This is a genomic window from uncultured Citricoccus sp. (assembly GCF_937871995.1).
GTDB lineage: Bacteria > Actinomycetota > Actinomycetes > Actinomycetales > Micrococcaceae > Citricoccus.
Genome location: NZ_CALMQR010000054.1, coordinates 1 through 54,084 on the forward strand (window position 1 = coordinate 1; position 54,084 = coordinate 54,084).

Consider the following 54,084-nt stretch of genomic DNA (forward strand, 5'->3'; position numbering starts at 1 on the left):
GGCCGCGTCAGTTCCGGCCGCGGCTGCGGAACCGGTCGTCCCCGGACCGGTTCCCGCGTTCGCGGCCGCAGTGGCCGCCCCCGTCGCCGCACCGCTGGTGACGTCGGTCCGGCGCACCTTTCCGGTGTCGGCCGCACGGTCCGCTGCGGTGTGCGGCGCGGTGTCCGGGGCGGGACCGGGATCGACGGCCACCTCGTGGGTACCGGTCCAGTCGTCGTCGCTCACGGAGTCCGGGAGCGGCTTCTCGTTCGTGCGGCGGACCGCGGAACCATACGGGTCCGGACCGGCGGCGTCACCGTCGTGCACCGGGCGGTCGTCGTCCCGGTCCCGGCCGTCGGCAGCGGCGCCCGAGGCGACCGCGGTGGCGCCTCCACCGGAGACGGCGTCCTTCGCGGCATCGTGGGATCCCAGGCGCTCGCTCAGCCGCTCCGAGATGCCCTTCAGGAAGCGGGGGCGGCGCCGCTCGGGGCCCTCCACGGCGAAGCTGTCGTCAAGGTCCTCGTAGTAGTCCTCGTCGTCCTCGTACACGTGCGGCTCATAGGTGCGGGCCTCGCCGAAGATCTCGGAGCCGAGGGTGTCGGTCTGGAACGGCTCCACGTAGACCTGCTGCTCGCGGGTCATGTCGAGCAGCTCGTCCGGTTCGGGACTGCCGCCGGCGATGAGGTAGGTGCGGCCCTCGCTCAGGCCGAGGTCGAGGACCTGGATGGCGCCCTGCCGCTCACCGGTGGCCAGCTCCCGGGCGGAGGCGGCCACCTGCGAGGCGTTGTCGGAGGAGGCGACCAGGATGGAGACGTCCCGGTTGAGGACCTGGTCGCGACCGTCCAGGACCATGTCCTGGTCCGCCGAGGTCAGCACGTGTCCGGTGATGAGGTATCGGCCTCCCAGGACCATTCCCTCTTCAATGGGCTGCGGCACGGTGCTCCTCCAGGTCGGTGGCCCGGGCGGCGACGGTGGTGCAGCGCGTCCTGGCGTGCTGTTCGGTCATGTCAGTCATGACTGGACACCGGCCGGCCCGGGTGTGGTCGGGACCATGCTACGACCCCCCGCGGGCTCTGCGGGGGTGAACCGCCGGGATGAGACGCGGAAAGTCACCGTCCCAGCCCCGGGATCCGGCGGGCCAGGGGACCCAGGAACGCCGCCAGTTCCGGCAGGCGCATGGCCCGCAGCACGAGGAGGTAGACCACCGCCATCACGGTACCCACCACGGCGCAGGACACCAGTGCGTTGACGATCGAGGACCACGGGAAGCCACCGGAATACCCGCCCATCAGCCACAGGACCAGCCCGCCGGCCAGTCCGGAGACGACCGCGGCCACTCCGGTCCGCAGGTAGGTGTCCAGTACCTGACCGGAGCCGTAGTCCCCGTAGCGACGGCGGACCAGCAGGTGCGCGGCGATGAACTGGGCCACGTGCAGGACGGTGAACACCGCGACGATGAGGTACGCCATGGTCCAGGTCGGGATGAACAGCCCGCCGATGTAGGCGATCACCAGGGTGCAGGCCGCGGTGCCCACCTGCACGATCATCGGGATCCGGGCGTTCTCGTCGGCATAGAACACCCGCATCAGGTAGATGTGCGCGGAGCGGAACGGCATGCCCAGGGCCAGCAGCACCAGCAACTGGCCGATCGCCACGCCCGAGGCGGCCGCGGTGGCGGAGGAACCGGCGAAGATCCGGCCCAGGGGACCGGCCAGCACCAGCACCGCGACCATGGCGAACATCATCGGCACCGCGAAGTTCCGCAACCCCAGGCTGACGGTGTGCAGGGCCTCGGGCAGGTCCCGGTTGTGCAGCGAGCGGGCGAGCTGGTTGAACAGCACGGTGGCCAGGGAGAGCACGAACACGGAGTGGGGCAGGACCGTGATGAGCTGCGCCGTGTTCAGGGCGTACAGGCCCGGGATCGAGGCGGCCTGGACGGCGGCGTCGGCGCCGGCCGTGACGTCGATGTCCGAACGCGCCTCGGTGGCCCCGGAGACCAGGCGGGCGACCAGGAGGTTGACCATATTGCCGGCCATCATCGTCACCAGCGTGTAGGCGGCGAGCCGGCCGGTCGAGCGCAGGCCCATTCCCTTCCAGCCGAACTTCGGCCGCAGGCCCAGGCCCAGCCGGCTCAGCGGGATGAACAGCACGAGCGCCTGGATCACGATCCCGAGGGTGTGCCCCCCGGCGAGCAGGACGGTCTGCGCGGTGGACCACTGGGCCAGCTGGTCCTCTCCGGCGGTGAAGGAGCCGAACAGGACGATGTAGAGGCTGATCACCAGGATCGCCACCACGTTGTTCGCCACGGGGGCCCACATGTACGCGCCGAAGCGGCCGTTGGCGTTGAGCACCTGCCCGATGACCGCGTACAGCCCGTAGAAGAAGATCTGCGGCAGCGTCCACAGCGCGAACGCCGTGCCCAGGACCAGCTTGGGCTCGGACCAGCCGCTGGTCAGCGACTGGATGATCGGGGCCGCCGCGACGGTGATCACCAGGGTGGCGGCGGCCATGACGATCACCGCCAGCGTGATCAGCCGGGAGGTGTAGTCCGCGCCCTGGTCGGGTCTCTTCGCGGCCTTGATCAGCTGCGGGACCAGAACCACGTTGAACACGCCGCCGGCGAGCAGCATGTAGATGATGTTCGGGATGGTGTTGGCGGTCTCGAAGATGTCCGCCACCACGGCCGTCGAGCCGATCGCCACGGCCAGCAGGGCCGTGCGGACGAAGCCGAGGACGCGGGAGGCCATGGTCCCCGCGGCCATGATGGCGCTGGAGCGGGCGGTGCTGCCGGCGTCGAGCTTCTCGGTGGTGCCCGCGCCCGTCACCGCCGTGGTGGCGTTCCGGCTCACCGTGCCCGGTCCGGCAGGTCCGGGAGACGGTCCTCATGGTCGGGCAGCACGTCCCGGGCGAGGTCCACGATGCGGCGCTCGTTCGGGAAGGAGAGCTTCGCGTTGAGCACGTCCAGCTCCACCCAGGCCACGTCCACGGCCTCGTGGTCCGGGTCGTTCTCGGTCGTCAGCTCCCCGCCCGTGGCCCTGAGCAGGTAATGGTGCACCGTCTTGTGCACGCGGTGGCTGGACACGGTGAACCAGTAGTCGATGGAACCCAGCGAGGCGAGGACCTCCCCGGCGATGCCGGTCTCCTCCTCCACCTCACGGATGGCGGCCTCCTCGTGGGTCTCGGACCCCTCCGGGTGACCCTTGGGCAGGCACCACTCCAGGCGTCCACCCCGGTTGTAGCGGGCGATGATCGCCACCTCGAGCCGACCGCCGATCCTGCGGACCACCACGCCGCCGGCGGAGACCTCCTCCACGGTGGGCAGGACACCGGGGGCGGTCTCCCCGCCGGCGCCGGGCTGTCCGGGGCGTCGAGGCACGCGACGGCCCACCGATGCGGTGAGCGGCGTGCGCTTCGGCGCGCTCGGGACGGGATGAGCCATGCGTTCCACTGTAGCGGCCCCGCGCGGGCGCGTTCCGGAGTGTCGGATCCGGGCGTGGGATCTGGCACCCTTAACCACACGATGAATCCCTCTGCAGCATCCCAGCCCCTGTCCGGCGCGCCCGCGACGCCACCCGTGACCCCGTCCGCCACGACCGCCGGCACCGGCCGCGCCACCGGACCGGGCCCGGCGGTCTCCACGGCCGACGTCGACCTGCCCGCCGGCTTCCCCACCGGTGCGAGGCTGCCGGGCGTGGTGCTCGGACTCGGCCGGCTGTTCGCGGAGGCCGGCCACGAGCTGTCCCTGGTCGGTGGACCGGTGCGCGACCTGTTCCTGGGCAGGGTGTCCCCGGACCTGGACTTCACCACGGACGCCGACCCGGACACCACCCTGCGGATCGGCCGGCGCTGGGCGGACGCGCACTGGGACATCGGCCGGCGCTTCGGCACCATCGGCTTCGCGAAGGACGGCTGGCAGCTGGAGGTCACCACCTACCGCGCCGAACAGTACGACCCGGACTCCCGCAAGCCGCAGGTGGCCTTCGGCGACTCGCTCGAGGACGACCTGCTGCGCCGCGACTTCACGGTCAACGCGATGGCCATCCGGTTGCCGGCCCTGGAGCTGGTGGACCCCTTCGGCGGGGTGCGGGACCTGGCGGCGGGCCGGCTGCGGACCCCCGGGACCCCCGAGGACTCCTTCTCGGACGACCCGCTGCGCATGATGCGGGCGGCCCGGTTCGCCTCCCAGCTGGGCATCGGCGTGGACGACTCCGTGGTCGCGGCGATGACCGCGATGTCCGAGCGGATCTCCATCATCTCGGCCGAGCGCGTGCGCGAGGAACTGGTCAAGCTCGTCAACGGCGCCCATCCCCGGGCCGGCCTCGACCTGCTCGTGGACACCGGCCTGGCCGACCACGTGCTGCCGGAACTGCCGGCCCTGCGGCTGGAGACGGACGAGCACCACCGCCACAAGGACGTCTACGACCACTCGCTGACGGTCCTGGAGCAGGCCATCGACCACGAGTACCCTGCGCGGCTCCGGGAGCAGTGGGACGCCGAACGGGCGGGGCGGGAACCGGCTGCAGCGGACGGCGAGGCCGAGGACCGGGAGTTCGAGCCGCCGTCGGGGACCTACGTTCCCGCGCCGGACTTCGTCCTGCGCTTCGCGGCACTGATGCACGACGTCGGCAAGCCGGGGACCCGGCGGTTCGAACCGAACGGGGCGGTCTCCTTCCGCCACCACGACGTGGTGGGGGCCAAGCTGGTCAAGCAGCGGATGCGGGCCCTGAAGTTCGACAACGACACCATCAAGGCGGTGGCACGGCTGGTGGAGCTGCACATGCGGTTCTACGGCTACGGCGACGCCGGCTGGACGGACTCGGCGGTGCGCCGGTACATCACCGACGCGGGCCCGCTGCTGCCCCGGCTGCACGCCCTGACGCGCTCGGACGTGACCACGCGCAACCGACGCAAGGCCGAGCGCCTGGCCCACTCCTACGACGACCTGGAGCGTCGGATCGAGGAGATCACCGAACAGGAGCAGCTGGACGCGGTGCGGCCGGACCTGGACGGCACGCAGGTCATGGAGATCCTGGGGATCCGTCCCGGGCCCGTGGTGGGCCGGGCCTACAAGCACCTGCTGGAGTGGCGGCTGGACGAGGGGCCGCACGGAGAGGACGTGGCCCGCGCGGAGCTGCTGCGCTGGTGGGCGGAGCAGCCCGAGGCGGCGGAGGCATCGGAGGCGTCAGAATAAGCCGCTGATCCGGCCGTCCGCGTCCACGTCCATGACGTCCGCGGCGGGCGCCTTGGGCAGTCCCGGCATGGTCATCATGGCCCCGGTGAGGGCCACGATGAACCCGGCGCCGGGCCGGACCACGAGCTCGCGGACCGTGATGCCGAAGCCGGTGGGGGCACCCAGGACCTTCGGATCGTCCGTGAACGAGTACTGGGTCTTGGCCATGCACACCGGCAGGTGGCCCCACCCCTCCTCGGTGAGCTGGGCCAGCTGGCGCTTGGCCTCGGCGGAGTACTCCACGTGGGAGCCGCGGTAGATCCGCTGCACCACGGCGTCGATGCGCTCCTCGACATCCATGGTCTCCGTCCACAGGGACCGGTACGAGCCGGTCCCCTCGGCGATGGCCTCGGTGACCTGGCGGGCGAGTTCCACGGCACCGGCCCCGCCCCGGGCCCACACCTCGGCGACGGCGACCCGGACGCCGGCCCGGCCGCACCAGTCGGTGAGCCAGGACAGTTCGGCGTCCGTGTCCTGCGGGAAGCGGTTGACGGCGACGATGACCGGCACCCCGTAGACGGACAGGTTCTGCACGTGGCGCTCGAGGTTGGCCACCCCCGCCTCGAGGGCGGCCAGGTGACGCCGCTCCGCGGTCTCCGCCGTGCCGGCGGCCACCCCGGCGGTGGCGCCGGCGTTCACCTCGCCCAGGGACAGTCCGCCGTTCATCTTCAGCGCCCGGACGGTGGCCACCACCACGGAGGCCGCCGGGGGGAAGCCACCGGCCACGGCCGTGATGTCCATGAACTTCTGCCCGCCCAGGTCTGCGCCGAACCCGGCCTCCGTGACCACCAGGTCGGACAGGGACCGGGCCGTGTTGGTGGCGATGATCGAGTTCGCCCCGTGGGCGATGTTGGCGAACGGCCCGCCGTGGATGAGCACCGCGGAGCCGCCCAGGGTCTGGACCAGGTTCGGCTTCAACGCGTCCTTGAGCAGCACGGCCATGGCACCCTGGGCGCCGTTCGGGCCCAGCTGGCCGACGGTCACCGGCTGCTGGTCATGCGTCCGCCCGATGATCATCCGGGAGAGCCTGGACTTGAGGTCCTCCAGGTCCCGCGACAGGCAGAACACGGCCATGGTCTCCGTGGCGACGGTGATCTCGAAGCCGTTCTCCCGCGGCACGCCCTGGCTGCGGCCGCCGAGGCCGATGACGGTCTGCCGCAGGGCGCGGTCATTGGTGTCGAGGCAGCGCTTGAGGGCGACGGTCCGCGGGTCGATGCCCAGCGCGTTGCCCTGGTGCAGGTGGTTGTCGATGAGCGCGCAGAGCAGGTTGTGGGCCGCGGTGATGGCGTGGAAGTCACCGGTGAAGTGGAGGTTGATCTCCTCCATGGGCACCACCTGGGCGTGGCCGCCACCGGTGGCGCCGCCCTTCATCCCGAACACCGGGCCCAGGGACGGTTCGCGCAGGGCGGCCATCGCCGTCCTGCCGCGCCACCACGCAGGGGCGTCCGCCTGGGCGGCCAGCTCGTTCAGCCCGTCCACCAGGCCCACGGTGACGGTGGACTTCCCCTCGCCGGCCGGCGTCGGGCTGATGCCGGTGACCAGCACGACCCGGCCCGGGGTCCGCTGGGACCGCGGCAGCCGCGCCGGGTCGATCTTGGCCATGTGATGCCCGTAGGGGATCAGGGCATCCTCGGGGATCGCCGACCGCCGGGCGAGCTCGGAGACCGGCAGGAACGTGGCGGCGGCGGCGAACTCGGCGTCGTTCATGCGGCAGATCCTGCCACAACGCGACGGGAGGTCGATAGGACGCGTCAGCCCCCGGGAGACCCGGGCCTGACGTGTCCTATCGACCTCCGGAGCACCGGTGGGGCGCTCGGCGCCCGGACCGGGTCAGCGCTCGATGTCCCCGCGGATGAACGCCTCGACCAGCTCGTGCGCCTCCTCGTCATGGTGCTGCACGGGCGGGGACTTCATGAAGTAGGACGAGGCGGAGAGGATGGGGCCGCCGATGCCGCGGTCCAGGGCGATCTTGGCGGCACGCACGGCGTCGATGATCACGCCCGCGGAGTTCGGGGAGTCCCAGACCTCCAGCTTGTACTCCAGGGACACCGGGGCATCGCCGAAGTTGCGGCCCTCCAGGCGCACGAACGCCCACTTGCGGTCGTCCAGCCAGGACACGTAGTCGGACGGGCCGATGTGGACGTCGTCCGCGCTGAGCTGCGCGGAGGTGTTGGAGGTGACGGCCTGGGTCTTGGAGATCTTCTTGGACTCCAGGCGCTCGCGCTCGAGCATGTTCTTGAAGTCCATGTTGCCGCCCACGTTCAGCTGGTAGGTGCGGTCCAGGGTGACGCCGCGGTCCTCGAACAGCTTGGCCATGACGCGGTGGGTGATGGTCGCGCCGATCTGGGACTTGATGTCATCACCGACGATCGGCACGCCGGCCGCGGTGAACCGGTCCGCCCACTCGGGGGTGCCGGCGATGAAGACGGGCAGGGCGTTGACGAACGCGACCCGGGCGTCGATGCAGGCCTGGGCGTAGAACTTCGCGGCCTCCTCGGAACCCACGGGCAGGTAGCAGACCAGGACGTCCACGTCGGTGTCCTTGAGCACCTGCACCACGTCGACCGGCTCCGCACCGGACTCCTCGATGGTCTCCCGGTAGTACTTGCCCAGGCCGTCGAGGGTCGGTCCGCGCTGGACGGTCACGTCGGTGGCCGGGACGTCGGCGATCTTGATGGTGTTGTTCTCGGAGGCGACCAGCGCGGCAGAGAGCTCCACGCCGACCTTCTTGGCGTCGACGTCGAAGGCGGCGACGAACTCCAGGTCGGAGACGTGATAGTCACCGAACTGGACGTGCATGAGGCCCGGGACCTGCTCGTCGGCGGAGGCGTTGCGGTAGTACTCGACCCCCTGGATCAGGGAGGTGGCGCAGTTGCCCACGCCCGCAATGGCCACACGAATCGGCTTCTTCGACACCGGTACTCCTTGTTGTCCTGATGGTCCTGCGGCCGCACGGGCGCGGCGGACCGAGCCCCGGCGGTCCGGGACGTCGATGCAGTGAGGGTGCTTCCGGCCCGTGACGGGCGGGCACGACCCCATCCACTTTACGCCGGATGACGACGTTCATCCGCATCGGTGTCCAACCGCCGTCCGTGCCGCCGCATTCCCGGCCCTCTCCAGGGGAGGGCCGGTGCCGGGTCCCTCCTAGGATGGGCACCATGAGCCTGCGCACCCCGGCCCCCGGCCCGCGGACCCCCGGGGCCCCGTCCCGGACCGGTGCCGGAGGTCCCGACGGCGGTGCTCCGGTCCCCGCCTCCGTGCCCTCGCGCACGGACGGGCTGGTGCGCCGGTTGCGGGAGGGGCTCGGCGGCCCGGTGGGCCGGCACACCGTCCCCGGACGCACCGGCGGCTCCTTCTTCACGCCCCTGCGGGTGATGATCCTGCTCACCACGCTCTCGGCCGTCGTCGCGGTGCTGCTGAAGACCCCGTGCCGGCTGGGCGGCTGGGGACAGCCGGAGGTCTACTACGCCGGCTGTTACTCGGACTGGGCCGCGCTCTACGGCGGGCGCGGGTTCGCCGAGGACCCCTTCGCCCCCTTCGCGGCCGGGGCCGGCTTCGAGTACCCGGTGCTGATGTCCGTGGTGGCCTCGATCGCCGCAGTGGTCTCGAGGATGCTGCCGTTCAGCGACCTGAACCCCACGCTGGCCTACTGGGACGTGAACTTCCTCCTCACGGCCGTGCTGTGGATCGTGACCGTGGTGGTCACGGCCAGGTCCGCCGGCCGCCGGCCCTGGGACGCGGTCATGGTGGCCGTCGCGCCGGGCATCGTCCTGGCCGGGTCCGTGAATTGGGACCTGTGGGCGGTGGCGCTGCTGGCCGTGGGCATGTGGCTGTTCGGCGGACGCAGGCCCCTGCTGGCCGGTCTCTTCTTCGGGCTGGGGGCGGCGATGAAGCTCTATCCCCTGCTCATCCTGGGGGCGCTGCTGATCCTGGCCGTCCGCTCCCGGCGCTGGGCCCCGTTCCTGTGGGCGACGCTGGGAACGGTGATCGCCTGGCTGGCCGTCAACCTGCCGATGATGATCGGCAACCTCGCCGCCTGGAGCGTGTTCTTCACCTTCTCCGGGGAACGCGGCCCGGGCCTGTCCTCGGTCTGGCACGCCTGGAACGTGACGATGGGCCGGATCGGCGGACCGGAGATCCGTGCCGAGGACCTGTCCCTGCTGGCCTACGGGGCCTTCTTCCTGGCCTGCGCGGCCATCTTCGCGCTCGGTGTCAGCTGCCGCTACCGGCCGCGGCTGGCCCAGCTGACCTTCCTGATCGTTGCCGCATTCGTGCTGTGCAACAAGGTGTATTCCCCGCAGTTCGTGGTGTGGCTGGTCCCGTTGGCGGCGCTCGCGGTCCCGCGCTGGCGCGACTTCCTGATCTGGCAATTCGTCGAGGTGCTGCACTTCTGGGCGATCTGGATGTACCTGGCCAAGGGGGCCTCCGGTTCCGAGGTGCAGCACTCCATGGACGACACGTTCTACGTCCTGGCGATCCTCGGGCACATGGCTGCCACCCTGTACCTCATGGGCCGCGTGGTCGAGCAGATGCTCGCGCCCTGGGACGACCCGGTGCGGGCCTCGCTGCCCGGCGGGCGGATCTGGACCCGGCCCGCCGCGGGCGCCGGTTCAGGACGGGGCCTGGAGGCGGCCGCGGCCCGCATGGACCACCTGGGCTTCGACGCCACCGAGGCGGAGCGGCTGCCCGTGGACGACCCCCTCGGCGGTCACTACGACGACGCCCCGGACCGTGCCCCGTGGCTGGTGAGGCGGCACCGGGAGGCGGCCCGGACGACCTGGTGACCTGCGGGAGCCGGCGCGGCGTGCCGACCGGGGAGGCGTGCAGGGCGGTGAGGTGCGGGGACCGCCGCGGCGGGGAGGGCCGCACCGTACGGTAGGACCATGACCGCACCGGACTCCGTGACCCCCGCCGGCTCCCTGGCCGGCCACCCCCACCTGCAGGACCTCGCCGGTTTCGTGCAGGCCAGCCCCTCGAGCTACCACGCCGCCGCCGAGGTGGCACGCCGCCTCCAGGCGGTCGGCTACACCCGCGTGGATGAACGCGCGGACTTCCCCGCGCAGCTCGGTGGGTATGTCCTGGTCCGGGACGGGGCCGTCATCGCCTGGCGGATTCCCGAGGGCGCCGGGCTCCCGGGGGCCCGGGTGTCCGGGGCCGGCTCGGCCGGTGCCGTGCCGGTGTTCCGCATCCTGGGTGCCCACACGGACTCCCCGACGTTCAAGCTCAAGCCCCGCCCGACGACCGGCCGGGAGGGCTGGCTGCAGGCCGGCGTGGAGGTCTACGGCGGGCCGCTGCTGAACTCCTGGCTGGACCGGGAGCTGTGCCTCGCGGGCCGGCTGGTGACCGAGGACGGCACCGAGCACCTCGCGGCCACCGGGCCCGTGGCGCGCTTCCCGCAACTGGCCATCCACCTGGACCGGGACGTGAACAACGGGCTCACGCTGGATCGCCAGCAGCACATGAACCCGATCTGGGGCGCTGCCGGCGGCAGGACCGCCCCGGCCGACATCCTGGCCGTGCTCGCACGCACCGCCGGGGTGGAGCCGGGGGCGGTCCGGGGTTTCGACGTGGTCATGGCGGACACCCAGGCACCGGGACTGTTCGGGGCGTCCGAGGAGTTCTTCGCCTCCGGGCGGCTGGACAACCTGTCCTCCGTGCACGCCGGACTGGTGGCGCTGGAGGCACATCCCTCCCCGGCGCCGGCGGCCGATGCGCCGGTGATCCCCGTGCTCGCGGCGTTCGACCACGAGGAGCTGGGCTCGGCATCGCGCTCGGGAGCGGCCGGCCCCGTGCTGGAGGACGTGCTGCGCCGTGTGCTGGATGCGCTGGACGTCGCGGGACAGGGCCCGGCGCGGTCATTCGCGGGATCCTGGCTGTTGTCCGCCGACGCCGGTCACCTGGTCCACCCGAACTACGCCGAGCGGCACGACCCGGTGAACCATCCGCGGCCCAACGCCGGTCCCCTGCTGAAGATCAACGCCAACCAGCGGTACTCCACCGATGCGGCCGGTGCCGCCGCCTTCGCCGGCTGGTGCGCCCACGCGGGAGTGCCGTTCCAGGAGTTCGTGTCCAACAACGCGGTGCCGTGCGGGTCCACGATCGGTCCCATCTCGGCCACCCGGCTCGGCATCCGCACCGTGGACGTGGGCATCGGGCTGCTGTCCATGCACTCCGCCCGGGAGATGTGCGGGGCCCAGGACCCCGGGTACCTGGCCGCGGCCGTGGGCTCGTTCTTCACCGGGGCCTGAGGCGGCCCGTCCCGCCGGGGCGGGCGTGGCCGCCTGCGGGGTCAGCCGACGGCGGCCAGGCTGCGGACGGTCAGCAGGTTCCGGGCGGTGGCCCGGGTGTCCAGGGTCCGCTCGATGCGGTCGAGGGTGAGCGCGGAGGTCCGGGACGAGTTCGCGTACCGGACCCACACGAACCTGCCGGTGACCGCGCACCGGTCGTCACCGGCGTCGAACGCCTCGAGCGCGTCGGCCTGCTCGGGATCGGCGGGCTCGGCCAGCAGGACCAGGTGGGTCAGCTTGCCCTCCCCGCCGGCGAAGGCCAGCTGCGCGTGCAGGGCCAGGGCGGTGTCCAGGTCGGCCCGGCTCGCGGGGATCACCGCGACGGCCAGTCCGAGTTCTGCCTCCAGGGCGGACTCCACCCCGTACGCGATGTCCCACGCGTCCGCATCGGCCTCGTGCCCCGGCCGCCGGTCCACGTGGAACAGGACGTTGCCCGAGTTCAGGTGGGTGGTGACCTCGAGGGCGCCCGCCGCGGTGGCGATCTGGCGCAGGTGGTCCATGGGCACCCTCGCGTGTCCGCCGACGTTGATGCCCCGCAACAACAGGACGTGGGTGTGGTCGGAACGCGGGGCGGAGGCCATGGTCCCATCCTGCACAGCGGACCGGCACGGTGCCAGTGTCCACAGTCACGGTCCGGGCCGTGGCGGCCGGGTGATGCCCCCCGGCAGAGTGGGGCCTGGTTCGGGACCATTGCCACCAGCGGGTATGATGGTCGAGGTTTTCTGCGTGCCGTCCCATGACGGATCCCGCGCGGAACCACCGCACAGAACCTCCTGTTACGGAAAGACCGTGACCACTAGCCCGAAGGAGGTGGGTTCGCATGCGTGCATATGAACTGATGGTGCTGATTGATCCCGAAGTGGACGAGCGCACCGTTGAACCGACCCTGCAGAAGTACCTCGAGGTCGTCACCAAGGACGGCGGCACCGTGGACAAGTTCGATCTCTGGGGCCGGCGCCGCCTGGCCTACGAGATCCAGAAGAAGACCGAGGCCATCTACGCCGTCGTCAACTTCACGTCCACCCCGGACACCTCCAAGGAGCTCGATCGCCTGCTGGGCCTGAACGAGATCGTCCTGCGCACCAAGATCATCCGCCCGGAAGAGCAGAAGATCACCGCAGAGGCGGAGTGATCCCGCGCGGCGCCGGTGACGGTGCCGCACCCACCCGCTGAGTCCAGCGACCAGAACGTCCGAAGAGTCCACAGGAGGCACCATGGCCGGAGAGACCATCATCACCGTCGTCGGGAACCTGACGGCAGACCCGGAACTGCGGTTCACGCCGTCCGGTTCCGCGGTGGCGAACTTCACCATCGCCTCCACCCCCCGGACCTTCGACCGCCAGTCGAACGAGTGGAAGGACGGGGAGACCCTGTTCCTCCGCGCCTCGATCTGGCGGGAGGCGGCCGAGAACGTGGCCGAGTCCCTGACCAAGGGCACCCGCGTGGTGGCCCAGGGCCGGCTGAAGGCCCGCAGCTACGAGACCCGCGAGGGTGAGAAGCGCACCTCCTACGAGCTGGACGTGGACGAGATCGGTCCCTCGCTGCGGTACGCCACGGCCAAGGTCACCAAGTCCGGCCGCGGGGGCGGCGGGGGCTTCGGCGGCGGCGGCCAGGGTTGCGGCTTCGGCGGCGGCCAGGGCGGCGGGTTCAACCAGGGCGGGAACGCCGGGGGCCAGGGCGGCGGCAACGCCGGCTGGGGTTCCGGTGGCGGTTCCAACGATCCGTGGGGTGGGTCCTCCACCTCCGCGGGTTCCTGGGACACCCCGGGCAACGACGAGCCCCCGTTCTGATCCGAGCAGTACTGAATCACCTCCGGTGAGCGGACCTGAGCCGATCACCGATCCCCCCGGCGGGGAGGTGCCCTGAGGGGCGCGGACCCCGCCGGACGCCGTCGGGAACCGTTTCCCGTACGGCGGCAGCAGGCGGCCACCCGCCGCCTGCGATCCCATCCCGCAGAACCGTTCTGCGGGCTCCCGACGATTGAAGGAGCACCACGATGGCGAAGGCTGAGATCCGTAAGCCCAAACCAAAGTCCAACCCGCTGAAGGCCGCTGACATCACCGTCATCGACTACAAGGACGTCGCCCTGCTGCGCAAGTTCATCTCCGACCGCGGCAAGATCCGTGCCCGTCGCGTGACCGGCGTGACCGTGCAGGAGCAGCGCAAGATCGCCCAGGCCATCAAGAACGCCCGTGAGGTTGCCCTGCTTCCTTACTCCGGCGCTGGCCGCGGCTGATCGCGCGAGTCGAGGAAGGAACAGATACAGATGGCAAAGCTCATTCTGACCCAGGAAGTGACTGGCCTGGGCTCCGCCGGTGACGTCGTCGACGTCAAGAACGGCTACGCCCGCAACTACCTGCTGCCGCGCGGTTTCGCGACCCTGTGGACCAAGGGCGGGGAGAAGCAGGTCGAGTCCATCAAGACGGCTCGCCAGACCCGCGCCGTGAAGTCCCTCGAGGAGGCACAGGCCCTCGCCGCGAAGCTGCAGGGCACGCCGGTCAAGCTCGAGGTGACCGCCGGTGAGGGTGGCCGCCTGTTCGGCGCCGTCAAGGCCGCGGACGTGGCCGAGGCTGTCGAGGCCTCCGGCCTGGGCAGCATCGACCGTCGCACCGTGACCCTGCCGACCGCCATCAAGGCGCTCGGCCGGTACCAGGCGCATGTCCGCCTGCACGAGGACGTCCTGGCCGTGATCGACCTGGACGTCGTCGCCGCCAAGACCAAGAAGAAGTGACCTCCTAGTCACCTTCTGCATCCGCAGAGGCCGGCCGGTTCCCCTCGGGGAGCCGGCCGGCCTCTGCGCGTCCACCGCAGATCGTTCGCCTCCGACCGTTCACCGCCGGGCGGTGGCCAGGAAGACGGGGAAGGACGTGCCGTCCTTGTCGATCGTGGTGAAGTCCTCGACCGAGACGTCCTCGAATCCGTCCCGCACGAGCCACTGGGCCAGCTGGTGACGGTCGAAGCCCGGGTGGCCGTCGAAGTCGTGCAGGTGGGCGTGGAAGGACCCGTCCTCCGTGTCCAGGTCGGCGATCGCCACGTGCCCGCCCGGTTCCAGCAGGCTGCGGAACCCGGACAGCACGCGGGGGATGTCGTGCACGTGATGGAGCACCAGGCTGGCCACGATCAGGTCGAACCGTTCGTCCGGGGTGCCGCCTGACTCCAGGTCCAGGTCCCAGACCCGGGTGCCGGCCGGAAGCAGGCCCTGGGCGACCTTGTCCGCGGCCACCCGGCGCATGCCCTCGGAGCTGTCCGCGAGGGTCACGGAGCCGATGTGGGGCACGAGCGCCTGGGAGACCAGTCCGGTTCCCGCCCCGTACTCCAGGAGACGTTCCCGGCCGGTGAGGGCCAACCGGGTGGCGACGGCATCCGCCAGCCTGCGTGCCTCGTCCGCCTTGCCCGGTTCGAGGTCCCAGGTGGCCGCCGCGGTGTCGAAGTGCTCATTCGCCATGGCGGACCTCCCGGTCCAGGGCCGCGGCGTCGGCCCTGTGGACGGAATGGTGAGCGTGGGGAGCGGGCTCCTCCACCGGGACGCCGGCGGGCATCGTCGAGTTCTCGTGGGACGTCATCCGGCCATCCTTCCAGCCCGGCGCCGCCGAGGGAATGTGAAGCGGGGGATCGGTGCCCGGGATCACCCGCCCGGTGAGAGGGTGACGAACGTGACACCCCGGTGAACCACGGGCGTCCAGGAGGTGCGCCGGGAGCGCGTGGTCGGCTACAACGGCAATTACAAAACATGTGGATAGCCTGTGGATAACTGTGAAGAACTGGCGGGCGAAGTTGCGTTCCCAGGGACCGGGATGCTAGTTCCCCAGCAGTAATCCCCAGCGAAATTCCTTTCTATCCACAGGCCTGGAAAAGAAAACGCCCTTGTCAAACAAGGGTTGTGGACGAGGGTGGGGGCGCATCCCCAGAGTTTTCCCCACTCTGTGCACACCACAAACCGGTGAATCCACACGTTATCCACAGAAGCTGTGGACATTGTGCTTGAGCGGGGTTCCGCAGGCGAGTAGTCTCACGTGGTACCCCCACGGGACGAGCCGGGTATTGGCTAGGATTCATGGCGCACATCCGGCTGGCATCGCCTGGGGAGTCCGTCGCATCGGGGTCCCGATGCGACGGGCTCCTAGGGACACCGCACCGCGGGGAGTTACCGGGCCGTCCGGTCATAGGGAAGGGAATCAACTACTTGGCATTCGAGCATTTCGATTCCACCGACGGCACCGGCTCCTCGCGGGCCAACCTCCTTCCCCCGCAGGACCTCGTCGCCGAACAGTCGGTGCTCGGGGGCATGATGCTCTCCAAGGACGCGATCGCGGACGTCGTGGAGTTGCTGCGCGGCAACGACTTCTACAAGCCGGCGCACGAGATGATCTACGAGGCGATCATCGACCTGTACGGACGCGGTGAGCCCGCCGACGCCGTCACGGTCGCGGACCTGCTCAACAAGCGCCAGGAGCTGGCCCGCGTCGGCGGCCCGGCCGTGCTGCACGAACTCGTCCAGTCCGTGCCCACCGCGGCGAACGCGGGCTTCTACGCCGAGATCGTGCGCGAGAAGGGCGTCCTGCGCCGCCTCGTCCAGGCGGGCACCAAGATCGTCCAGATGGGCTACCAGCAGGACGGTGAGGTCGAGGAGATCGTCAACGAGGCCCAGGCCGAGGTCTACAAGGTCGCCGAGACCCGGCAGTCCGAGGACTACGTCCCCCTGTCCGGGATCCTCGAGCACACCGTGGACGAGATCGAGGCCGCCGGGTCCCAGGGCGAGGGGATGACCGGTGTGCCCACCGGCTTCTATGAGTTCGACGAGCTGACCCAGGGCCTGCACGGCGGGCAGATGATCGTCATCGCCGCGCGCCCCGCCGTCGGCAAGTCCACGATCGCGCTGGACTTCGCCCGCTCGGCGGCCATCAAGCACAACATGACCACCGTGTTCTTCTCCCTCGAGATGGGCAAGAACGAGATCGCCATGCGCCTGCTGTCCGCGGAGGCCACGATCGCCCTGCAGGACCTGCGCAAGGGGACCATCCGGGACGAGCAGTGGTCCAAGATCGCCGCCACCGTCGGGCGGCTGAACGACTCGCCGTTCTTCATCGACGACTCGCCGAACATGTCCATGATGGAGATCCGTGCCAAGTGCCGGCGGCTGAAGCAGAAGCACGACCTCAAGCTCGTGGTGCTGGACTACCTGCAGCTGATGAGTTCCGGCAAGAAGGTCGAGTCCCGCCAGCAGGAGGTCGCCGAGTTCTCCCGTGCCCTCAAGCTGCTGGCCAAGGAGCTACAGGTCCCGGTCATCGCCCTGTCCCAGCTGAACCGTGGCTCCGAGCAGCGCACGGACAAGAAGCCCCAGGTCTCCGACCTGCGTGAGTCCGGTTCCATCGAGCAGGACGCCGACATGGTCATCCTGCTGCACCGCGAGGACATCTACGACAAGGAGTCCCCGCGCGCCGGCGAGGCCGACCTGATCGTCGCCAAGCACCGTAACGGTCCGACGAAGACCATCGTGGTCGGCTTCCAGGGCCACTACTCGCGGTTCTCGAACATGGCACCCGACGCCGGGGGCTTCTGATGGTCCGCCTCCCCGGTCCCTCGCGGAGGGCGCCGGCACCCACGTGCTGACCGGGCTCTGGGAGCGCGTGACCAGCACCCAGCCGGACCTGGACTGGCCGCTGGCCCTGGCCATGGCCGGCCTCGCCCTCCTGCTCGCCTGGAGTCCGGCGGGCTACCGGGCGGTCCGCCACCTGGCCACGCTCACGCACGAGGCCGGGCACGCCGCGGTGGCGGTGCTCTCGGGGCGCCGGCTCAGCGGCATCCGCCTGCACTCGGACACCTCCGGGGTGACCCTGTCCCGGGGCCGTCCCCGTGGTCCCGGGATGGTGCTGATGCTGGCCGCCGGGTACCCGGCCCCGGCCGTCGTCGGGCTCGCGGGTGCGTGGCTCGCGGGCGCCGGCTACGCCGCCGCCTGGCTCTGGTCCTTCGTCCTGCTCTGCGCGCTGATGCTGCTGCTGGTGCGCAACCTCTACGGGCTGTGGGTCGTGCTCGTCACGGGGGTGGCCGTCGCCGCGCTGTCCTGGGCGGCCTCGCCCCTCGTCCTCTCCGCGGTCGCACAGGTGGTGGCGTGGTCGCTGTTGCTCTGCGCGCCCCGGGCCGTCGTGGAACTCCAGCGCCAGCGACGCCGGGCCCGGCGCCGGGGCCTGGGCCGGGCGGCCGGCGCCGGGCGCGGTCCGGACAGCGACGTCGACCAGCTGGCCCGGCTGACCGGGGTCCCGGCGGCGCTGTGGACCGGACTCTTCTGGCTCCTCTGCGCGTGCTGCCTCCTGGCCGGAGGGTGGCTGCTCTGGCCGTGGGGTCCGCCGGGGCCCTCGGCCTGAGGGACATCACCGGCCGGTCGGGCGGACCACCCCGGGGGATCAGTCCTCGGAGACGGTCATCCGGGCGATGCGGCCCTCGTCGAAGAAGGCCCGGACGCGGGCGCTGATCCTGCGGTCCGAGACCGAGTGCACGGTCCAGCGGGCACCGTCCTCGCAGACCCGGGCGCGGCTCGTCTCGACCCGCAGGCCGAACTCGTCCAGGAACCCCCGGATCCGTTCGGGGTCCGCCGTCGCCTCCAGGGGTGCCAGCGGGTGGGTGCTCGAGACCACCGCGCCGGGCCGGAACCGGCCCATGAGCGAGCCCGGTTCGCGGTCCTCGTCGCCCCACGCGCGCTCCAGGGCCATGGCGTCCACCTGGTCCTGTGCCTGGTGCCGACCCAGTTCCATCAGCTCGTCGATGAACGCGGGATCCCGGTTGAGCTTGCTGGCATGGCCCCAGGCGCGAGTGGCGTCCGTGCGCCGCATCTCCAGGATGCGCACCGTGATGTGCCGGACCCGATGAGAACGGATGGTGCCGTCGGCCAGCCATTTGTCGACCTGTTCGATGAAGCCGAGTTCCTGGTACAGGGAGAGGTTGCCGGACAGCTCGTTGCGGCGGGTCGCGATCTCCCCCACGGTCGTGGGCTCGTCCTCGACCTGCGAGGGGTTGACCTGGATCACCCAGATCTCGTCCGGTTCGGAGTCCAGCAGCTTGTGGACCGGGGGGTTCTGGGAGAACAGGCCGTCCCAGTACACGCTCCGGCCGAGGCGGACGGAGCGGAAGATCGTGGGGATGGCGGCCGAGGCCAGGATGGCGTCCGTCGAGATCTCGCCGTCGCGGCTGTCGAAGGTCCGGAACACGCCCTTGAGGACGTCGACGGCACCGACCAGGAGCATCGGGTCACTGATCGAGGCGGCGGCCAGTTCCTGATCGGCCCCCAGGTCCACGGTCTGGTCGATCAGCCGCCGCAGGAGGTCGGAGCTCCACACGGCGCCCGCGTGGAGATACGGGCTGACGACCGGGACGGCCACCGTCTCGGACAACCGCTGGCCCCACAGGACCATCGCGTTGACGACCTGGTCCGGCCAGCTCGACGCGCTGTTCGCCGTCCAGAACCGCCGGAGCAGGTGCTCGGCATCCCCGGGCCGGCGGTGCAGCAGCGACGACCAGGCGATCGCCGCGCAGATGGCACCTCCCGAGGTACCGCTGAGGCCGACGACCTGGTGCTCGGCCAGGACATCGGGCTGCAGGAACCGGGACAGGGCCCCGGCGGTGAAGGCGGTGTGGCTGCCACCGCCCTGGCAGGCGATCGCGACGCGGCGTCTCTGGGAGGTCACATCCCCGATCGTAGGGGTGATCGTGTCCGGTCCCCTCGCGGTGTCGCGCCAGGACACGCCGGTCGGGCTACCGTGGCTGGAGGCCGTGCCGTCCGGGCACCGGCCCGCATCCCTGCCGTCCAGAGAAGGAAGTTCCCATGAATGCCGTTCAGTTCCTCGGCCGCGCCGCTCTCGCCGCACCGTTCGTCTGGCTCGGTTACGAGGCCGCCAAGGAACCGGGTGGCCGGGTGGCGCTCGTCGAGCAGGCCGGGATCCCCGAACCGGAGCTCGCCGTGCGCGCGAACGGCGTGGCCATGGCCGCCGGGGGCACGGCGCTGGCGCTCGGCGTGCTGCCCCGGGCCGCGGCCGGCGGCCTGAGCCTGTCGATGCTCGCCACCACGATGGTCGGGCACCCGTTCTGGAAGGAGACCGAGACGGCCCGGCGAGTGCCGCAGCGGATCCAGTTCCTCAAGAACGTCGGGCTCGCCGGCGCACTGGTCGCCTACGCCGCGAGGGGCTGAGCCGCCGGCAGGCGGCCGGGGCTCCCGCTCCGGGAAGGCCAGGGGTCCTGTGGACAACGTCGACGCGTGCCCCTTCGGCCCCCTAGGGTGGCTGACATGGGGGTCGACGGCGCAGGAGCGGGGTGGTCGCAGCGGGACCGGATGCTGCTGCGGACGGCACAGGTCATCCATGCCCACGTCCACGGCGAGTTCGACCAGATCCTCCCGGTGCCCGTGGACTTCGCGGTCGGTGGGACGTACCCGGAGAACCGCATCGTGGCCGTCGCCCCGTTCTCGGTGTATGCGCTGGAGGCGCGCGGGGACGGGTCCTACGCCCATGACGGTGGCTTCTTCCTCGCCACCGGCCGCGGGGGCCTGGCGATCACCGCCGGGGCAGCGCTCGGCCGGGCCGTGGGGAACGCCCGACGGCGGGCTGCCGCCGCCCGGGCGGTGCAGCCGTCCTGGCACCATCTCGAGGGCGGGATGCTCTGTGTCAACCAGTTCGGGTTCTACCTGAGGACCCCGACCAGCCTGCTCTGGTGGGACTGGGGCAGCATCCTGGAGTGCCACATGGTCGAACCGGGACGACTGGGGATGCTGGGGATGACGCCGGCCGGCCAGTGCACCTACCTGATCGAGTCCGACCTCGCCGAACTGGTGTTCGCCACCTGGGCGATGAAGCGGCAGCCGCAGCACGTGCAGTTCCTGCACCGGGTGTGGCTGCTGCCGGACTGGATCGAGCGGTACCGGGCCGTCTACGGCCCGGGGGCCTTCGACTTCACCGTGCCGTTCCGGCACCAGCTGGGATAACCTCGCCGGACCGCACCGACCCGTACCAGGAGGAACCATGACTGAGTCCGCCGTACATCCCCGCAGGATCATCATCACGGGGGCCGATTCCGGCATCGGGAAGGCCACGGCGGTGGCACTGGCCGCCCCGGGACGTCACATCGGCATCACGTGGCACGAGGACCGCGAGGGCGCGGAGGCCACCGCGACCGAGGTGAGTGCCGCCGGCGGCACCGCCCACGTGCGCCGGCTCGACCTGGCCGACCCGACGCAGGGCACCAGGGTCGTCGACGGGCTGGCCGAGGAGATGGGTGGCGTCGACACCCTCGTGATGTGCTCGGGGACGGGCACCGCCACCCGGCTGCTGGACATGGACTACCCGGACTGGCGGCACGTGATCTCGGTGGACCTGGACGGCGCGTTCTGCTGCCTGCAGGCGGCCGCACGCCACATGGTGTCCGCCGGTGCGGGCGGACGGATCGTGGCCATCACCTCCGTCCACGAGCACGCCCCGCGGGTGGGGGCCGGACCGTACTGCGCGGCCAAGGGTGGCCTGGGGCTGCTGGTCAAGGTCGCCGCCCTCGAACTGGCCGAGCACGGCATCACCGTCAACGCGGTGGCGCCCGGGGAGATCGCCACCCCGATGACCGGGCAGGAGGACGAGTCCGTCCTCGAGGGCAAGCACCGTCCCGGGATCCCCGTCGCCCGGCCGGGGGACGCCCGGGAGGTCGCCGCCGTCGTGGCCTTCCTGTGCGGCCCGGACGCCGGGTACGTCAACGGTGCGTCCTGGGCCGTCGACGGCGGCATGCTCACCATGGGGCCGATGGCCGGATCACACCTCGAGGGCGACGGCTGGCGGCGTCCCTGAACCTGTGGTGCCGCGGCTGAGCCGCACCCCAGCGGCCGGCGTGCTTGTCAGGGGCTGACCTGCCCTCGGCGCCCACGCCGGCCCTCAGGTCCCGGGATGGGCCGCCTGCGGGCGCTGGCCGAGGAAGACCACGGCTCCGGCCAGCAGGATCACCACGGACAGGGCCAGCCCGGCCTGCACGCCGTCGGCCGAGTCCGAGGCCACCCCGGACAGCACCGGGCCGATCGACTGGCCGATCGCGAAACCGGTCGTCAGGGTGCCGATCCCGTCGGTGACCTGAGACGGGTCCAGGACCCGCTGGGCGGCGTGCGTGACCGCGCCGACGAGCGCCAGGAACGTCCCCCCGAACAACACGGCCGATCCCAGCGAGAACACCGGGTGGTCCGCCAGCAGGGGCAGTCCCGCTCCGAGGGCGACGACGACCATGAGCAGCGCCGGGGCTCGGCCTCCGGAGAGCGCGCCGACCACGGGGGACCACGCGAACCCGCCGATCATCGCGGCCAGGCCCAGCACGATCCAGAACACGGCCACCTCCGCGTCCCCGGCGCCCTGGCCGCGCAGCAGGGCCACGATGAAGGTCATGTAGGCGATGTACCCGGCGCCGAACAGGGTGTACCCGGCCAGCAGGGGAAGCAGGGTGCGGACCGGGGCGCGCGCCCCGGTCCGGCGCGGGGGTGGCGACGGGGCCCGGCGCGCGGCCGGCACGGCGATCATCCAGGCCGCCACGCCCGCGATGCCCAGCGCGGCCCAGCCCACGCGCCAGCCAGCTTCCGGGGGAAACCAGGACAGGGCGGCCGGCAGCAGCAAACCGGTCACGACCACGCCCATGCCGCCACCGGACACGTAGATCCCCATCAACAGGGCCGAACGCCGCGCGGTCCGTGGCCCGTCGAGCTGGGAGGCCAGGGCCGCCGTCAGCGCCGCCCCGAGGATGAAGGTCACCGCCCCGGAGATCCCGGCGGCCAGCCGCAGCACGAGCAGGACCGGCAGCAGGGAGCTCAGCGCGGACGCCCCCAGGGCCGCGGCGGTGACCAGCATGCTGGCCAGGAAGGCGCGGCGCGTCCCGAGCACCCGGCCCACCCGGGCGGCCAGGACCGCCCCGAGCAGGTACCCGGCGGCGTTGGTCGTGTTGAGCAGGGCCGCCGTCGCGTACGACCAGTCCAGGTCGGCCCGCATGGGCGGAAGCAGCACCGCGTAGGCGAACCGGGCGAACGCGAACGCCGACGCCGGCCCGGCCGCGAGCCCGAGCGCGGTCCAGACCGCGCGGGAGGATCGGGGCTCTCTCATGGCCCGACGCTAGCAGCGGGGGAGTCCGGACCCTGTCGATCGCCCGTCCGTGACCCGCACGCGGTGCCGTCCGCGCTCACCCGGCCGGCGGCTCCGCCGGATCGTCAGGGATTCCGGGGGATCCCCCCGCTGAATAGACTCGGCCCATGGTCGCCGACCAGCATCCTTCGCCGGCTGAGGAGATCAGCGAGCACGAGAAGGCCCACCTGCTGCGTGAGTCGATGGCCGTGGGCCTGTACATCGCCATCAGCCTGCTGGCCTCGCTGGGCACCCTCGTCGACCTCGGGGAGGGTGCGGACAGTCCCCTGCCCGCGCTCTGGGGGATCCTCGTCGGGCTGCTGCTCGTGCACTGGTTCGCGTTCAGTCTGGCCCAGTTCGCCACGGACGTGGGGAACAGCCGCCGCCAGGACCTGCGGATCACGGCCGCCGGCCTGGGTGGCGGACTGAAGGTGGGGGTGCTGGTCACCGTCGTCGACCTGGTGTTCTCGGAGCGCGAGACGGGCGCCGTCACCATCGCCCTGCTCGGGTACATCGTCGTCGCCGCGGCGATCGTGGCCCGGACCTACGACGCGGGCCGACTGCGCACGGTCGTCATCGTGGTCAGCATCACGGCACTGGGCCTGGCGATCGTCGGCGCGAAGAACCTGCTGGCCGGATACTGAGCGGCGGTCCCTCGGGCCGGTGACCCCGCCGGCGCTCAGTCCTCGGCCGGCCGGCGGATGTCGGCGGCGACGGACCGCCACCACTCCGGATCGGCGATGGGAAACCGCCGTCCGGTGACCTCCGCCGGGGTGATCCGGACGAGGGCCGTCTTGTCACCCGGGTGCCAGGGCCTCAACGGCAGGTCCCCGGTCTCCATCAGCTCCACGGACCGGGTGATCTGCTCGGCCCTGCCCCGGACCATCACGCTCCAGACGATGGAGGTGGTGGCCTCCAGCGCGTCCGCCTCGAAGGCCACCGGCGTCCCGGACAGCACGGCGTCCAGTTTCGTCCCCGGCCCACTGCGGAACAGGATCGTCCGGCCGTCCACCGTGAACGTCACGGGGAAGACCTCCGGATGGTCCTGGACCCACACCCCCAGCCGTCCCACGGGCGCCTGGCGCAGGCGCTCCCAGCAGGCGTCCTCGGACAGGTGCTCCTCGGTGGCGGGCTGCTCGGTCATCGGTCCTCCTCGGCGCGACCGGTCCACGACGGGACGGCCGGTTGACTCGGACCATTCTGGGCCGCGCCCCGTGACCGAGCACAAGTGCTGGTCACCGCGGGATGCTTGACTGCTCCCATGCGCATGTTCGGTTTCCAGCGGTACGGCGGCCCGGAGGTCATGGAACACCTCGAGCAGGAGGACCCCACACCCGGTCCCGGCCAGGTCCTGGTGCGGATGACGGCGGCGGGGGTGAACCCGGCGGACATCAAGGTCCGCAACGGCCTGCGTACCGGCCGGATCCCGGTGCGCTTCCCCATGGCGCTCGGCCGCGAGGCCGCCGGGGTGGTGCTCGGAACCGGTCCGGACGTCACCGGGTTCGCTCCCGGAGAGCGGGTCTTCGGTGCGACGGCGGCCGGCACCGGGGCGCTGGCCAGTCACGTCCTGCTGGACGCGTCGGGGACGGCCCGCATCCCCGACGGCGTGACCGAGGAGCAGGCCTGCTGCATCCCCGTGGCCGCGGGGACCGCATACGACGCCCTGGACGAGCTCAGCCTCCCGGCCGGGGCCACCGTGCTGATGCTGGGGGCCGGCGGCGGGGTGGGCACGTGCGTCTGCGGCCTCGCCCGGGACCGGGACCTGCGCGTGCTCGGGGTGGCCTCGGAGTCCAAGCGGGACGTGGTGACCGGGCTCGGGGCGGTGCACGTGGCCAAGGGACCCGGCTGGACCGGCCGGGTCCGCGACCTCGCCCCCGAGGGGGTGGACGCCGTGATCGACGCGGTCGGCGGGCAGGCCCTGGCCGAGGCCGCGCCCCTGCTGCACCGGCCCGACGCCCTGCGCAGCATCGCCGATGTCCCCGGCGCCGAGGCGCTGGGCGGGTCCGGGGTGACCCGGCGGCGCACGACCGCCGTGTTCACGGAGGTCGCCGCGCTGGTGGCGGCCGGGTGGTTCGCCCCCGTGGTGACCGGCCGATTCCGGCTGGTGGAGGCGGAGCGGGCCGTCGCCGCCGTCGAGACCGGGCACGCGGCCGGGAAGATCGTGGTGCTCGCCTGAACCGCCGTCGGGACCAGGACCCGACGGGGCACCCTCCGTCTGTCCGGATCGAGAGGACTGCGCAGCCGTGGGACCCGCACGGACGCGTCCTCTCACCCCGGACGCAGCGCGTCAGAGTGCCCGGACGTAGAACAGCATCCGGTAGTCCTCACCAGGCTCGCGGTTCGAGAACCCGTGCCGTTCGTAGAAGCGGCGGGCGGCCACGTCGATCTCGTCCACGCCGATGTGGATCTCGCCGCAGCCCAGCTCCCGGGCACGGCGCAGGATATCCCGGATCAGGGCGGTGCCGATGCCCCGGGCGCGCAACGCCGGGACCACGTAGAGCTCCTCGAGCTGCATCAGCGGCCCGTCGAAGTACGGGGACGGACGAAGGGTGAGGTAGGCGAAGCCGGTCGGTTCCGCCGGATCTCCGGCCAGCAGCACGAGGACGTCGTCGCGCGTCAGCAGTCGCGCGAAGCGCGCCGCGAACTCCCCGGCGCGGGGGGTCGGGGAGTCGAACTCGGTGTTGAAGTCGTACAGGAGCCGGCCCACGACGTCGGCCCGGCCGGCACCTGCCCGGCCCACCGCCGTCGGGCCCTGCCGGGATCCAGCGCTGGCCGCAGCACTGGACCGGCCCGACGGGGTCATTCGTCCGAGGCGTGGGGCGCGCCCGAGACCGAGGTGCGCCATTCCTCCGGCGAGGTCACCGCGAACCTGCGCCCCGTGACCTGGGTGGGCCTGATCCGCACGAACTTGCCCTTGGCCCCCGTCTGCCACGGGGTCAACGGCAGCTCGGTGGTGTCCATGAGCTCGTCCGTTGCAGTGATCTGCTCCGCAGTGCCCTTCAGGACGACGCTCCACGCGTGGGCGGCCGGCGCCCCGGCGCCCTCCTCCGGGGCGTCCACGCCGTCGACCTCCACGGCCACCCGCGAGGTGGACAGTGCGGCATGGACCTTGGTGCCCTCGGCGGTGCGGAAGACGAGGGATCCGTGGTCCACCACGTAGTTGATGGGGAAGATCTCCGGGTGGTCCTCCACGATGACGGCCAGGCGCGCCACCTCCCCGGTGCGCAACCGCGCCCAGCAGGCGTCCTCGCTCAGGTCCTCGGTGCGGCTCTGGTCATTGGTCATCCGGTCCTCCTCGTCGCGGGTCCACGGCAGCCGGTGGGGCCGTCCCTCGTGGTTCCACTCTCGTCCGCCGAGGCCGGACGGACAAGGGGTGAACACAGGGTGGGCGGCCGACCGCCCACCGGGCGGCGGCCAGCACCCCCTGACATCCGCGGCCGGTTCTCGTTACGGTGGCGACCAGGGGTCCCGCAGGCCACGACCCCAGCATCGACCATCAGGAGGAATCATGCCGCGTCCCATCGTCAACACCGCCAGCACGCAGTGGAAGGGTGACCTGTTCACCGGCTCCGGCACCACCACGCTCGAGACCTCGAACGTCGGCACCTTCGACGTCGCCTGGAAGTCCCGCGGCGAGGAGTCCGGCGGCACCACGACCCCGGAGGAGCTCATCGCCTCCGCCCACGCCACCTGCTTCAGCATGCAGTTCGCCAACATGCTCAAGGACAACGGCACCGCCCCGACCCAGCTGGACACCACCGCCGAGGTCACCTTCGTGGCCGGGGAGGGCATCACGGGCATCGCGCTGGCGGTCAACGGCCAGGTCGAGGGGATCTCGGCAGCGGACTTCGAGCGGATCGCCGGCGAGGCCAAGGACCAGTGCCCCGTGTCCCAGGCGCTCGCGGCCGTCAAGAACATCACCCTGAAGGCCTCGCTGGCCTGACCGGTCCGGTCCGGGGAACTCACGATGCGCGCCTGGTGGGTGGCCGCGCAGGGGCCGGTGACCGGGGAACCGCTGCGCCTCGGTGAGCGCCCGGACCCCGAGCCGGGCCCGGGCGAGGTGCTCGTCCGGGTCCTGGCGTGCGGGGTGTGCCGCACCGACCTGCACGTGGTCGAGGGGGACCTGCCCCTGCACCGGCCCGAGGTGGTGCCCGGTCACGAGATCGTCGGTGAGGTCACCGCACTGGGTCCCGGGTGTGAGCGGTTCGCCGTCGGCGCCCGGGTGGGAATCGCCTGGCTGCGGCACACCTGTGGCCACTGCCGGTTCTGCCGCCGCGGTGCCGAGAACCTGTGCCTCACCCCGCGCTTCACCGGGTGGGACGACGACGGCGGGTACGCCGAGCTGGCCGTGGTCCCCGAGGCCTATGCCTACGACCTCCCGGACGCCTTCGCGGACGAGGCGGCCGCCCCGCTGCTGTGCGCGGGGATCATCGGCTACCGCTCGCTGCGACGGGCGGACCTGCCACCGGGCGGGCGGCTGGGGATCTACGGCTTCGGGGCCTCGGCGCACCTGGCCGCCCAGGTGGCGCTGCACCAGGGGGCCGAGGTGTACGTCATGACCCGTGGGGAGAAGGGCCGGCAGCTGGCGCGTGAGATCGGCGTCGACTTCGTGGGTGAGTCCGGGGAGACACCGCCGGTGCCCCTGGACGCCTCGATCATCTTCGCCCCGGCCGGTGACCTGGTGCCGTCGGCACTGCGTGCCCTGGACCGCGGGGGGACACTCGCCCTGGCCGGCATCCACCTCAGCGACATCCCGGCGCTCCACTATGCCTCGGACCTGTTCCAGGAGCGGCAGGTCCGCAGCGTCACCGCCAACACCCGTCAGGACGGTGAGGAGTTCCTGCGCCTGGCCGCCCGCATCCCGCTGCGGCCCACCACCGTGACCTACCCACTGGAGCAGGCCGACCGGGCACTGGCCGACCTGGCCGGGGACCGTGTCACGGGGGCGGCGGTGCTACGGGTGGCCGCACCGTAGCCGGAGGCCCACAGGGAGGAGACACCTGCGGTGGTCACCGGGCCGGCCCCGGGTTCGTTAGGGTGCGAACGTGGACACGCAACGAACGCGCGGTACGGCCGGGACGACCGCCCCGGCGCCCCGGACGGACCGGGACGTCCGGCCCTACCTGGAATCGCTCGGGATCCCCGGCATCACCGACCTGCACGTGCACTTCATGCCGGCCAACGTGCAGGAGAAGGTCTGGGCGTTCTTCGACACCGAGGCGGAGCGCGGTGGGCCGCCGTGGCACATCGAGTACCGCCAGTCCGAGGAGGAACGGGTCGCCACGCTGCGGGAGATCGGCGTGAGCGCCTACACCACGCTGAACTACGCCCACCGGCCCGGCATGGCGGCCTGGCTCAACGACTACTCCGCCGACTTCGCCGCCAGCCACCCGGACGCCATCCACTCCGCGACGTTCTACCCCGAGCCGGGTGTGCAGGACGAGGTGGTGCGGAGCCTGGAGCGAGGGGCGCGCATCTTCAAGGTGCACGTGCAGGTGGGCGGCTTCACCCCCCTCGACCCCCTCCTGGGCCCCGCATGGGCCACCGCGGAGGAGGCCGGGGCCCCCGTGGTCATACACTGCGGCAGTGGTCCCCACCAAGGTCAGTACACCGGGCCGGAGCCCATCCGCGAACTGGTCGGCAGGCATCCGGGACTGGTCCTGGTGATCGCCCACGCCGGCCTGCCCGAGTACCGCGAGTTCGCCGAACTTGCGGCGCGGCACCCGAACGTCTACCTGGACACGACGATGGTCGGGACCTCGTACATGCAGCGGACGCACCCGGCGCCGCGGGACTACCCGCAGACGTTGGGCGGCCTGCGGGACAAGGTCGTCCTCGGAACGGACTTCCCGTCCATCCCCTACTCCTACAGCCACCAGATCGAGGCGCTGGCAGCGTGGGGCATGGACGACGACTGGATGCGCGGCGCGCTGTGGCACACGCCGCGCAGGCTCGTCGGGCTCACGGCTCGCTGACCACCGCCTGCAGGCCGGTGGGACCGGGGCGGGGCGGAGCGGCCGGGGGGCCGACGGTTACTTGTACAGGTGGATCCTCTGGTGCTCGATCGCGGACAGGTCGTCCGAGGTCGCGTTGAGGAGCCGGTCTGCCAGGTCCCGCAGTGCGCGCGCCGTGGCCAGTTCCTCGCCGATCTCCGGGACGTCGCGGTCCACGGGGTTGCGCCGGGCCCGGCCGAACCCCTCCAGGGTGGTCCCCGAGGTGGTGGTGAGCTGGGCGTGGGCCGTGGTGACGCGCTCGTCCGGTGTGGGGTCCTCCGTGGTGACCAGGTTGACGGAGATTCTCCAGGTGTGTGTCATCGTGTTCCCTCCAGGTGGTCGTTCAGCGTCTGGTCGGGGATGAGACGAGGGTAGGACCGTGCGCGTCCACGTGTCCATGGCCGGAAGACGGGTCCTCTCAGCAGAACAGCTCGGCCAGCAGTTCGTCCGAGCGGCGCCGGCCCTCGAGGTCGCTCATGCCCCCGGTCACCATCAGCTCATCCGCTCCGGTGAACCGCATCAGGTCCTCGACGCCGGCCCGCACCTCCCGGGGCGTCCCGTGGATGGACCGCTCGAGGTTCTCCGACACCCGCTGCCGGTCGCGTCCGGTGACGCCCTCGCCGTGCAGCCGGGCCACGACGTCGTCCACGTCCGCCAGGGCCCGGAACTCACCCTGGGAGCGGGACCGGGCCAGCGCCCAGGACTCGGGCAGCAACAACCGGCGGGCCGCCTCGCGGGTGTCCGCGGCCGCCACGTTGGCCGAGACGATCACGTATGGCTCGGCGTACCAGGGCGAGGGACGGAACTGCTCCCGGTAGAGGTCCAGGCCCGGGTGCGTGGCGTGCCCGTCGCGCGGGAAGAGGGCGGGCCCGCCCACGACGACGGCCAGCCCGGCTCGTGCGGCGGTGGTGAGTCCCTGGCCGTTCGCCAGGACGAAGAGCGGCGTGGCGGCGTGGTCACGCGGCCGCGCGGCGAAGGGTGACTCGCCCCGCAGGAAACCGGTCAGTTCCGCCAGGTCCCCGGGGAAGTCGCGGGCGGCGTCCTCACCGGTGCGCAGCGCCTGCCGCACGGCCGGGGTGAAGCCGAGGGAGCGGCCGAGCCCCAGGTCGATCCTCCCCGGGAACAGGGCCTCGAGGGTGGCGGCCTGCTCGGCGACCACGAGGGGCTGGTGGTTGGGGAGCATCACCCCGCCCGAACCGATGCGGATGGACTGCGTGCGGGCTGCCAGGACGGCCATCAGCACGGTGGGCGTGGAACCGGCGATGCCCGGGACGCCATGGTGCTCGGCCACCCAGAAGCGCCGTAAGCCCAGCCGTTCGGAGCGCTGGGCCCGGTCCACCACCGCGTCCAGGGCCTCGGCCTCCGTGCAGCCCGCGAGGGAGTTGGCGCGGTCGAGGATGGAGACGGGCACGCGGGAGGGGCCAGGGGCGGTCATACCAGCCTCAACACGATCCGGACCGGGGATATTGCCGGGGTTCAGGAGTAGCCGTCCAGGGGCAGCGGTGCCGGGGACCGGGTTGCTACGGTTCGGCCATGGCCGTCATCTACGAGACCGCGTGCACGCTCAACGGCTTCCTGGCCACCGAGGACGACTCCCTCGACTGGCTGTTCGCCATCCCGGGGGAGCAGCCCGACCTCACGCCCTTCATGGAGTCGGCCACCGCGATCGTCATGGGTTCCACCACCTACGAGTGGGTGCTCGAGCACGAGGACCTGATGGCCCACCCGGAGCAGTGGCCGGAGTACCTCGGGCGCCAGCCGCTGTTCGTCTTCTCCAGCCGTGAGCTGCCGGTTCCCGAGGGCGCGGACGTGCGGGTGCTGGACGGCGACGTCGGCCGGCACCTCCCCGAGATCCGGGCGGCCGCCGGTGCCGGCGACATCTGGATGATGGGCGGCGGGAGGCTCGCCGCCCAATTCCTCGAGGCGGACGCCCTGGACCGGGTCTGCCTGACCCTCGCGCCGGTGACCCTGGCCTCCGGCAAGCCGTTGTTCGCCGGCGACGCGCGGTGGGACCGGTTGCGGTTGCGCTCGGCCGAGAAGATCGGCGAGTGGGCCCGGTTGGTCTACGACGTCACCCCGTCGTCGTCCCGGGGCTCCTGAGCCCGCGACCTCCCCGTCGCGGCCACCGCCGCGCCGAGCGTGCGGACCGTCAACTGTCCGGTCCGCACGTTGACGGTCAGGGCCCGGAACGTGGCCGCCGGGTGATCGCGGAACCGGGAACCCACCGGTCAGCGCGGCATGTCCCCGACCCGGACGACGCGAGAATCACGAAGTGGTAACGTCAAGGGCCGTGCGTGGACCTGGGCGCGCGCCCGCTGTGGCCTCCTGCATGGCACTTTCAGGAAACATCCAGGTGATGGACAGGGACACGCAAGGTTGCGACTCGATAACATTCGTGTACGGTATGTAACGATCCGATTACACGCGAAGCATTGAGAGCATCCCATGACCTACTCCTCCCGCCGTGCCCGCCTCCTCGCCGAGAAGCAGGCCCGCCGCACTCACCGTCGTCGTTCCCTGACCGTCGGCGTCGCCGGTCTGGCCACCGTCGCCGGAGCCACCATCGCCGGTGTGGCCCCGGCCGCGGCCAACGACGGCGGCGCCGCGACCGTCGACTACTCGGCCCAGCAGGGCTACAACTGGAGCGCGGGCGACTCGTCCTCCACCTCCACCGCCGCCACCTCCGCTGCCGGTGGGTCGTACGACTACACCCCGGCCTCCACCGGTTCGTCCCAGGCGACCTACCAGCTGGCGTCCTACACCACCTCCTCCGCCAGCGGCTGGAGCGCGGACGTGGCCCAGTGGGCCACCGCCAAGGCCGCCGATCCGAGCGTCTACTACAGCTGGGGCGGCAACGGCCCCACCGCCTATGACTGCTCCGGCTTCACCCAGAGCGCCTTCGCCCAGGCCGGCAAGAGCATCCCGCGGGGCTCCTCGGCGCAGTTCTCCGGGGGGCAGAAGGTCTCCATGAACAACCTCCGGGTGGGTGACCTCGTGTTCTGGTCCAACAACGGTTCGGGTTCCGGTGTCTACCACGTGGCCATCTACATCGGCGATGGCAAGATCGCGCACGCCCGCAACCCGCAGATGGGCGTGTCCGTCACCAACCTGAACTACAGCCCCACCAACATGCTCGGCACCGCCGTCCGGTACTGACCAGAACCCTCCGGGATCCCTGCGGGATCCTGACGGTCCAGGGCCCGGTCGTCCGCGATGCGGACGGCCGGGCCCTGGACCGTCCCGGGCATCGACGGGGGCGGCGACGGAGGCCCAGGCCGGGGCCGGGACCGGGGGCGGTGCGCGTCCGTCTCACAGGTTGCGGGCGATGAGCTCCTTCATGATCTCGTTCGTCCCGCCGTAGATCCGCTGCACCCGGGCATCGGCGTACAGCCTGCCGATCGGATACTCGAGCATGTAGCCGTACCCGCCGAACAGCTGCACGCAGCGGTCGATGACCGTGCCCTGCAGGTCGGTGGAGTAGTACTTCGCGCGCGAGGCCATGGCGGCATCGAGCTGGCCGTCCACGTGCAGGGCGACGCAGTGGTCGAGGAAGGTCCGGGCCACCAGGACCTCGGTGCTGACCTCGGCCAGCGTGAACCGGGTGTTCTCGAAGTCGAAGACCTTCTGCCCGAACGCCTCGCGCTGGCGGGTGTAGTCCAGCGCCAGTTCGAACGCCAGCTCGGCGTAGCCGACCGCCGTGATCGCGATCGCCAGCCGTTCCTGCGGCAGCTGGGCCATCAGCTGGTAGAACCCCTGGCCCTCCCGCTCGCCCAGCAGGTTCGACGCCGGCACGCGCACGTCCGTGAAGGACAGTTCGCGGGTGTCCTGGCCGTGCTGGCCGACCTTGGACAACACCCGCCCGCGCTCGAACCCGGCCAGGCCCTCGGTCTCCACCGCGATCAGGGACACCCCGCGCGCACCCTCCCCGCCGGTCCGCGCCACCACGATGATCAGCCCGCCGTGGGTGGCATTGGTGATGAAGGTCTTGGACCCGTTGATCACGTAGTGGTCGTCCTCGAGCCGGGCGGTGGTGCGGATGTTCTGCAGGTCCGAACCGGTGGAGGGCTCCGTCATGGCGATCGCGCCGATGAGCTCGCCGCTGGCCATCCGCGGCAGCCAGGAGCGCTTCTGCTCCTCCGAGCCGTAGGCGAGCACGTAGTGCGCCACGATCGTGGAGTGGATGGAGTACCCCAGGGACCCGTCCCCGGCCTTGCCCTGCTCCCACAGCACCGCGGCCTCGTGGGCGAAGCCGCCTCCGCCGCCGCCGTACTCCTCCGGAACGGAGATGCAGAGCAGTCCGGCCTGCCCGGCGGCGAGCCACGTCCCGGAGTCCACCTGGTGCTGCGCGGCGAAGCGTTCGGTGTGGGGCGTGAGTTCCCGGGCGAAGAAGGAGCGCGCGAGATCGGCGACGTCGGCCACCTCGTCCTTCAGCCATGGGGAGACATAGGCGGGGGTGCGGAAGGTGGCGGCCACGGGAACTCCTGGGTCGGTACGGTGCGGGAACGACAGGCGGAGGGGAGGCGTCGTCCCTGTCAGGGCACCGTATGCACCGGGAGCGGTTCGGGGCAATGGCGACGACGCCGGACACGTGCGGCACCACCGGGTGCCGCACCTGTCCTGTCGACCGGGCCCGCGGGGGGCTCCAGCGGGCCGGCGGCGGGCCTCGTGCCGCATCAGGACGAGCTCCAACCGAGGCGCCGAGCGAGGGGTGCAGTGGCCCACGGTGACCGATAGGGTGACCGCACGGCCCCGAGCCGGGGCCGGCAGGGCCGGCCAGACCATGGACACGCAGAGCAGCCACCGGATGTCTCCCGACGGTCCGGAACCGTCGGGACGCCACAGCGCCCGCGCCACCGTCCTGCTGTGGTGCCACCGGGTGCTGCGCCTGGCCGTCACCGCCCTCGTGGGCCTGGGCGTCTACCACCTGGTCCTCGAGGAGTTCGACACCCATGGCCGCCTCGTCTGGGGCTTCCTGCTCCTCTGGGTGCTCTGCGCGTACGTCCTGCTGCCGCAGCTGAACCGCGTGCTGTCCCGGGTCTACGTGCCCGATTACTTCATCGGCAGGGCCCGGACGGCCGATGGGCTGTTGGGCGACCCGGTCAACCTGGCCGTCCTGGGGACGGCGGACCAGCTGGCCGCGGCACTGCGCGCGGCCGGCTGGACCGCCGCGGACCCGCTGAAGCTGTCCACGGGGTGGGGCATCACCCGGGCGTCCCTGCTCCGCCGCAGCTATCCGGCGGCCCCGGTGAGCCCGTTGTTCGTGTTCGGCCGCCGTCAGGACCTGGCGTTCGAGCGCGAGGTGGCGGGCAGCCCCGCCCAGCGGCACCACGTGCGGTTCTGGGCCTGTCCGCCCGGCTGGACGCTGCCCGGTGGCTTCGACGCCGACCTGGTCGGGGCGGCCACCTTCGACCGCCGGGTGGGGCTGTCCCTGTTCACCCTGCAGATCACGCACAAGGTGGCCGAGCGGACGGACGAGGAACGGGACCTGGTCGTCGCGGCGCTGCGCTCGGCGGGCGCCGCGGTCCACGTGGTCAGGCACTTCACCACGGGGTATCACACCCGCAACGGGGGCGGGGACGCGATCGAGACGGACGGGGACCTGCCCATTGTCGACCTGCGGACGGTCGCGGTGCCGGAGGCGTCACCCCTCGAGTCCCCGCCGGCGGGTGAGTCCCGGGGGACGACCGAGGCGGCGGACGTCGCGTCACCGTCCGGCCCGGCGTGCACGCGGGCTCCGGTAGACCCGGCACGGGGCGGGTCGCCGGCCGAGCGGCACCGGAGCCTGTTCGGCTCGGGAACGTCTCTGGACCGGCTGGTCTTCTTCAGCGACGCGGTGTTCGCCATCGCCATGACCCTGCTCGTGCTGGAACTGATCCTGCCCGGTGACCTCGACCCGCAGCAGGTCGACCGGGCCCTCGCGGCCCACCTGCCGGAATTCCTCGCCTACGTGCTGAGTTTCACGGTCATCGGGACCGCCTGGATGAATCACCACCGTAAGTTCACCGTCATCCGCCGGTACGACGTGCGGTTGCAGTGGCTCAACCTGTTGTTGCTGTTCCTCATCGCCCTGCTCCCCATGCCCACGAGCCTGCTCAGCGACTACGGCGGCAGGACCTCCCCCTGGCCCGTGGTGCTCTACGCGGTGGTGACGGCGGGGGTGTACATCACGTTGAGCCTGATCTGGCGGCATGCCTGGCGGGCCGCGCTGATTGTTCCCGAGGTGGACGCCGAGCTGTACCGGTACGTGCTGCACGGCGCCTGGCCGGTGCCCGCGGTCTTCCTCGGCAGCGTGCCCGTGGCGTTCGTGAGCCCGGAACTCGCGGCGTACTCGTGGCTCCTCCTCGTGCCGGTCCTGCCGACGGCGCGGCGACTGCGACGCCGGAACGCGGGCCTCGCGGAACGGGAGTCGGAGTGAGCCAGACGGCCTGAACGCACCCGGCCGGTGGGTCCGGGGGGTGCTAGGCCCGGCGGATCCTGATGGGTCCGCGGGCCGTGGCGAGGTCCACCACCTCGCCGCGCTGGGTGATGACCACCTCCCCGGCCTCCACGAGACCCGCGGCCGCGGAGCGGGCCTCGTCCATCAGGGGGCGCCAGTCGTTCCCGGGACCGGCCACGGCGCGGGCCGCCTCACTCGGGCAGATCGTGGCACCTGCCCGGCGGCGCGAGAGCAGGTCGAGGATCGTGCGCCGGAACTCCTCGAGCGGTGGATCGTCCTCATGCGGGCTCACGACCCCAGTCTCCAGCACGTCCGGGGTGGGGACCAGCGACGCCGGTCCGCCCACCCCCGCTCCGCTCGCCGCCACCCCGGCCGGCCGCCCGTCACGGTCTCCTCGGGCTCGGCCGAGGCGTGCGGGACGAGGTCCCGGGCTCCGGCTCGGTGACGTCAGCGACGTCGGCCGCCAGGACCGCGATCAGCGCGTCGGCGTCGACGGTGACGGCCGCACCCGGGGCGCCGGCCCCGATGGAGACCGTCCGCCCGCGCAGGGGGAGGTCCGCGATCACGGGCCAGGCCGTCGTCGAGCCGAAGGGAGTGATGCTGCCGCGCGGATAACCGGTGACCGCCCGGGCCTCCTCGGCCGAGGGCATCGACAGGCGGTTGACGCCCAGCGTGGCACGCAGCTTGGGCCAGGCGATCGCGCGTGTGCCGGGGACGAGCACGAAGACGTAGTCACCCTCACCGCGTCGCACCACGAGCGTCTTCACCAGGTGGCCCGGCTCCACCCCGCGGGCGGCGGCCGCCTCGGCCAGGGAGGACACGGGGCCGTGCTCGGTCAGGGCGTACTCGATGCCGGAGGCCTCGAGGGAGGGCAGGCCGGCGGGCCGGCCCGTGGGCCGGCCGGGCTCTGGGGTGCTCACGCTGTCAGCGTACCCAGCGCTGGACCCATCACCTCGACTCCCCTCGACGGGGTCGGGTCACGGGTGCAGGATGGGGGCATGAGCTCCCAGGCCCCTGCCCCTGTCCCCGGCGACGACCGCGACTGGACCTTCGTCATCACCGACGGTTGCGAGGAGTGCGGCTTCCGGCCCTTCGACGCGGCCGAGACGGCCCGGCGGATCAGTGCAGGCACGGAGCGATGGCGGGCGGTCCTCGAGCGTCCCGACGCGGCGCGGCGACCCTCGGAGCAGGTGTGGTCCCCGCTGGAGTACGCCTGCCACGTGCGGGACATGGTCCGGTTGCTGGGCGAACGCGTGAAGGCGATCCGTGACCAGGAGGCCCCCGAGTTCGCCGACTGGGACGGGGATGCCATGGCGGTGAAGCTCGCCTACTGGGCCGCGGACCCGGGCACCACGTGGGAGGACCTGGGGCGGACCACGCGCCGCACGGTCAGCGTCCTGGAGTCCGTGCCCGCCGGGGCCCGGGACCGGACGGGCCGCCGCTCGGACGGGGTGGAGTTCACCGTCGCCTCGCTCGGCCAGTACATCGGTCACGAGATGGAGCACCACCTGCACGACGTGCGCGGCTGACCGGCGGGCGCGCTCCGGGCCTGGCCGGAACCGACCCGTCCCGCCGACCGCATCCCGCAGGAACGGAGATGCCCGGTGGGCCATGCCCGGCCTAGCGTGGTCCCATCACCGGGACCGCGGTGGCCCCGGCCTGAACCCAGGAGGGACACCATGTCCGTCACGGAATCGGTCCAGCACCAGGACCGGGCTCCCGCCCTGCCGCGCGTCGTGGACCGGGCGACGTGGCAGGCCGAGCTCGACGACCTGCGCCGGCGGGAGAAGGCGGTCACGCACGAGCTCGACGCGATCGCCGCGCAGCGGCGCCGGTTGCCCGCGGTGAAGCTGCCCCCGTACACGCTGGAGGGGGCCTTCGGCCCGATCACCCTGGCCGAGGTCTTCGAGGGCAAGCGCCAGCTGATCGTCTACCACCACATGTGGGAGCCCGGCGCGGACTTCCAGTGCGGTGGCTGCACCTACTTCACCTCGCAGTTCACCCGCCTGGACTTCCTCGACAACTACGACGCCCGGTTCGTGGTCGTCACGCAGGGCCCGATCGACGAGGCGCTCGCCTACCGGCGCAAGGTGGGGAACCAGATGACCTGGTACTCGACGGCGCACAGCGACTTCGGGGCCGACGTCGACGCCCCGCCGGGTGGTGGGTTCGCGCTCAACGTGTTCCTGCGCGACGGTGCGGACGTGTACCGCACCTGGCACACCACCGGGCGGGGGATCGAGCAGTTCTCCGCCGCGTTCGCGCTGATCGACGCGCTGCCCTACGGCCGGCAGGAACAGTGGCAGGACGTGCCCGAGGGGTGGCCGCAGGGCGAGACCTACGCGGGATGGCCGGACTCCCCGGACATCGCGCGCTGGTACGGCCGGGGGTGACGCGCAGCGGCCAGCCACACCCGGCCGTCGCGGTCACTCGGGGGCGGGCAGCCAGCTGCGGACCACCCCACCGTAGGTGCCCGGATCGGGCGGTTCGATCTCGCGCTCCCGCACCCCGAGCACGGCCGTCCAGGCCTTGTGGACCAGGTCGTAGTCCTCGGCGTCCGCGGTCGTCTCCCCCGGTTCCCGGTAGGTCATCCACCGGTCACCGCCCGCGTGGAAGACGTTGAGCAGGTAGCGCGTCCCGTCCCGCACCTGCAGGTCGTTCTCCGCCGTGCACCCGTACTGGCGAAGGGAGTCCACGAACTCGGCCACCAGGTCGAGTTCGCCCATCTGCAGGACGGGATAGAAGTTCTCCCGGTGGAAGTCGTACACGGTGGGTGCATCCTCCACGTAGATCGGGTACCGATGGTTGCCCGTGGGGATGTAGGCGATGTGCGTGGCCAGGTATGCCGTCTCGATGAACGTCCCGTCGTCGGCCCCCTCCGGGAACTCCGCGGCCCCGGGCAGCGGATAGTCCTGGAGGAAGCGCCATGCCCTGGCGGGGAGATCACGGGCCTCGGGCGGCACGTCCAGGCCGGGGACGACCTGTGCCTCGATCAGGAGCAGGGTCCAGATCACCAGGTCGAAGGCGTCCCCCAGGGAGGCCTCACCGGAGGCGAGCATCGGCTCGTAGTCGAGCTCCATCGCGGCGGACAGCGAGTCGCACCGGGCGAGAGCGGCGTTGGCGAGGCCGACCATGTGTTCCACCCGGGCGTCGTTCGCCTGGTACTGGTTGTGCGCGTGGATGGCCAGCGGCAGGACGGATCCGTAGTCGGAGCACGTGAGCGCCCCCGGATCGCGGGCCAGGAAGGGCTGGACCAGGTCCGTGAGGTTCTCCCGTGCGCCGTCGCGGGCCATCTGGTCGACGTCGGCGGTGTTGGCGCTCGCGTACGTCACCTCGATCAGGGAGGCCACGGAGTCCTCCCAGAGGTCCTCGGCGGCCCCCGGCCGCCGCTCGTAGAGGTCGACCATCTCCTCGATGCCCCGGCGCACCGAGAAGGCCGCCTCCCCGGACTCCGTCACGGACCAGGGCTCGGCCACCAGGGCCTGCTGCACCGTGCCGGAGGGGCGCCAGCCCTCGGGCATCCGCCCCGGGTCCAGCACGCAGTGCGAACTCTCCGGCGCCGAGCAGGACGTCAGCAGGACCAGGGGGAGCAGTGACGCGATCACCGCGCGGGTCCGTTGCACCGATGGGCCTCCTGTCCAGGCCCCCGGCCTGACCGCTGGCTCCCCGCGCCGGTGGCCCGTGCGCGTGATTGCACCGCAATGTACTCCTCCCGGCGGCTCCCCGCACCAGTTCATCGGGCGGGTCGAGGACGCCGTTCAGGCACCCCGGCGTGCAGGCGTCAGCACCGGAGGACGGTCATCCGCGGGCGGCGGCCGGAGCCGGACCGGTGAGGGCGTCGGCCAGCAGGGTGCCGCCGAAGCCCATCAGCACCAGGCCGGTCACCCGGTCGATGGCGGCCAGGGACCGCGGGCTGGACAGCCAGCGGCGTGCGTAGCCGCCCCCGATGATGAGCACGGCGAACCAGCTCATCGTGAGCGCGGCGTGCACCCCGGCCAGGGCCGCACCCATCAGCAGGGGCGAGACGCCGTCGGGGAGGAACTGCGGGATGGTGGCGATGTAGAACACGCCGACCTTGGGGTTGAGCAGGTTGGTGCCGGCACCGGTCAGCCAGCCGCGCCAGGGAGGGTCGGCGGGCGCCGGGGAGCCGGCGCCCCAGCCCCCCGGTTCGCCCGGGGAGGCGGCACCCGTCACGGCAGTGTTCACCGGGTCCCTCCCGGTGCCGCGGAACGAGGACCAGATCATCGACGCACCCAGCCAGAGCATGTACGCCGCCCCGGTGATCGTCAGCACGCGGTAGGCGAGCTCTGAGGCCGCGAGCAGGGCGGAGACCCCGACGGCGGCGGCGATGCCCCACACCACGGCCCCGGTGGCGACCCCGGTGGCGGTGGCCCACGCGTAGGGGCGGGACCGGGTCAGCGAGGACCGCAGCACCAGGGCGGTGTCCAGTCCGGGCACCAGGGTCAGCAGGCCGGCCACCACGGTGAAGGCGAGCAGGGCGTCCAGGATCGTCACCGATCCAGTGTAGTCAGGGAGGGTCGCCGGACCGGAGGAGATCAGGTGGTCCCCGGCCCCCCGTCCCGGCCCTTCCCGGGGCCCAGCCCGCGGGGAGGGCAGCGCCTCGTTCCTGTCTGCCGGACGCCCCCGGTGGGATACTGGTGCCGCATGACCCGCCACCGGTGGGTGGGCATCCCCGCCCTGGCGAGCCGGCCGTCCAGCACATCCCAGTGACTCCGGAGAACCCGTCATGAGCCAGACAGCAAGCCAACCCGGTGCCGACCGCGACCTGAAGTCCAGGCACCGCACCATGTGGGCCTCGGGTGACTACCCGGGCATGGTCGAGACGTGGTTGCTCCCCCTCGGGCCGAGACTCGTCGAGGCAGCCCGCGTCACCTCCGGCCAGCGCGTCCTGGACGTCGGTGCCGGCACGGGCAACGCGTCCCTGCCGGCAGCGGCCACGGGGGCGAGGGTCACCGCCGTCGACCTCACTCCCGAGCTGCTGGACGCAGGGCGGCTGCGCGCCGAGGCGCAGGGGTTCGACCTGGAGTGGGTGGAGGCCGACGCCGAGCACCTGCCCTTCGAGGACGCCTCCTTCGACGTGGTGATGTCCTCGATCGGCGTGATGTTCGCCCCCCACCACCAGGAGGCCGCCGACGAGCTCGTGCGCGTGTGCCGGCCCGGCGGGACGATCGCCCTGCTGAGCTGGACGCCCGAGGGCGTGGTGGGCGGGCTCTTCCGCACCATGAAGCCCTTCGCCCCGGCGCCCCCGCCCGGAGTGCAGCCGGCGCCGCTGTGGGGCACCGAGGAGCACCAGCGCGCCCTGCTGGGTGATCGGGTGGCGGTGGACTCCGCCAGCCGGGGCACCCTCGAGGTCACCGCCTTCGGCACGCCGCGCGAATTCGCCGAGCATTTCAAGGCGTCCTACGGCCCCACGATCACCGTCCGCAGGAACGCCGAGGGCGAGGGCCGTGCCGAGGAATTCGACCAGGCGTTCCAGGCCTTCTTCGACGAGGCGAACGTGGGGACCGAGGACCGGGCGCGCTTCGAGATCGAGTACCTGCTGACGGTGGCCACCCGGAGGTAACCGAGGCCGGCCTACCCCGGGACGGTGACGTTCCGGATGGTCATCTCGACGGTGTCGAAGGTGAGGTCGAGCATGGCCTCGAGCTGTTCGCGGACTCCGACGACCACCTCCGTGGTGCGGGTGACGTCCGCGTGGGGGGACAGGAAGCACTCGATCCACAGCCGCGGTGCGCGCCGGGGGCCGTCGATGCGGACGAGGGCGTCCTCGACGTCCCGGTGCGTCATCAGTCCGGTGGCCGCGGCCTGGGCGATCTTGGCGCACCGTTGCTCCGCCGCGGCGCCGGGGCCGGTGGGGCGGCCGGCCGGGGAGGCCTCACCGCCCGGGGTGAGACCGGGCCATGCACGTGCATTCGTCATCCGGGGAACTCCTGGGGTCTGCGATCGTTCTCGCGTCGTCTGTAGGTTCCTCCCCGATCTGTTGCGCGGCCTGAGAGTTTCCATCCCACCCGGGCGGGGCGGGACTTGCTCCTTCGGCGAGCACGGCGAAGACCGCGCTACTTTCCAGATGTGCCTCGGTGCGGCGGTGCGGGGGCCTGAGAGTTTCCCGGGAGGAATTGCTCCTACGGCGCCCGACCGGTGGTGCCGGACGGGACTCTCCCGCCACACCTCAACGGCAACGGCTATTCTGCTGTGATTGCGATCACAGTGTAGTCAGGCATTTGATTTGTATACAAAATATGCCGTGAATCTCGTCACACGGGGTCATCCGGGCCGTTGCCGGGAACGCCGGGTGGTCGGGGGCCCTTCCAGTGCCACGACCGGCGCGCCTACGCTGGGGGCGACCCACAGCCCATCCCAGGGAGGGGACGTGCCGGAATTCCAGGACAGATACGACGCCGGTGCCCAGCTCGCAGCGCGGCTCGCCCCGCGCTGGGCCGGGCACGCCGACGTCGTGGTGCTGGGCCTGCCCCGCGGCGGGGTGCCGGTCGCGGAAGTGGTGGCCCGGGAACTGCGCGCACCGCTGGACGTGATCATGGTCCGCAAGCTGGGGGTGCCCTCCTACCCGGAGCTCGCGATGGGTGCCATCGGTGAGCAGGGCGTCCGGCTCCAGGACGAGGGCACCATCCGGCACTTCGGGGTCACGCAGGAGCAAGTGGCGCTGGTCGAACGCCGCGAGCAGCAGACCCTGGACCGCCGGGCGCGGCTCTTCCGTGCCGGCCGGGAGCCGCTGGACCTCACGGGCAAGACCGCGATGATCGTCGACGACGGCATCGCCACGGGCTCCACCGCCCGGGTGGCCTGCAGAGTGGCCCGGGCCCTCGGGGCGGCGCGCGTGGTGCTGGCCGTGCCGGTTGCCTCGCGGACCACCGTGGACTCGATGCTCATGAGCCGCGAGGCCGACGAGATCGAGGTACTGGCCACCCCCCGGGGCTTCCGGGCCGTCGGGGCCCACTACCGGGACTTCGCCGCCGTCGACGACGAGACGGTCGCGGCGATCCTGTCCCGCGGTAGCTGAACCCCGGCCCGTCGCGACCGGGTGTTCCCGGACGCGACGGCCCTCCCTACTGTGGGACGAGGAGAGGGCGCCAGCGACCCCTGCGGCGCCGACGGAAGGACCATCCATGCGCATCGTCATCACGCAGAACATGACCCTGGACGGGCGGATCGAGATGCTCGACGACTGGTTCGACCCCGCCGACCAGGACCCGGAACTGGTCGGGGAGATGCGGCGCCAGACGGCCGGCGAGGACGTGCTGCTGCTGGGCCGGCAGACCTTCGAGGACCTCCGCGGCTACTGGCCGCACCGGGCGGATGACACCACCGGAGTGGCCGAGGCCCTGGACCGGGCGGACAAGCGCGTGGTCTCCGCCACCCTGACCGACCCGCAGTGGGAGAACACGACCGTCATCGGCGGCGACCCCCTCCAGGCCGTCCGGGAGCTGCGGCGGCAGGACGGCCGTGACGTGGTCGTCACCGGGAGTATCCACCTGGCGCACACCCTGATCGAGGCGGCGCTGGTGGACGAGTTCCGCATGTTCACCCACCCGGCCTGGCAGGGCCGCGGGCGGTCCTTCTTCCCGGACGGTTTCGATGCCCCGCGGCTGCGGCGCATCGACGGCAAGGTCTTCCCCCACGGGGTGGTGTACGCCGCCTACGAGCTGGCCGGACTGGCCCACGGTGACGGTCCCGGGGGCACCGCGCTCGCCGGACTCGGCTCGGAACAGGAGGACTGAACGATGGGCAAGCTCATCTACTCGGTGATCGCCTCCCTGGACGGGTACATCGCCGACGAGGCGGGGGACTTCTCCTGGGCCATGCCGGACGCCGAGGTGCACCAGTACGCCAATGACGAGCTGGCCGGCGTCGCCGTCCACCTCTACGGACGCCGGACCTACGAACTGATGACCCCGTGGGAGAACGACCCGGAACTGGCCGCGTCCGCACCGGTGACCGCCGAGTTCGCGCGGGCATGGCAGCGGGCGGACAAGGTGGTCTACTCCTCGACGCTGGACAGGGCCAGCACCCGGCGCACCACGCTGGAACGTCACTTCGATCCCGCGACCGTGCGCCGGCTGAAGGCCGAGGCGGCGGGCGACCTGCTGATCGGTGGTCCGACCATCGCCGCCTATGCCCTGCGCGCCGGGCTCGTGGACGAGGTCAGCCAGGTACTGCTGCCGATCGTCATCGGCGGGGGACTGGCGGTGTTCCCGGCCGGGCTGGGCCTGGACCTCGAGCTCATCGGTGAGCAGCGGTTCGCCGGCGGGGCCGTGGCCCTGAGGCACAGGGTGGACCGGATACGGGACTGAGCCGTACCCTTGACTGCCATGAGGTCCTGAGTCCCCTCCGTCCCGCGCCCGAGGCTGCGTCCGAGCCGCCCGGCGGGATCCGACCGACCGCCCCAGGACCGTCATGACCTCCTCGACCCCTCGTCCCTCGCGGCCCTCTGCCGCACGGCTGGCCGCCGCCTCGACCCTCAGCGGCGCCGATCACCTCGTGGTGGACGGCGTCTCCCGGTCCTTCGCGGACCACCGCGTCCTGACCGACATCAGCTTCACCGTCTCCTCGGGTGAGCGCGCCTGTCTCATCGGTGAGAACGGCACCGGCAAGACCACCCTGCTGCGCATCATCGCCGGCCTCGACGACGACCACGCCGGCCGGATCAGCGCGCCCGGCAGCACCGGGCTCTATCACCAGCAGCCGGCCTTCGAGCTGACCCTGTCCGTGGAGCAGGTGCTGGCCCAGGCCACCGCGCCGCAACGGCACCTCGTGGAGGAGGTCGCCCGGCTCGCGGAGGCGCTCGCCGTGGGGCAACGGCCGCCCGGTGACCGGCTCGTGACGGCCTATGACCGCGCCCTGGCCGAGGCCGCCCGCACCCGGGCCTGGGACGTGGGGCACGTCGTCGACCGGGTCGTCGAGGGCCTGGGCCTGGCCGGGGTCCCCCGGGACCGGCGGGCCGGTGAGCTGTCCGGTGGCCAAGTGTCCCGGTTGTCGCTGGCCTGGCTGCTGCTTCGGCGCCCGGACACCCTGTTGCTGGACGAGCCGACCAATCACCTCGACGACCGCGGCACCGCCCTGCTCGTAGACCTGCTCGCCGGTTGGTCCGGACCGGTGCTCATCGCCAGTCATGACCGCGCCTTCCTCGACGAGGCGGCCACCAGCCTGCTCGACCTGGATCCCGCCCCGGGGCTCCACCGGGACGCCGGTGCGGCCGGCGGGGACGGGGACGGTGCGGACGGGAACGGCGGGGGTGCCGGTGTGGGCGTCACCCGGTTCGGCGGCACCTACACCCAGTACCTGCTGCACCGGATCGATGAGCGTGCCCGCTGGGAACGGCGCTACCGGGAGGAACAGGATGAATTGCGGCGGCTGCGGCGCCAGATGGCACAGAACCACACGGTCGGCCACGCGGACCGCCCGCCGCGCACCGAGGGGAAGATGGCCCAGAAGTTCTACTCCGACCGCAACGCCACGGTCGTGCGGCGCCGGGTCAACGACGCCGCCACCGCGCTGGCCCGCCTCGAGCGGGCCCAGGTCCGCAGGCCCCCGCCCGTGCTGCGCTTCACCGGCCTCGCCGCGGCCACGGCGGGAGGCGGGCCGGACGGCCGCGGTGACCGGCCGGCGTCGTCCGCACCGGTGCTGGCGGCCACCGGGGTGGGACTCGCCGGGCGGCTCGCCCCGGTGTCCGTGGCGCTGGGCGCGCGGTCCCGGTTGCTGGTCACTGGCCCGAACGGGGCGGGCAAGACCACCCTGCTGCGGATCCTGGCCGGTGACCTGGAACCCGACGCCGGCTCGGTCTCGGCCCGGTCCGACGGGGCCGGGGGGCGGTCGGTCGGGATGCTCGGCCAGGAACCCAGGACCATGGACCCGGACGAGACCGTGGCGGAGGCGTACCGGGCCGCCGTCGGCATCGAGACGGCCGAGCGGGTGCCCCTCGGCACGTTCGGACTGCTGACCGCACGAGACGAGGGCCAGCCGGTGGGCGTGCTGTCCGTGGGGCAGCGCCGGCGCCTGGACCTGGCCATGCTGCTCGCCGATCCGCCGGAGGTGCTGCTGCTGGACGAGCCGACCAACCACTTCTCGCTGCTGCTGGCCACCCGGCTGGAGGCCTCGGTCCCGGACTACCCGGGCGCCGTGGTGATCGCCAGCCATGACCGTTGGCTGCGCTCGGGGTGGCGGGGGGAGCGGCTGGAGCTCAGCCTTCCCAGTGGGCCGGGGAACTGAGCACAATATCCTCATGAGCACACTCGCCGAGACCTGGGGCCGTCATTCCGAACCACTGACCGACGTCATCAACTCCGTCACCGACTGGCAGGCGCAGAGCCCGTGCGAGGGCTGGACCGCCGCGGACATCGTGGACCACCTGATGCAGAGCCACCGGGAGTTCATGGGCCGGCAGGGACGCGAGATCCCGCTGGTGCCCGGCACCCCGGCCGAGCAGTGGAACCACCACGTCGCCGCCATGTCGGCCCTGGTCGGCGACGAGGACCTGGTGTCACGGCCCCTGGAGACCCCCTTCGGTGACTCGACGGTCGGCCAGGTGCTCATGGACTTCTACGGGATGGACCTGATCGTGCACCGGTGGGACCTGGCCACCTCCCAGGGACAGGACCACCGGCTCACCGAGGAGGAACTGGCCGAGGTGGACGCCGCCGTGGACGGTTACGGTGAGGCGGCCTATGCCCCGGGCATCTTCAAGAAGGGGGTCGAGGTGCCCGCAGATGCCTCCCGCCAGGAACAGGTTCTCGCCCGGACGGGCAGGACGGTCCGGGCGGACCACCGCTGAACGGTGCCGGGCCGGGGGACCGAGCGGCTGGCCCTTGACCACGGTCGCCACCGGGTCTCTCATGGAGTCATCAGAGGGGCTTGCGCCACACGTCTGAACAGCGGGCCGCGACCGGCGCAAGCCCAGGGGGCCGGGACCCAGGAACAGGGGATCACCATGATTCGCATGCTGCTTCAGGCCGTCATCAACGTGGTGATGGCCGCCATCGGGCTGCTGCTGGCCGGATCGCTGATCGACGGCGTCACGCTGCAGCCCTCCGGGTTCGTCGTGGCCGTGCTCGTCTTCGTGATCGGGCAGGCCGTCCTGGGCCCGTTCGTGTTCAACATGGCCCGGCAGTATGCGTCGGCCATCCTCGGCGGCGTGGGCCTGGTGTCCACCCTGCTGGCCCTCTGGATCGCGACCCTCTTCCCGGAGGGACTGGTCATCTCCGGCGTCACGGCCTGGGTCCTGGCCACCCTGCTGGTCTGGATCGTCACGGCTCTCGGTACGTGGATCCTGGGCTACCTCGTGCTCACCCGCTGGTGGGACAAGAGGGTCGAGAAGAAGAACATCCGCCGGGCCGTGGCCTGAACGCCACCACCTGGCGCGGGCCACAGGGCACGGACCGTCCATGAGCGTGCTCGGGGCGCCCGCCGACTGGCCGCGGTTACGACCGTGGACGCTGCTGCGGCCGATCCTGACCGGGGCGGCCCTGCTGACTGTCTACTACCTGCTGCCCCTGGACCGCGGCGGCAGCCTCACCTGGTTCGTGGTGGGTCTCACCGCCCTAACCGTGCTGGTCATCTGGCAGGTTCGGGCCGTGATGAACGCACCGTCGCCGCGGTTGCGCGCGGTGGAGTCGTTGGCCACCTCGATCCCGCTGTACATCGTGCTGTTCGCCGGCTCCTACTACACGATGTCCGGACGGGACGCCGACGCCTTCACCGAGCCGCTGGACCGCACCGACGCCCTGTACTTCACCATCGCCACGTTGGCCACGGTCGGGTTCGGGGACATCGCCGCGGTCTCGGAACCCGCACGGGCCGCCGTCATCGTGCAGATGGTGACCGGGGTGGTGCTCCTCGGGGTGGTCATCAAGGTCTTCCTCGGAGCGGTGCAGATCGGCCTGCGCCGTGCCCAGGGCGCACCCGCTGCACGGGACGACGGTCCCTCGAACCCCGCCGCCGATCCCGATGACGGGGCCCCTCCCCGGGCGTGAGGGAGGGAGGAGGGACAGGGACGGTGCGGTGGTCACTCCGGGGCGAAGGCCTGCCGAAGCGCGTCCTCGTCCTCACGGCTGAGGTTCGTCTCCACCAGCTCGAACCTGGTGCCGGCGAAGTGCTCCGTCACCCGGTCCATGACCGCGCCACTCGTCAGCAGGAACAGCGCCGACGTGCCCGGGGTCACCGTCTCACGGATGCGCTTGATGAAGGAGTCGTCGATGCCCACATCGGCCAGGGAGCCGCTGAGCCCGCCTACCGCGGCACCCACTGCCGCGCCCAGCAGGGGCACGAAGAAGATGAGGCCGAAGAGGAATCCCCAGAATGATCCGCCCAGGGCGCCCACGCCGGCCATGTTGTGCAGTTGACGTGTCTTGGGCTTCTTGGCGTCGGTTGCCCAGGAGACGACCGCCGCGTCATGTACCTTGATGAGCTCCTGGGACTGCAGGTTCAACAGAGTGCTCTCCGCCTCCTCCGCCCCGGTTTCACTGTCGAACTTCCATACGGTAAGCGTTGCCACAGCAGGACCTTTCGCCACGGGAGGTCCCGGAGGTCGAGACCCGCCCCCATCCTGCGCCGGTGCGTGGGGGCACGTCTACGGTCCGGAGGCCTGCTTCTCTCCCCGGGGGCGTCCGGGCCAGGGGCGGTGAGGCCTGTGGGGCTCCCGGGGCGTGAGGGGCCGGTGCGCGGGGGCGGACCCTGTCCGGGTTGCTAGTGTTAGCAGCTGGTTGCTAACTTTGTTAACGCAGGCAGGGAAATTGCTGCCATATGCATCAACATAAGGAGACATCATGGCTGCTGACACCAACAACGCCACCCCCACCGCCGCCCAGGCCAAGGCCAACGAGGCCGCCAACAAGGCGAACGTCGAGCAGGCCAAGGCCAAGGCCGCCGCCGAGCAGGCCAAGACCGCCGACGACGCCAAGGCCAACGCCGAGCAGGCCAAGGCCAACGAGGCCGCCAACAAGGCCAACGTCGCCCAGGCCAAGGCCAAGGCTGCCGCAGAGCAGGCGAAGACTGCCACCGAGTCGACCAAGACTGCTGCCCCCGCCAAGGCCGCCGCCCCCGCCAAGGCCGCCCCCGCCAAGGCTGCTCCGGTGAAGGCCGCCTCCGCCAAGGCTGCTCCGGTGAAGGCCGCCCCCGCCAAGGCCGCTCCTGCCAAGGCTGCCGCTTCGGCCAAGGCTGCCGCTCCAGCCAAGGCCGCCCCGGCCAAGGCTGCCGCTCCCGCCAAGGCTGCGGCTCCTGCCAAGGCCGCCCCGGTCAAGGCTGCCGCTCCTGCCAAGGCTGCCGCCCCGGCCGAGGCCGCTCCCACGAAGACGGCTGCCCCGGTCCAGGCTCCTGCCCCGGTCCAGACGGTCGCTCCGGTGCGGACCGTTGCTCCGGTCCCGGCCGCCGCCCCGGTCGTGAAGACTGCCGAGCCGGCCCAGCAGAAGGCCGCCGAGCTCGTGGAGCAGGCCACGCAGCGGTTCGAGGAGAACTCTGAGCGTGTGGCCGAGCTGGCCCAGGAAGCCGCCCAGCGCGCCGGGGACAACGCCGAGCGCCTCCAGGAGATCAACTCCGCCGTGGTCGATTCGTCGAAGACCGTCAGCCGCGTCGGTGTGGACACCTACCAGGCCGCAGCCAAGAACGTCTTCGACCTGCAGCGCCAGATGGTTGGCGCCGCTCGGGTCGCATGGGTCCGCGACGCGGCAGCCACCCAGATCCAGTTCGCCGAGGATGTCACCAACGCGTGGGCCAGGGCCGCCCGCGAGCTGCTGAAGTGATGTGAACGGTGCGCGAGCCTGGTCTCGCGTACCGGTGCCAGAGGGTCCTGCCGATTCCGGCAGGACCCTCTGGCGTTTCGATGACGGGCCACCGCCGCGGGTCTGATGCGGTGAGAAGCCTGTGGATCAGGACGTCGCCGTCCCGCAGGGGTGGCCCGGTCGACAGCGAGGGGCCCCGGTCGCGTCAGTCCCGCAGCAGGTCGGAGATCCAGTCGCCGAGCCCGGTGATCGTGTCGGTGGTGATGGCGTGGCCACCCGGGTCGCGGCGGGCGGTGGCGGAGGCCCCGGACTCGGTCAGCAGGTAGTGCCAGGTGCGGTCCAGGAGCTCCCGGGGGATCACCGTGTCCGTCTCGCCCTGGGCGACGTAGACCGGCACCCCGGCCAACCGGGACGGGGAGGTCGGGACGCCGGCGTCGAACGGCAGTGTCCCGTACAGGATCGCTGCGCCGGCGAACCGCTGGGGATCGGCCAGCAGGAGCCCCCCGGCGAAGGCGGCGCCGCCGCTGAAGCCGACCAGGATCACCGGACGCCCGGCCGGGGCCACGTCATCGAGCCAGAGCCGGAACCAGGCCATGACCTCGTCGAGGGACTCGGCGAGCGGGCGGCCGATGCCGCGGTTGGCAAACCAGGCGTAGCCGTTCCCGGAGCGGATCGGGGCACGGACGGCGGTGTACACCGCGCCGGCGGGAAGGTGCCGGGCCAGGTCGATGATGCCGGTCTCGTCGGCACCGCGGCCGTGCAGCAGCACGACGAGCGGACGGTCGGCCGCGTCGGGTCCGTGCCAGGTGACGGTGGGAGCGTCGAAGGCCCCGCTCACGTGCGGTCCTCCGCGGCGTCGATGGTGATGCGGCCGGCGGTGCCCACCCCGGCCCAGCGCTCGAGTTCGGCGTCGAGCTCGAGGGGCTCGACCGGGGCGGCGTGCTCGTAGGCACCCCAGTACTGCCGGGGCAACATCCACATCAGTTCGAACTCGTTGCCGTCCGGGTCCGCCCCGTAGATGCTCTTGGTGGCACCGTGGCTGGACTGGCCGGTATAGGCGTCGGCCTCGATCAGTGCCTGGCGCGCCTGGGCGAGTTCCTCGATGGTGTCCAGTTGCCAGGCCAGGTGGTAGAGCCCGACCCCGCCACGCGCCGTGGGCGCCGCGCCGGAGCCGAGGCCGAACAACCCCAGATCATGGTGATTGCCCGATCGGGGCAGCCGCAGGAACGCGGCGTTGGCGTGGGGCTCGCGGGCGGCGACCTCCATTCCGAAGACCTCGGTGTAGAACCGCTCGGCCCGCTCCAGGTCGGTGACGAACAGGACGGCATGGTTCAACCGGACGAGTGAGAGGGACATGGGATCAGACTCTTTCTGAGGTGGGGGATGCGAGGGGCCAGTCGTTGTCCGCCTCAGGGGTGAGCCTGCGGACCAGCGGGGGTCCCGCTGGATTCAGGGTCAGGCGGTGACGGCGAAGCCGGCGGTCCAGGAGACCTTCCCGGCGGCGGCCAGGGTGATCTGCAGGATGCCCATGACCTCCAGTTCCCGGGTCCGGGCTGCCCCCGCGTCGATCGAGGGCAGCCCGGTGCGGATGATCCTGGGGGTTGCCACGGGAGCTTTGGAGGTCGTTGGTTGTTTCTACAAGTAAGACCGTAGCACGATACACTTGTAGAGACAACTATTCATGCATGGTGAAGGAGGGTCGTGATGGCAGAGGAGCCCTGGCTGACTGGGGACGAGCTGGCCGCCTGGGTACGCCTGGTGGCGGTGGTGGAACTGCTTCCGGGGGTGCTGGACGGCCAGTTGCGCCGGGACGAGCACCTCATGCACTTCGAGTACTTCGTGCTGGCCATGCTCTCCGAGGCGCCCGAGCACACCCTGCAGATGCGGGACCTCGCGGCGCGGACCTATGCCACCTTGCCGCGGTTGTCCCATGTGGTGCGTCGGCTCGAGGAGCGCGGGCTGGTGGCGCGCGCTCCCTGCCCGGGGGACGGCCGGGCGATCAACGCGTCCCTCACCCAGGCGGGGTGGGCCGCGGTGCGGGCTGCCGCCACCGGGCATGCGGCCACCGTGCGCGAGCACGTCTTCGACGTGCTGAGTCTCGAGCAGGTGGGTCAGCTCAAGGACATCACCACGGCAATCCTGTCCCGGCTGGACCCGGACGAGCGCTTGGCCGTCGCGTACACCCGCTACGATCACGGACCCTCCCGGCCCTGAATGTCGTCACCTGGAGGCGTGTGAGGTCTGTCGGCGCCGGCCCGGTTCGGCCCCTGGTCGGCTCTTCGGCCGTTCCCTCCGACGGCAACGGCGCCCGGTATCCGCGGGGGCGGGTACCGGGCGCCGTCACTGTGGCGTGTCAGCGGTCGTCGCTCAGGCGAGGGCCGCCAGCGCGGGGTTCTGGCTGCGTCCGAAGATCCGGGCGTCAAGGGAGAGGCGGCCGGCTCCGGCCACGGCCAGGGCGGCTGCCCCGGCTGCGAGCACCAGGACGAACTCGTATCCGCCCTGCTCCGCGAAGAGGCCGGCGGGGGCGTGGACCAGGAACAGGGCCCCGAGCATGTTCAGGGTCAGCAATGCCGCGACCGGGCGGACCAGGATGCCCAGGATCAGGGCGGCACCGCCCAGCAGCTCGAGGAAACCGACGGCGGGTGCGACCAGCTGCGCCGCCGGCACCCCCATCTCGGAGAAGGCCGCCTGGGTGCCGGGGACGGTGTACTCGAAGATCTTCTGCCAGCCGTGGGCGAAGAAGACCACGCCGAGGGCGAGGCGCAGGATGGTGCGAGCCAGGGTGGACCGGGTGACGGGGGAGGAGGCCTGAGAAGTCATGGAGTCGTTTCTGTTGATCTGTGCACTGTCGGGGCAGCGGCGAGGAAGCCCCGCCGCCCAATTGCTTATAGCTTCAACCAATACGATACCCGCAGACTGGTTGTAGCGTCAACTACCGTCATCCTGGCAGCGACGGGGCCCGCCGTGGGGGCCCCAGAGGGTTTGACCGCCTTCCTCGTCCGGGTGTTTCGGCGGGTGGTGCATCTCTCGTTACCTGCCCCCCCTCACCCGGGTGATCTGTCGGTAGACTGGTCGGGCCGAAGGGGAGTAGTTCCCGCCCGCCCCGTCAGGGGTGGTTGAAGCGGTGCGTCGACATGCTGGCCTCCTTGTATGGGAGGCCCGGCGCCCCACCCGGACCGTGCGTCCGGGCGAGCGAGACCTTCGGCCAGACACTGCTCTGGCCGAGGTCTACCCGAATGGGTACGGGCATCGGTCGGGGCCCTGCCTTGAGGAACTCGATGCATACTCCGGACGACTCCACCACATCCGCCTCCTCCGTAGACGAGCCGACGCGGGATCAGGTCCGGCGCTGGCGGCGGTACTTGGCCGATGAGATCGCCGAGGGGCAGATCTACCGGCAGATCGCCCACCGCAAGCACGGCCCCGAGCGGGACATCCTGCTCGGGCTGGCCCAGGCCGAGCGCCGTCACGAGGAGCACTGGCGGGCCCTGCTGGGCGAGCACGCCCACCACCTGCCACCGCCCTCCCCGCACCGGGTGCTGTTGCGCTGGCTGGCCAAGGTCTTCGGCTCGGTGTTCGTACTGGCCCTGGCCCAGCGGGCCGAGTCCGACTCCCCCTACGCCAAGGACCAGCACGCCACCGCCGCCATGGTCGCGGACGAGGCGATCCACGAGGAGGTCGTCCGGGGCCTGGCCTCCCGGGGCCGGGAGAAGCTGGCCGGGGGCTTCCGGGCCGCGGTGTTCGGGGCCAACGACGGCCTGGTGTCCAACCTGGCCCTGGTGCTGGGCATCGGTGCCACCGGGGTCGCCCATGAGGTGGTGCTGTTCACCGGGATCGCCGGACTGCTGGCCGGGGCCCTGTCCATGGCGGCCGGGGAATTCGTCTCCGTGCGCTCCCAGCGCGAACTGCTCGAAGCATCCTCGCCCACCCAGGTCACCCTCGAGGCCGCCGAGCACCTGGATCTGGGCCAGAACGAACTGGTGCTGGTCTACCGGGCCCGGGGCATGGCCGAGGAGGATGCCGTGCACCGCGCCCAGGAACGCCTGGGCTACTTCGACTGCGACTGCAATCCCTCGTTCTCGGCACGCCCGGACGGCTCCCAGGGCCCTGTCGACCGGTCCGGGGACTATGAGGAGATCGGCAGCCCGTGGCACGCCGCCGGGTCCAGCTTCCTGTTCTTCGCCTCCGGGGCCATCATCCCGGTCATCCCCTACCTGTTCGGCATGTCCGGGATGGGCGCCATCGTGGTGGCGGCGGTGTTGGTCGGGATCGCACTGCTGTTCACCGGCGGGGTGGTCGGACTGCTCTCCGGGGCCTCGCCCCTGAAGCGGGGACTGCGCCAGCTGGCCATCGGCTACGGTGCGGCCGCCGTCACCTACGTGCTGGGCCTGGCCTTCGGCACCACCGTGGCCTGACAACGACAGTCGCGGCCTGAGCCTGACCTCAGGAATGGAGATCCGGTGCGGCAACTGGGCCGCGTGCTCGTCATCGCCACCGCCGAGCGCACCCAGGCGGGCCGTGGCCGAGGCAGACTGGGAACATGCCTGACGCACTGACAGCCCCGCACGGCCCACCCGGTCGGATCCTCCTGGTCGGTTGCGGGAAGCTGGGCACCCGCCTGGGGCAGGACCTGACGGCAGTCGGCTGGGACGTGTTCGCGCTCCGCCGGGACACGGCCTCCCTGCCTGCCGGGTTCTCCGCTCTCGCCGTCGACCTGCGCGAGCCGATCCGAGATGCCCTGCCGGACGTGGATGCCCTGGTGATCACCCTGCCCCCCGGGACGCAGGACCCCGGAGGCCAGCCGGACGGTTACCGCGCCTCGCTCCACCACCTCGCCGCGGCGCTGCCCAGCGTGCCACGGCGGGTCGTGTTCGTGTCCTCCACCCGGGTGTTCGAGGGGTATACGGACGGCCGGGTGCTCACCGAGGCGGACGCGCCCGCCCCGGTCACCGCACGCGGCCGCGCGCTTCTCGACGGAGAGCTCCTGGCCTCCGACCTGTTCGGCGCGCATATCGTCCGACCGGCTGGTATCTACGGGCCCGGCCGGACGATGCTCGTGCGGAACGTCATCGAGGGCGCGCCGGTCCAGTACGCCAGGCGTACCAACCGCATCCACGAGACCGACCTGGTCCGCACCCTGGAGGCGCTGCTCGTCGCGGCGGATCCGCCGCGCCTCCTGCACGCCGTCGACCAGGGCCCAGTCCCGCTGGGCGAGGTCGTCACCTATATCGCCCGCCAGCTGGGACTCCCGGCGCCCCCGAGGGCCCAACCGGAGCTCGCCAGCGGCACCA

The 54,084-nt window shown here is 71.7% G+C and carries 59 protein-coding genes, 1 pseudogene and 1 riboswitch (1 of these 61 only partly in view); of the genes and pseudogenes, 34 read left to right on the forward strand and 26 right to left on the reverse strand.

Features of this window, described 5'->3' with window-relative positions; translation table 11 throughout:
* From Q0283_RS04740 to Q0283_RS04750, 3 genes and pseudogenes are all read right to left on the reverse strand, one after another.
* Positions 1-915 (reverse strand): annotated as a pseudogene (locus Q0283_RS04740) (ABC transporter substrate-binding protein); the annotation flags it as partial.
* 173 nt (positions 916-1,088) lie between these two features.
* The gene (murJ, locus tag Q0283_RS04745) at positions 1,089-2,828 is read right to left on the reverse strand and encodes a murein biosynthesis integral membrane protein MurJ (RefSeq protein ID WP_298043382.1); all 1,740 of its coding nucleotides are present in this window, start codon (positions 2,826-2,828) and stop codon (positions 1,089-1,091) included.
* Positions 2,825-3,418 carry an NUDIX hydrolase gene (locus Q0283_RS04750; protein ID WP_298043384.1) on the reverse strand — a complete coding sequence of 198 codons (594 nt, stop codon included), beginning with the start codon at positions 3,416-3,418 and terminating at the stop codon, positions 2,825-2,827. The genes murJ and Q0283_RS04750 overlap by 4 nt, the downstream gene beginning before the upstream one ends.
* Positions 3,419-3,499: 81 nt before the next feature.
* On the opposite strand from Q0283_RS04750, the gene Q0283_RS04755 reads away from it, so the two are divergent.
* Positions 3,500-5,170, forward strand: coding sequence for an HD domain-containing protein (locus tag Q0283_RS04755; protein ID WP_298043385.1), 1,671 nt, complete (start codon positions 3,500-3,502; stop codon positions 5,168-5,170).
* Here the strand turns inward: Q0283_RS04755 and Q0283_RS04760 are convergent.
* Both Q0283_RS04760 and Q0283_RS04765 read right to left on the reverse strand, forming a co-directional pair.
* A complete protein-coding gene (locus Q0283_RS04760) occupies positions 5,162-6,916 on the reverse strand; it encodes a formate--tetrahydrofolate ligase (RefSeq protein WP_298043387.1) in 1,755 nt (584 codons plus the stop codon). The genes Q0283_RS04755 and Q0283_RS04760 overlap by 9 nt on opposite strands.
* 123 nt (positions 6,917-7,039) lie before the next feature.
* Positions 7,040-8,125, reverse strand: a complete 1,086-nt coding sequence (locus Q0283_RS04765; RefSeq protein ID WP_010144875.1) for an inositol-3-phosphate synthase — start codon at positions 8,123-8,125, stop codon at positions 7,040-7,042.
* A gap of 242 nt (positions 8,126-8,367) precedes the next feature.
* Here Q0283_RS04765 and Q0283_RS04770 point away from each other — a divergent pair, with 242 nt between their 5' ends.
* On the forward strand, positions 8,368-9,993 hold the full coding sequence (locus tag Q0283_RS04770) for a glycosyltransferase family 87 protein (RefSeq protein ID WP_298043390.1): 1,626 nt from the start codon (positions 8,368-8,370) through the stop codon (positions 9,991-9,993).
* A 99-nt stretch (positions 9,994-10,092) separates the two neighbouring features.
* Positions 10,093-11,457 (forward strand): M18 family aminopeptidase, encoded by a 1,365-nt coding sequence (locus tag Q0283_RS04775; RefSeq protein WP_298043392.1) that lies wholly within the window; start codon positions 10,093-10,095, stop codon positions 11,455-11,457.
* A gap of 41 nt (positions 11,458-11,498) precedes the next feature.
* On the opposite strand, the gene Q0283_RS04780 is transcribed toward Q0283_RS04775, so the two are convergent.
* Positions 11,499-12,077, reverse strand: coding sequence for a DUF1697 domain-containing protein (locus tag Q0283_RS04780; RefSeq protein ID WP_183530297.1), 579 nt, complete (start codon positions 12,075-12,077; stop codon positions 11,499-11,501).
* A 239-nt stretch (positions 12,078-12,316) separates the two neighbouring features.
* Between Q0283_RS04780 and rpsF the strand changes: the two genes are divergently transcribed.
* From rpsF to rplI, 4 genes are all read left to right on the forward strand, one after another.
* Positions 12,317-12,628, forward strand: a complete 312-nt coding sequence (rpsF, locus tag Q0283_RS04785; RefSeq protein ID WP_010144871.1) for a 30S ribosomal protein S6 — start codon at positions 12,317-12,319, stop codon at positions 12,626-12,628.
* Positions 12,629-12,710: 82 nt separating this feature from the next.
* Positions 12,711-13,286 carry a single-stranded DNA-binding protein gene (locus tag Q0283_RS04790; RefSeq protein WP_298043394.1) on the forward strand — a complete coding sequence of 192 codons (576 nt, stop codon included), beginning with the start codon at positions 12,711-12,713 and terminating at the stop codon, positions 13,284-13,286.
* 206 nt (positions 13,287-13,492) lie between these two features.
* Positions 13,493-13,732 carry a 30S ribosomal protein S18 gene (rpsR, locus tag Q0283_RS04795; RefSeq protein WP_010144869.1) on the forward strand — a complete coding sequence of 80 codons (240 nt, stop codon included), beginning with the start codon at positions 13,493-13,495 and terminating at the stop codon, positions 13,730-13,732.
* Between the two features lie 30 nt (positions 13,733-13,762).
* Positions 13,763-14,227 (forward strand): 50S ribosomal protein L9, encoded by a 465-nt coding sequence (rplI, locus tag Q0283_RS04800; RefSeq protein ID WP_183530293.1) that lies wholly within the window; start codon positions 13,763-13,765, stop codon positions 14,225-14,227.
* A gap of 99 nt (positions 14,228-14,326) precedes the next feature.
* Here the strand turns inward: rplI and Q0283_RS04805 are convergent, their stop codons facing one another.
* Positions 14,327-14,941 (reverse strand): class I SAM-dependent methyltransferase, encoded by a 615-nt coding sequence (locus Q0283_RS04805; protein WP_183530291.1) that lies wholly within the window; start codon positions 14,939-14,941, stop codon positions 14,327-14,329.
* Positions 14,931-15,059, reverse strand: coding sequence for a hypothetical protein (locus tag Q0283_RS04810; protein ID WP_255459801.1), 129 nt, complete (start codon positions 15,057-15,059; stop codon positions 14,931-14,933). Before Q0283_RS04810 ends, Q0283_RS04805 begins: the two co-directional genes overlap by 11 nt.
* Positions 15,060-15,679: 620 nt before the next feature.
* On the opposite strand from Q0283_RS04810, the gene dnaB reads away from it, so the two are divergent.
* Positions 15,680-17,056: a replicative DNA helicase gene (gene dnaB, locus Q0283_RS04815; protein ID WP_010144865.1), complete on the forward strand. Its 1,377-nt coding sequence runs from the start codon at positions 15,680-15,682 to the stop codon at positions 17,054-17,056.
* Positions 17,057-17,123: 67 nt separating this feature from the next.
* Positions 17,124-17,858 carry a M50 family metallopeptidase gene (locus tag Q0283_RS04820; protein WP_298043398.1) on the forward strand — a complete coding sequence of 245 codons (735 nt, stop codon included), beginning with the start codon at positions 17,124-17,126 and terminating at the stop codon, positions 17,856-17,858.
* 39 nt (positions 17,859-17,897) lie between these two features.
* Here the strand turns inward: Q0283_RS04820 and Q0283_RS04825 are convergent, their stop codons facing one another.
* A complete protein-coding gene (locus Q0283_RS04825; RefSeq protein ID WP_221243888.1) occupies positions 17,898-19,175 on the reverse strand; it encodes a patatin-like phospholipase family protein in 1,278 nt (425 codons plus the stop codon).
* A gap of 137 nt (positions 19,176-19,312) precedes the next feature.
* On the opposite strand from Q0283_RS04825, the gene Q0283_RS04830 reads away from it, so the two are divergent.
* The 3 genes from Q0283_RS04830 (at position 19,313) to Q0283_RS04840 (ending at position 21,311) form a co-directional block, all read left to right on the forward strand.
* Complete coding sequence (locus Q0283_RS04830) at positions 19,313-19,675, forward strand: DoxX family protein (RefSeq protein ID WP_183530288.1); 363 nt, start codon at positions 19,313-19,315, stop codon at positions 19,673-19,675.
* A gap of 96 nt (positions 19,676-19,771) precedes the next feature.
* Positions 19,772-20,464 carry a hypothetical protein gene (locus Q0283_RS04835; RefSeq protein ID WP_183530286.1) on the forward strand — a complete coding sequence of 231 codons (693 nt, stop codon included), beginning with the start codon at positions 19,772-19,774 and terminating at the stop codon, positions 20,462-20,464.
* A 37-nt stretch (positions 20,465-20,501) separates the two neighbouring features.
* Entirely contained in the window at positions 20,502-21,311 is an 810-nt protein-coding gene (locus Q0283_RS04840; protein ID WP_183530284.1) for an SDR family oxidoreductase, read from the forward strand.
* Positions 21,312-21,395: 84 nt separating this feature from the next.
* Here the strand turns inward: Q0283_RS04840 and Q0283_RS04845 are convergent, their stop codons facing one another.
* On the reverse strand, positions 21,396-22,598 hold the full coding sequence (locus Q0283_RS04845; protein ID WP_183530282.1) for a YbfB/YjiJ family MFS transporter: 1,203 nt from the start codon (positions 22,596-22,598) through the stop codon (positions 21,396-21,398).
* A gap of 146 nt (positions 22,599-22,744) precedes the next feature.
* Here Q0283_RS04845 and Q0283_RS04850 point away from each other — a divergent pair, with 146 nt between their 5' ends.
* Positions 22,745-23,260 (forward strand): hypothetical protein, encoded by a 516-nt coding sequence (locus Q0283_RS04850; protein ID WP_183530280.1) that lies wholly within the window; start codon positions 22,745-22,747, stop codon positions 23,258-23,260.
* A 35-nt stretch (positions 23,261-23,295) separates the two neighbouring features.
* Here the strand turns inward: Q0283_RS04850 and Q0283_RS04855 are convergent, their stop codons facing one another.
* Entirely contained in the window at positions 23,296-23,760 is a 465-nt protein-coding gene (locus Q0283_RS04855) for a pyridoxamine 5'-phosphate oxidase family protein (RefSeq protein ID WP_183530278.1), read from the reverse strand.
* Positions 23,761-23,877: 117 nt separating this feature from the next.
* On the opposite strand from Q0283_RS04855, the gene Q0283_RS04860 reads away from it, so the two are divergent.
* On the forward strand, positions 23,878-24,792 hold the full coding sequence (locus tag Q0283_RS04860) for an NADP-dependent oxidoreductase (protein ID WP_183530276.1): 915 nt from the start codon (positions 23,878-23,880) through the stop codon (positions 24,790-24,792).
* A gap of 111 nt (positions 24,793-24,903) precedes the next feature.
* On the opposite strand, the gene Q0283_RS04865 is transcribed toward Q0283_RS04860, so the two are convergent.
* Positions 24,904-25,356: a GNAT family N-acetyltransferase gene (locus Q0283_RS04865; RefSeq protein ID WP_298043404.1), complete on the reverse strand. Its 453-nt coding sequence runs from the start codon at positions 25,354-25,356 to the stop codon at positions 24,904-24,906.
* 59 nt (positions 25,357-25,415) lie between these two features.
* A complete protein-coding gene (locus Q0283_RS04870; RefSeq protein WP_183530272.1) occupies positions 25,416-25,901 on the reverse strand; it encodes a pyridoxamine 5'-phosphate oxidase family protein in 486 nt (161 codons plus the stop codon).
* Positions 25,902-26,124: 223 nt separating this feature from the next.
* Between Q0283_RS04870 and Q0283_RS04875 the strand changes: the two genes are divergently transcribed.
* From Q0283_RS04875 to Q0283_RS04885, 3 genes are all read left to right on the forward strand, one after another.
* Positions 26,125-26,559 carry an OsmC family peroxiredoxin gene (locus Q0283_RS04875; RefSeq protein WP_183530270.1) on the forward strand — a complete coding sequence of 145 codons (435 nt, stop codon included), beginning with the start codon at positions 26,125-26,127 and terminating at the stop codon, positions 26,557-26,559.
* 24 nt (positions 26,560-26,583) lie between these two features.
* Positions 26,584-27,591 (forward strand): zinc-dependent alcohol dehydrogenase family protein, encoded by a 1,008-nt coding sequence (locus Q0283_RS04880; protein WP_183530268.1) that lies wholly within the window; start codon positions 26,584-26,586, stop codon positions 27,589-27,591.
* Between the two features lie 70 nt (positions 27,592-27,661).
* Positions 27,662-28,591, forward strand: coding sequence for an amidohydrolase family protein (locus Q0283_RS04885; protein WP_183530266.1), 930 nt, complete (start codon positions 27,662-27,664; stop codon positions 28,589-28,591).
* Between the two features lie 57 nt (positions 28,592-28,648).
* On the opposite strand, the gene Q0283_RS04890 is transcribed toward Q0283_RS04885, so the two are convergent.
* Both Q0283_RS04890 and Q0283_RS04895 read right to left on the reverse strand, forming a co-directional pair.
* Positions 28,649-28,930, reverse strand: a complete 282-nt coding sequence (locus Q0283_RS04890; RefSeq protein WP_010144849.1) for a DUF1876 domain-containing protein — start codon at positions 28,928-28,930, stop codon at positions 28,649-28,651.
* A 97-nt stretch (positions 28,931-29,027) separates the two neighbouring features.
* Positions 29,028-30,044, reverse strand: a complete 1,017-nt coding sequence (locus Q0283_RS04895; protein WP_183530264.1) for an MsnO8 family LLM class oxidoreductase — start codon at positions 30,042-30,044, stop codon at positions 29,028-29,030.
* Between the two features lie 98 nt (positions 30,045-30,142).
* Here Q0283_RS04895 and Q0283_RS04900 point away from each other — a divergent pair, with 98 nt between their 5' ends.
* Positions 30,143-30,709, forward strand: a complete 567-nt coding sequence (locus tag Q0283_RS04900; RefSeq protein ID WP_183530262.1) for a dihydrofolate reductase family protein — start codon at positions 30,143-30,145, stop codon at positions 30,707-30,709.
* A gap of 345 nt (positions 30,710-31,054) precedes the next feature.
* The gene (locus Q0283_RS04905) at positions 31,055-31,765 is read left to right on the forward strand and encodes a C40 family peptidase (RefSeq protein ID WP_298043407.1); all 711 of its coding nucleotides are present in this window, start codon (positions 31,055-31,057) and stop codon (positions 31,763-31,765) included.
* Positions 31,766-31,918: 153 nt separating this feature from the next.
* Here the strand turns inward: Q0283_RS04905 and Q0283_RS04910 are convergent, their stop codons facing one another.
* A complete protein-coding gene (locus Q0283_RS04910; protein ID WP_298043409.1) occupies positions 31,919-33,082 on the reverse strand; it encodes an acyl-CoA dehydrogenase family protein in 1,164 nt (387 codons plus the stop codon).
* A gap of 307 nt (positions 33,083-33,389) precedes the next feature.
* Between Q0283_RS04910 and Q0283_RS04915 the strand changes: the two genes are divergently transcribed.
* A complete protein-coding gene (locus Q0283_RS04915; protein WP_255459818.1) occupies positions 33,390-35,024 on the forward strand; it encodes an LssY C-terminal domain-containing protein in 1,635 nt (544 codons plus the stop codon).
* A gap of 43 nt (positions 35,025-35,067) precedes the next feature.
* Here Q0283_RS04915 and Q0283_RS04920 read toward each other — a convergent pair whose 3' ends face one another.
* A complete protein-coding gene (locus tag Q0283_RS04920) occupies positions 35,068-35,337 on the reverse strand; it encodes a DUF3253 domain-containing protein (protein WP_183530408.1) in 270 nt (89 codons plus the stop codon).
* 91 nt (positions 35,338-35,428) lie between these two features.
* On the reverse strand, positions 35,429-35,965 hold the full coding sequence (locus tag Q0283_RS04925; protein ID WP_298043413.1) for an aminoacyl-tRNA deacylase: 537 nt from the start codon (positions 35,963-35,965) through the stop codon (positions 35,429-35,431).
* Between the two features lie 78 nt (positions 35,966-36,043).
* On the opposite strand from Q0283_RS04925, the gene Q0283_RS04930 reads away from it, so the two are divergent.
* Positions 36,044-36,574, forward strand: coding sequence for a DinB family protein (locus Q0283_RS04930; protein WP_183530404.1), 531 nt, complete (start codon positions 36,044-36,046; stop codon positions 36,572-36,574).
* Between the two features lie 150 nt (positions 36,575-36,724).
* A complete protein-coding gene (locus Q0283_RS04935) occupies positions 36,725-37,438 on the forward strand; it encodes a DUF899 family protein (protein WP_183530402.1) in 714 nt (237 codons plus the stop codon).
* A 33-nt stretch (positions 37,439-37,471) separates the two neighbouring features.
* On the opposite strand, the gene Q0283_RS04940 is transcribed toward Q0283_RS04935, so the two are convergent.
* Positions 37,472-38,668: a hypothetical protein gene (locus Q0283_RS04940; RefSeq protein WP_183530400.1), complete on the reverse strand. Its 1,197-nt coding sequence runs from the start codon at positions 38,666-38,668 to the stop codon at positions 37,472-37,474.
* 175 nt (positions 38,669-38,843) lie between these two features.
* A complete protein-coding gene (locus Q0283_RS04945; RefSeq protein ID WP_183530398.1) occupies positions 38,844-39,560 on the reverse strand; it encodes a LysE family translocator in 717 nt (238 codons plus the stop codon).
* Positions 39,561-39,792: 232 nt separating this feature from the next.
* Between Q0283_RS04945 and Q0283_RS04950 the strand changes: the two genes are divergently transcribed.
* Positions 39,793-40,629, forward strand: coding sequence for a class I SAM-dependent methyltransferase (locus Q0283_RS04950; RefSeq protein ID WP_183530396.1), 837 nt, complete (start codon positions 39,793-39,795; stop codon positions 40,627-40,629).
* 11 nt (positions 40,630-40,640) lie between these two features.
* Here the strand turns inward: Q0283_RS04950 and Q0283_RS04955 are convergent, their stop codons facing one another.
* Entirely contained in the window at positions 40,641-40,985 is a 345-nt protein-coding gene (locus Q0283_RS04955) for a hypothetical protein (RefSeq protein WP_298043418.1), read from the reverse strand.
* 154 nt (positions 40,986-41,139) lie between these two features.
* Positions 41,140-41,238, reverse strand: a riboswitch (glycine riboswitch).
* Between the two features lie 198 nt (positions 41,239-41,436).
* Here Q0283_RS04955 and Q0283_RS04960 point away from each other — a divergent pair.
* The 7 genes from Q0283_RS04960 (at position 41,437) to Q0283_RS04990 (ending at position 47,050) form a co-directional block, all read left to right on the forward strand.
* Positions 41,437-42,084, forward strand: a complete 648-nt coding sequence (locus tag Q0283_RS04960; protein ID WP_183530392.1) for a phosphoribosyltransferase — start codon at positions 41,437-41,439, stop codon at positions 42,082-42,084.
* Positions 42,085-42,190: 106 nt separating this feature from the next.
* The gene (locus tag Q0283_RS04965) at positions 42,191-42,802 is read left to right on the forward strand and encodes a dihydrofolate reductase family protein (RefSeq protein ID WP_183530390.1); all 612 of its coding nucleotides are present in this window, start codon (positions 42,191-42,193) and stop codon (positions 42,800-42,802) included.
* Between the two features lie 3 nt (positions 42,803-42,805).
* Positions 42,806-43,375 carry a dihydrofolate reductase family protein gene (locus Q0283_RS04970; protein WP_183530388.1) on the forward strand — a complete coding sequence of 190 codons (570 nt, stop codon included), beginning with the start codon at positions 42,806-42,808 and terminating at the stop codon, positions 43,373-43,375.
* A 103-nt stretch (positions 43,376-43,478) separates the two neighbouring features.
* Positions 43,479-45,290: an ABC-F family ATP-binding cassette domain-containing protein gene (locus Q0283_RS04975; RefSeq protein WP_298043422.1), complete on the forward strand. Its 1,812-nt coding sequence runs from the start codon at positions 43,479-43,481 to the stop codon at positions 45,288-45,290.
* A gap of 13 nt (positions 45,291-45,303) precedes the next feature.
* On the forward strand, positions 45,304-45,852 hold the full coding sequence (locus Q0283_RS04980) for a maleylpyruvate isomerase N-terminal domain-containing protein (RefSeq protein ID WP_183530384.1): 549 nt from the start codon (positions 45,304-45,306) through the stop codon (positions 45,850-45,852).
* A 165-nt stretch (positions 45,853-46,017) separates the two neighbouring features.
* Entirely contained in the window at positions 46,018-46,422 is a 405-nt protein-coding gene (locus Q0283_RS04985; RefSeq protein ID WP_183530382.1) for a phage holin family protein, read from the forward strand.
* A gap of 40 nt (positions 46,423-46,462) precedes the next feature.
* Entirely contained in the window at positions 46,463-47,050 is a 588-nt protein-coding gene (locus Q0283_RS04990) for a potassium channel family protein (protein WP_221243899.1), read from the forward strand.
* A gap of 32 nt (positions 47,051-47,082) precedes the next feature.
* On the opposite strand, the gene Q0283_RS04995 is transcribed toward Q0283_RS04990, so the two are convergent.
* Positions 47,083-47,571: a DUF1269 domain-containing protein gene (locus Q0283_RS04995; RefSeq protein ID WP_183530380.1), complete on the reverse strand. Its 489-nt coding sequence runs from the start codon at positions 47,569-47,571 to the stop codon at positions 47,083-47,085.
* A gap of 271 nt (positions 47,572-47,842) precedes the next feature.
* On the opposite strand from Q0283_RS04995, the gene Q0283_RS05000 reads away from it, so the two are divergent.
* Positions 47,843-48,814 (forward strand): hypothetical protein, encoded by a 972-nt coding sequence (locus tag Q0283_RS05000; protein ID WP_298043427.1) that lies wholly within the window; start codon positions 47,843-47,845, stop codon positions 48,812-48,814.
* Between the two features lie 184 nt (positions 48,815-48,998).
* Here Q0283_RS05000 and Q0283_RS05005 read toward each other — a convergent pair whose 3' ends face one another.
* The 3 genes from Q0283_RS05005 to Q0283_RS05015 all read right to left on the reverse strand — a co-directional run bounded on the left by Q0283_RS05005 (position 48,999) and on the right by Q0283_RS05015 (position 50,401).
* Complete coding sequence (locus Q0283_RS05005) at positions 48,999-49,631, reverse strand: alpha/beta hydrolase (RefSeq protein ID WP_183530376.1); 633 nt, start codon at positions 49,629-49,631, stop codon at positions 48,999-49,001.
* The gene (locus tag Q0283_RS05010) at positions 49,628-50,149 is read right to left on the reverse strand and encodes a VOC family protein (protein WP_183530374.1); all 522 of its coding nucleotides are present in this window, start codon (positions 50,147-50,149) and stop codon (positions 49,628-49,630) included. Before Q0283_RS05010 ends, Q0283_RS05005 begins: the two co-directional genes overlap by 4 nt.
* A 99-nt stretch (positions 50,150-50,248) precedes the next feature.
* On the reverse strand, positions 50,249-50,401 hold the full coding sequence (locus Q0283_RS05015; protein ID WP_298043432.1) for a hypothetical protein: 153 nt from the start codon (positions 50,399-50,401) through the stop codon (positions 50,249-50,251).
* Positions 50,402-50,497: 96 nt separating this feature from the next.
* On the opposite strand from Q0283_RS05015, the gene Q0283_RS05020 reads away from it, so the two are divergent.
* Positions 50,498-51,007 (forward strand): MarR family winged helix-turn-helix transcriptional regulator, encoded by a 510-nt coding sequence (locus tag Q0283_RS05020; RefSeq protein ID WP_298043434.1) that lies wholly within the window; start codon positions 50,498-50,500, stop codon positions 51,005-51,007.
* Between the two features lie 153 nt (positions 51,008-51,160).
* Here the strand turns inward: Q0283_RS05020 and Q0283_RS05025 are convergent, their stop codons facing one another.
* Entirely contained in the window at positions 51,161-51,613 is a 453-nt protein-coding gene (locus Q0283_RS05025) for a DoxX family protein (RefSeq protein WP_298043436.1), read from the reverse strand.
* A 458-nt stretch (positions 51,614-52,071) separates the two neighbouring features.
* Here Q0283_RS05025 and Q0283_RS05030 point away from each other — a divergent pair, with 458 nt between their 5' ends.
* Together Q0283_RS05030 and Q0283_RS05035 are read left to right on the forward strand one after the other, a co-directional pair.
* A complete protein-coding gene (locus Q0283_RS05030; protein ID WP_298043438.1) occupies positions 52,072-53,208 on the forward strand; it encodes a VIT1/CCC1 transporter family protein in 1,137 nt (378 codons plus the stop codon).
* Positions 53,209-53,333: 125 nt separating this feature from the next.
* Positions 53,334-54,084, forward strand: partial view of a sugar nucleotide-binding protein gene (locus Q0283_RS05035; RefSeq protein WP_298043441.1) — the 5' portion only. 134 nt of this gene lie beyond the right edge of the window; only the first 751 of its 885 coding nucleotides appear in the window; the start codon lies at positions 53,334-53,336; its stop codon lies off the right edge, out of view.

What these genes read in the sequence shown, in the direction of transcription:
- Q0283_RS04755 (WP_298043385.1), top strand. Translation starts at nt 3,500, where the DNA reads ATGAATCCCTCTGCAGCATCCCAGCCCCTGTCCGGCGCGCCCGCGACG.
- Q0283_RS04985 (WP_183530382.1), top strand. Translation starts at nt 46,018, where the DNA reads ATGCTGCTTCAGGCCGTCATCAACGTGGTGATGGCCGCCATCGGGCTG.
- Q0283_RS04810 (WP_255459801.1), bottom strand. Translation starts at nt 15,059, where the DNA reads ATGACGTCCCACGAGAACTCGACGATGCCCGCCGGCGTCCCGGTGGAG.
- Q0283_RS04890 (WP_010144849.1), bottom strand. Translation starts at nt 28,930, where the DNA reads ATGACACACACCTGGAGAATCTCCGTCAACCTGGTCACCACGGAGGAC.
- Q0283_RS04975 (WP_298043422.1), top strand. Translation starts at nt 43,479, where the DNA reads ATGACCTCCTCGACCCCTCGTCCCTCGCGGCCCTCTGCCGCACGGCTG.
- Q0283_RS04860 (WP_183530276.1), top strand. Translation starts at nt 23,878, where the DNA reads ATGCGCATGTTCGGTTTCCAGCGGTACGGCGGCCCGGAGGTCATGGAA.
- Q0283_RS04850 (WP_183530280.1), top strand. Translation starts at nt 22,745, where the DNA reads ATGGTCGCCGACCAGCATCCTTCGCCGGCTGAGGAGATCAGCGAGCAC.
- Q0283_RS05020 (WP_298043434.1), top strand. Translation starts at nt 50,498, where the DNA reads ATGGCAGAGGAGCCCTGGCTGACTGGGGACGAGCTGGCCGCCTGGGTA.
- Q0283_RS04895 (WP_183530264.1), bottom strand. Translation starts at nt 30,044, where the DNA reads ATGACCGCCCCTGGCCCCTCCCGCGTGCCCGTCTCCATCCTCGACCGC.
- Q0283_RS04915 (WP_255459818.1), top strand. Translation starts at nt 33,390, where the DNA reads ATGGACACGCAGAGCAGCCACCGGATGTCTCCCGACGGTCCGGAACCG.
- Q0283_RS05030 (WP_298043438.1), top strand. Translation starts at nt 52,072, where the DNA reads ATGCATACTCCGGACGACTCCACCACATCCGCCTCCTCCGTAGACGAG.
- Q0283_RS04840 (WP_183530284.1), top strand. Translation starts at nt 20,502, where the DNA reads ATGACTGAGTCCGCCGTACATCCCCGCAGGATCATCATCACGGGGGCC.
- Q0283_RS04965 (WP_183530390.1), top strand. Translation starts at nt 42,191, where the DNA reads ATGCGCATCGTCATCACGCAGAACATGACCCTGGACGGGCGGATCGAG.
- Q0283_RS04845 (WP_183530282.1), bottom strand. Translation starts at nt 22,598, where the DNA reads ATGAGAGAGCCCCGATCCTCCCGCGCGGTCTGGACCGCGCTCGGGCTC.
- Q0283_RS05010 (WP_183530374.1), bottom strand. Translation starts at nt 50,149, where the DNA reads ATGTCCCTCTCACTCGTCCGGTTGAACCATGCCGTCCTGTTCGTCACC.
- Q0283_RS04950 (WP_183530396.1), top strand. Translation starts at nt 39,793, where the DNA reads ATGAGCCAGACAGCAAGCCAACCCGGTGCCGACCGCGACCTGAAGTCC.
- Q0283_RS04935 (WP_183530402.1), top strand. Translation starts at nt 36,725, where the DNA reads ATGTCCGTCACGGAATCGGTCCAGCACCAGGACCGGGCTCCCGCCCTG.
- Q0283_RS04990 (WP_221243899.1), top strand. Translation starts at nt 46,463, where the DNA reads ATGAGCGTGCTCGGGGCGCCCGCCGACTGGCCGCGGTTACGACCGTGG.
- Q0283_RS04980 (WP_183530384.1), top strand. Translation starts at nt 45,304, where the DNA reads ATGAGCACACTCGCCGAGACCTGGGGCCGTCATTCCGAACCACTGACC.
- Q0283_RS04790 (WP_298043394.1), top strand. Translation starts at nt 12,711, where the DNA reads ATGGCCGGAGAGACCATCATCACCGTCGTCGGGAACCTGACGGCAGAC.
- Q0283_RS04900 (WP_183530262.1), top strand. Translation starts at nt 30,143, where the DNA reads ATGGCCGTCATCTACGAGACCGCGTGCACGCTCAACGGCTTCCTGGCC.
- Q0283_RS05000 (WP_298043427.1), top strand. Translation starts at nt 47,843, where the DNA reads ATGGCTGCTGACACCAACAACGCCACCCCCACCGCCGCCCAGGCCAAG.
- Q0283_RS04805 (WP_183530291.1), bottom strand. Translation starts at nt 14,941, where the DNA reads ATGGCGAATGAGCACTTCGACACCGCGGCGGCCACCTGGGACCTCGAA.
- Q0283_RS04905 (WP_298043407.1), top strand. Translation starts at nt 31,055, where the DNA reads ATGACCTACTCCTCCCGCCGTGCCCGCCTCCTCGCCGAGAAGCAGGCC.
- Q0283_RS04970 (WP_183530388.1), top strand. Translation starts at nt 42,806, where the DNA reads ATGGGCAAGCTCATCTACTCGGTGATCGCCTCCCTGGACGGGTACATC.
- Q0283_RS04870 (WP_183530272.1), bottom strand. Translation starts at nt 25,901, where the DNA reads ATGACCAATGACCAGAGCCGCACCGAGGACCTGAGCGAGGACGCCTGC.
- Q0283_RS04955 (WP_298043418.1), bottom strand. Translation starts at nt 40,985, where the DNA reads ATGACGAATGCACGTGCATGGCCCGGTCTCACCCCGGGCGGTGAGGCC.
- Q0283_RS04855 (WP_183530278.1), bottom strand. Translation starts at nt 23,760, where the DNA reads ATGACCGAGCAGCCCGCCACCGAGGAGCACCTGTCCGAGGACGCCTGC.
- Q0283_RS04760 (WP_298043387.1), bottom strand. Translation starts at nt 6,916, where the DNA reads ATGAACGACGCCGAGTTCGCCGCCGCCGCCACGTTCCTGCCGGTCTCC.
- rpsF (WP_010144871.1), top strand. Translation starts at nt 12,317, where the DNA reads ATGCGTGCATATGAACTGATGGTGCTGATTGATCCCGAAGTGGACGAG.
- Q0283_RS04875 (WP_183530270.1), top strand. Translation starts at nt 26,125, where the DNA reads ATGCCGCGTCCCATCGTCAACACCGCCAGCACGCAGTGGAAGGGTGAC.
- rplI (WP_183530293.1), top strand. Translation starts at nt 13,763, where the DNA reads ATGGCAAAGCTCATTCTGACCCAGGAAGTGACTGGCCTGGGCTCCGCC.
- Q0283_RS04780 (WP_183530297.1), bottom strand. Translation starts at nt 12,077, where the DNA reads ATGGCCTCCGCCCCGCGTTCCGACCACACCCACGTCCTGTTGTTGCGG.
- Q0283_RS04770 (WP_298043390.1), top strand. Translation starts at nt 8,368, where the DNA reads ATGAGCCTGCGCACCCCGGCCCCCGGCCCGCGGACCCCCGGGGCCCCG.
- Q0283_RS04835 (WP_183530286.1), top strand. Translation starts at nt 19,772, where the DNA reads ATGGGGGTCGACGGCGCAGGAGCGGGGTGGTCGCAGCGGGACCGGATG.
- rpsR (WP_010144869.1), top strand. Translation starts at nt 13,493, where the DNA reads ATGGCGAAGGCTGAGATCCGTAAGCCCAAACCAAAGTCCAACCCGCTG.
- Q0283_RS05025 (WP_298043436.1), bottom strand. Translation starts at nt 51,613, where the DNA reads ATGACTTCTCAGGCCTCCTCCCCCGTCACCCGGTCCACCCTGGCTCGC.
- Q0283_RS04750 (WP_298043384.1), bottom strand. Translation starts at nt 3,418, where the DNA reads ATGGCTCATCCCGTCCCGAGCGCGCCGAAGCGCACGCCGCTCACCGCA.
- Q0283_RS04830 (WP_183530288.1), top strand. Translation starts at nt 19,313, where the DNA reads ATGAATGCCGTTCAGTTCCTCGGCCGCGCCGCTCTCGCCGCACCGTTC.
- Q0283_RS04775 (WP_298043392.1), top strand. Translation starts at nt 10,093, where the DNA reads ATGACCGCACCGGACTCCGTGACCCCCGCCGGCTCCCTGGCCGGCCAC.
- Q0283_RS04930 (WP_183530404.1), top strand. Translation starts at nt 36,044, where the DNA reads ATGAGCTCCCAGGCCCCTGCCCCTGTCCCCGGCGACGACCGCGACTGG.
- Q0283_RS04880 (WP_183530268.1), top strand. Translation starts at nt 26,584, where the DNA reads ATGCGCGCCTGGTGGGTGGCCGCGCAGGGGCCGGTGACCGGGGAACCG.